The following is a 57,671-nucleotide window of genomic DNA, read 5'->3' as shown; positions in this document are numbered from 1 at the left end:
CTCTGGCAACATCTGCGTCGCCATCGTCCAGATGCAGCGTGCAGGTCAACTGGCCCTGCAAAGCCCGTGCGATGTCGCGCATCTGCGCCTCACCCTTGACGCGCACGATGATGCCGAGCGGTCCGAAGACTTCTTCAGCCAGTTCCTCATTGGCCAGCCAGGCTTCACCCGTTGTCTCAAACAGATAGGGTGCGGCATGGCGTGTTTCGCAGGATGTGCCGATCAACTCGGCGACGCCGGTTGAGGCGGCAACGCGTTTTACACCCTTGCGGTAGGCCTCGGCGATACCGTCGGTGAGCATGGTCTGCTTGTCGACGGTTGCGAGCGCTTCCTTGGCCGCCGATGCGAAGGCATCGGCTTCGGATCCGGCGATGACGACAGCAATTCCCGGATTTGTGCAGAACTGGCCTGCACCCATGGTGAGCGAGCCGGCCCAGCCCTTGGCGATGTCCGAACCCCGCGCGGCAACGGCTTTTGGCAGCAGGAACATCGGGTTGACGGAGCCCAGTTCGCCATAGAACGGAATCGGCGTCGGGCGTGCGGCGCAAAGGTCAAACAGGGCGCGACCGCCTGCCAGCGAACCGGTGAAGCCCACGGCGGTAATGTTCTCGTGCTGGACCAGTGCCTGGCCGACGGCACGGTTGCCGCCCTGGATCAGCGAGAAGACGCCAGGGTGGATGTTGCAACTCTTGATGGCCGCATGAATGGCTTCAGCGACGATTTCACCGGTGCCAGGATGAGCCGAATGGCCCTTGACGACGACCGGGCAACCGGCAGCAAGCGCTGCTGCGGTGTCGCCACCGGCTGTCGAAAAGGCGAGCGGGAAATTGGACGCACCAAAAACGGCCACCGGGCCGAAGGGACGCTGCATCATGAACAGTTCCGGGCGCGGCAGCGGCTGACGATCAGGCAGCGCCTCGTCATGGCGGCGGTCGAGATAATCGCCCTTGAGGATATGTTCGGCAAACAGGCGTAGCTGGCCGGTGGTGCGGCCGCGCTCGCCCTGAAGCCGGGCGGCTGGCAGGCCGGTTTCCGATGTGCCGATCTCGGTGATCTGGTCGCCGCGCGCTTCAATCTCATCAGCAATCGTGTGCAGGAATTTCGCGCGGTCTTCGCGGCTGGCCCAGCCATAGGTTTCGAACGCTGCTTCTGCCGCCTTGCAGGCTGCATCGACAAGTTCCGGCGTGCCGACGGCGAACTCATGGGCGTCGCCATTGGCGGGCTCGGAGCGGAAAGTCGCTGCGCCGGCAATCCATTCGCCGGCGATCAGATGCTTGCCGTGTGGTTTGAAGTTCATGTCAGTTCCTTGCTTATCGTTCGGGGCATGTCGTCTAGAAATGGAAAGCGTCGACCGTTTTCCGTTTGCCAAGGGTGAAGGCGTCGCTGACATGGACCATTGGTGAAAGATCCACATCACTTTTACCGGACTGGATCAGCGACGCCATGCGTTTGTAGAGATTGGCGTATTCATGATCGCTGCCTTTTTTGACCGTCTGGCCGTCGATTTCAAGTGTAGCGCCGCCCGATGACAGTTTGAGACGGCCGCCGTCGGTTTCGATGTCGATGTCCCAGGTTTGGGGACCTTCCTGGCGCCAGTCGAACGTGGCGGTCATCTCTGCGCCATCGGGATTTGTGAAGACGATGTCCGCAGCAATCGGGGTGTCGCGGTTCTCCGGGAACTCAAGAACAGCACTTGCCACATGGACCGGCCAGGGCAGGATCTCGGTCATGATCGACAATGCGTTGATGCCGGGATCAAAGACCCCAAGACCGCCAGGTTCGAACACCCAGTCCTGTCCCGGATGCCAGCGGCGGACATCTTCCTTCCAGGTGATCGCCAGGCGCTTGATGGTCTTGTCTGCCAGCCATGCCTTGGAATCGGGCACGCAGTCGGCTTCGCGGGAATGCCATGTGGCGTAAATCGACACGCCTTTCTCGCGGGCGAGTTCTTCAAGCGCATGCACTTCGGCGAGGCTCTGACCGGGTGGTTTTTCCAGCATGACATTCTTGCCGGCGGCGAGCGCCGCCTGGGCATAGGCAAAACGCGGCTGTGGTGGAATGGCAAGAGACACCGTGGAAATGTCTGGGCGCGCGGCGAGCATCGCTTCGATGGTTGTGAAGTTCTCGATGCCCTCGACACTGGCGTTGCGGCTCACCGTCGCGGCGAGTTCCCAATCGGGGTTTGCGGCAATCGCCGGAAGGTGCTGGTCGCGGGCGATCTTGCCAATGCCGACCAATGCGAGTTTTTCAACCATCAATGAGAATCCCTACCCACCGGAGCGCCGCGACAGCCTTTCAGGAAGTCAAAGTCAGCGCCGGTGTCCGCACCTTCGACCGAATCCTGAAAAAGCTTGGCGTAACCGCTTTGGGGCCGCTCATGCAATGGCTTCCAGGCCGAGAGGCGGTCGTTCAGTTCCGCCTCGCTGATTTCGAGATGAAGTCTGCGCGCTTCGACGTCCACCTCGATGATGTCGCCGTTCTTGACCACAGCCAATGGACCGCCCGCGGCAGCTTCCGGAGAGGTGTGCAGGATCACGGTGCCATAGGCCGTGCCGGACATGCGGGCATCGGAAATGCGGATCATGTCGGTGATCCCCTTCTTCAGCACCTTTGGCGGCAAGCCCATGTTCCCCACTTCGGCCATGCCCGGGTAACCCTTGGGTCCGCAATTCTTCAAGACCATGACGCAGGTCTCGTCGATGTCGAGCGCATCATCGTTGATCCTGGCCTTGTAGTCGTCAATGTCCTCGAACACCACTGCACGACCCCGGTGTTTCATAAGGGCTGGAGAAGCGGCGGAGGGTTTGAGAACCGCACCGTTCGGCGCCAGATTGCCGCGCAGCACCGCAATTCCGCCCTGCTGTGTCAGCGCCTTTTCGAGCGGCAAGATGACATCCTCGTTCCAGTTTTTGGCATCCTTGACCTCGTCCCAGACAGTCGTGCCGGAGACCGTCAGCGCATCCTTGTGCAATTTGCCCGCTTCGCCCAGGTGCTTGAGCACCACCGGCAGGCCACCTGCATAGAAGAACTCTTCCATGAGGTATTTCCCGGACGGCATCAGGTTGACGATGGTGGCGACATCCCGGCCGCAACGGTCCCAGTCATCAAGTGTGAGATCAATGCCGACGCGGCCCGCCATGGCCAGCATGTGAATGACTGCATTGGTGGAGCCGCCGATTGCGCCATTGGTCCGGATCGCATTCTCGAAAGCCTGTTTGGTCATGATGTCGGACGGTTTGAGGTCGTCCTTGACCATCTGCACAATGCGGCGGCCGGTCAGCTGCGCCATCACACGACGTCGGGAATCCACAGCCGGAATGGCCGCATTGCCCGACAACGCCATGCCGAGGGCTTCGGCCATCGACGCCATGGTCGAAGCCGTGCCCATGGTGTTGCAGGTTCCCGTCGAGCGCGACATCGCCTGTTCGGCCTCGAGGAACTCATCCTGGGTCATTTCACCGGCCTTCACGGCTTCGGAGAACTTCCACAGATGGGTGCCCGAACCCACGCGCTCGTTGCGAAACCAGCCATTGAGCATCGGCCCGCCGGTGACGACGATGGAGGGCAGGTTGGTTGATGCAGCGGCCATCAGCAGCGATGGCGTGGTCTTGTCGCATCCGACCATCAACACCGCACCATCGATCGGCTGGCCGCGCATGGCTTCCTCGACGGCCATGGCCGCGAGATTGCGGTACATCATGGCGGTTGGACGGAAGGTGTTTTCGGATGCCGAGAACACCGGCACCTCGACGGGAAAGCCGCCAGCTTCCCAAATGCCGGCCTTCACCTTCTGGGCCAGTTCGTTGAGGTGGCCGTTGCAAGGTGTCAGTTCGGACCAGGTGTTCATGATCCCGATGACCGGACGGCCGTCAAAAAGATCGTTCGGGTAGCCCTGGTTCTTCAGCCATCCGCGATGGTAGATCGTGTCGCGCGAGTTGCCGCCATACCATTCCTGCGAGCGCAGTTTCCGCGGCCATTTTGCTGGAGTAAAGGCCATCTCAGAGCACCTTTACAGCTGACAGATCCGACGCTGGTGGCGTGACGGACAGGGGATTGCGCAGGGGCGCGCCGAACTGCGGCGCGGAAATCTCGAACACGTCGCCGTGCTGCACGCGGATCTGATCGGCAAAGGACAACGTGGCTGTGCCGAACATGTGAATGTGTATGTCGCCCGGTTGCCGGAACACATCATATTTGAAGTGGTGGTGTTCCAGGTTCGCAATCGTATGGGACATGTTGGTTTCACCCGAAAGGAACGGCTTTTCCCAGATGATCTCGCCATCGCGGCGAATGGCGCTGGTGCCACGGATGTCATCGGGCAGGGGCGCAACGAGGATTTCCGGCCCGAAGGATGCGGGACGGAGTTTCGAGTGCGCGAGATAGAGATAGTTCACCCGTTCCATCACATGGTCTGAAAACTCGTTGGACAGGGCAAAGCCGATACGGAACGGCGCGCCGTCATTGCCGATCAGATAGATCCCCGCGATCTCCGGCTCCTCGCCGCCATCATCGGCAAAGGCCGGAGAGACCAGTGGTGCTCCCGGCGCAACCGCGCAGGTGCCGTTGCCCTTGTAGAACCATTCCGGCTGGACACCCGGCTTGCCCGGTTCGGGTTTGCCGTTCTCAAGTCCCATGTTGAAGATCTTCATGGAATCCGTCAGCGTCGAAGGGTCAGCCTTGTTGGCTGCATGCATGGCGTCCCGGGTCGATGCCGAGCCAAGATGTGTCAAACCGGTGCCGGTTAAGTGCATGTGAGCCGGATCGGGATGGGAGATCGGCAACAGCAGACGGTTCTCCGTTGCCAGCGCTTCGATATCGATGGCTGGTCCGAGCGAGTGGGCGCGCAGGCACTCAGCGATGCTGTTCCCGTCCTTGATGGCGCGGCTGGCGAGCTCAAGCGTGCTCGACACACCATTGACAACCATAGCTTCGGTTCCGCTGCGAACGGCGACGCTGATGCCGCCGGTATCGTTCCTGAATTGGGAAATCAGCATCGCTCAGCCCTGCTTGTTCTTGTTGTAGACATCGAAGATGACGGCAGCGAGCAGCACCAGCCCCTTGATCATCTGCTGGTAATCAATGCCGATGCCCATGATCGACATACCGTTGTTGAGAACGCCCATCAGGAACGCGCCGACCACCGCGCCAATGATCGTGCCCACGCCACCGGCCATCGATGCGCCGCCGATGAAGACAGCGGCGATCACGTCAAGTTCCAGCGCGAAGCCCGCTTTCGGCGTTGCGGTGTTCAGCCGTGCGGCGAAGACCAGACCCGCTGCGGCGGCCAGAAGGCCCATATTGGTGAAGGCAAGGAAGGTCAGCCGTTCAGTCTTGATGCCTGAGAGCTTGGCCGCTTTCTGGTTTCCGCCAAGCGCGTAGACGCGCCGGCCAATCGTGGTTTTTTCGGTGATGAAGGCATAGATGATGGTCAGAACGCCCATGGTGATAAGCACGTTGGGCAGGCCGCGGAACAGCGATAATTTGTAGGTCACAAAAATCAGCGCTGCGGCGACGATCACATTGCGGGCAATGAAGAAGCTTCGCGGTTCGTCTTCAATGCCATAGGCCTTGTTGCGCATGCGCTGGTTGATGCCCATCCAGACAACGAAGAAGGCCGCAACAACACCGGTGAGGAGCGCCAGGATATTGACCTGCCGTTCGCCCAGCATTGTCGCCAGGCTCTCACCAATTCCGGCTGGAAAAATGTCGGGAACGAAACCGGTCGCGATGACCTGGAATTCCTTTGGGAAGGGCCCCACCGACTGGCCTTCGAGCAGCCACAGCGACAGCCCGCGAAACACCAGCATGCCGGCAAGGGTGACAATGAAGGAGGGGATTTTCCAGTAGGCGACCCAATAGCCCTGAGCAGCACCGATGGCTGCACCTGCCGTGAGGCAGACGATGACCGTGACCAGCATGGACTGGTCGTGATTGACCATCATCACCGCTGCCAGCGCGCCGACAAAGCCCATCACCGAGCCGACAGACAGGTCGATATGGCCGGCGACGATGACAATCAGCATGCCGAGCGCCATGATGATGATGTAGGAGTTCTGCAACAGCAGGTTCGTGACATTAACGGCGCGCAACAAGGTGCCATCGGTTACGATCTGGAAGAATGCCATCACCGCAATCAGGGCGAAGAGCAGCCCGTATTGCCGCAGATGGCTGACAAGATACTCGCCAATGCCTCTTGGCTTTGCGCCGGATGCGATTTCGCTCTCGCCTTTGGCCTGATCCATGGTCGTATTCCTACTTGTTGACGATGAGCGACATGATGCGCTCCTGGTTCGCTTCGGCGGCTGTCAGTTCCCCGACAAGCACGCCTTCATTCATGACGTAAATCCGATCACACATGCCCAGCAACTCCGGCATTTCCGAGGAAATCATGATGACGCCTTTGCCATCTGCCGCGAGGTCATTGATGATGGTGTAGATCTCGTATTTCGCGCCCACATCAATGCCGCGTGTGGGCTCATCCAGGATCAGCACCTCAGGCGCGGTGAACAGCCATTTTGCCAGCACCACTTTCTGCTGGTTTCCGCCCGACAGATTGACCGTTTTTTGGAAAACGGAAGGGGTGCGGATCGCGAGCGCCTCGCGGTATTTTTCCGCGATGGTGGTTTCTTCATTGCGCGACAGGATACCGCCCGACGACACGCCATCCAGATTTGCAAGCGTGGTGTTGAAGCGGATCGTTTCATCCAGAACCAGGCCCAGCGATTTGCGGTCCTCGGTGACATAGGAGACGCCGCTGGCAATCGCCCGGTCCACGGTGCTCACATCAATTGGCTTGCCCCTGAGATTGATGGAACCGGTTATCCTGCGCCCGTAGGAATGCCCGAAAATGGACATGGCAAGCTCTGTGCGCCCGGACCCCATAAGCCCGGCGATACCGATGACTTCACCGGCGCGGACATGGAAGGAGGCGTCGTGAATGACTTGCCTATCTGTGTGTTCGGGGTGCCAAACGTTCCAGTTTTCCACTTCCAGCAGCATATCTGCGGGTGTGCGACTGTGTGCAGGAAAGCGGTGGGTCATGTCACGGCCGACCATGTCCCGGACAATTTCGTCCTCGCTCAATCCGGCTTTCGCATCGAGCGTGGAGACAGTCATGCCGTCGCGGATGACGGTGACGGTGTCGGCGACGTAGCGCACCTCATTGAGCTTGTGAGAAATGATGATGCAGGCGACGCCTTGCGCCTTGAGTTCCAGCATCAGGTCCAGGAGCTTGCGGCTGTCATTCTCCTGCAGCGCGGCGGTGGGTTCGTCGAGAATCAGCAGTTTCACGTCCTTGGACAGCGCCTTGGCGATCTCGACCAGCTGCTGTTTGCCGACACCGATGGAATCGACCTTGGTTGTCGGCGGTTCGTTGAGGCCGACCTTGGCCAGCAACTCTTCCGTGCGCCGGTTGGTCTCGTGCCAGTCGATGACACCACGCCTGGCGCGTTCGTTGCCCAGGAAGATGTTCTCGGCGATCGACAGCTGCGGGATCAGCGCGAGTTCCTGGTGAATGATGATGATGCCGCGATCTTCGGAATCGCGAATGTCCCTGAACCGGACCGTCTTGCCCTCGAACAGGATTTCCCCGTCATAGGATCCTGCCGGGTAGACGCCGGAAAGGACCTTCATGAGCGTTGATTTGCCGGCGCCATTTTCGCCAACGACGGCGTGAATTTCACCGTCCTTGACATCCAGATTGACGCAATCGAGCGCCTTGACGCCCGGAAAGGTCTTGGTGATGTCGCGCATTTGAAGAAGATGGGTCATGGTTCAGCCGGCAGACGGTCATGCAATGGAGTGCGGCAGGCGTACCGGAAAAGACCCCGTCCCGTGCAATTGATGCGGCGGGACGGGGTTTTCAGCCGGGAGGCCTTACTTGATCTGGTCCATGGTGTAGTAACCGGATCCGATCAGGATTTCTTCCCAATTGGATGCGTCAACCGAAACCGGCTCGAGCAGGTAGGAAGGAATGACCTTCACACCGTTGTCGTAGGTGGTGGTGTCGTTGATTTCCGGCTCGCTGCCGCCGAGAAGCGCATCGACCATGCCAACAGTGACACGGGCGAGTTCGCGGGTGTCCTTGAACACCGTCGAATACTGTTCACCTGCAAGGATCGACTTGACCGACGGGACTTCTGCATCCTGGCCGGAAACGATCGGCATTTCCTGATCGCCAGAGCCGTAGCCGACACCCTTGAGCGAGGAAAGGATGCCGATTGACAGGCCGTCATAGGGCGACAGAACGCCGTGGATCTGCTTGTCGGTGTAATGAGCGGACAACAGGTTGTCCATGCGGGCCTGGGCGACAGCTCCGTCCCAGCGCAGCGTACCGACCGTGTCCATGCCCATCTGGCCGGAAACGATGTTGACGGTGCCCGCGTCGATCAGCGGCTGAAGCACGCTCATTGCGCCGTTGTAGAAAAAGTAGGCGTTGTTGTCGTCGGGCGAACCGCCGAAGAGTTCAACATTGTAGGGGCCGTCGCCGAAGCGCGCCTTGAGCCCATCGACCAGCGAGGAAGCCTGCTGGACGCCAACCTTGAAGTTGTCGAAGGTCGCATAGTAGTCGACATTGCCGCTGTCGCGGATCAGCCGGTCATAGGCGATGACCTTGATGCCCGAGGCTGCTGCGTTTTCCAGTGCGTTGGACAGTGTCGTGCCATCAATGGCGGCAATGACAAGCACATCCACGCCCTTGGTGATCATGTTTTCGATCTGGGCGAGCTGGTTCGGGATATCGTCTTCAGCGTACTGAAGATCGGCTTCGTAACCGGCTGCAGTGAATTGTTCGACCATCGAGTTGCCGTCAGAAATCCAGCGTGCTGAAGATTTGGTGGGCATTGCAATGCCGATGGAGCCTTTGTCGGCTGCATGGACGGTGGTGGCGGTCATCGCTCCCGACGACAGAGTCGCAAAGGCAGCCAAAGCCGCCAGGCTTTTTGTAAAAATATTCATTTTTCCTCCCCTGACCGCAGCTGCGGCCCGATACAATTGACCCCGCGCGGCTGGGCCGATCGCAGGGACCCCAAACCTGAAGCGGTTTGACATGTCCGTCAAATTATTTAAACGGATTAATTCATATCATAATGGGTATATCAAAGGGGTGAGGCGTGTCGATTGATCTTCTTCGAAAAGGGCTGAAAATCAGTCACTTGAGGCTGATTTCCACCTTGGAGCAGCTTGGGTCCGTCTCCGCAGCGGCTGACCATCTCGGTGTGAGTCAGCCAGCGGCCTCCCGCCTTGCCGCCGAGATCGAGAGGATTGCCGGGACGCCGATACACGAGCGCACAGGCCGCGGGATCGGCCTGACCCAAACCGGGCACCTTCTTGCCCGGCGGGCCGCCCGCATTCTCAACGAGATCGCAGATGCGGGGCGGGAAATCCAGGAATCCCGAGAGGGAACGGTGGGTTATGTGCGACTCGGATCGGTAACCGGACCATCGATCGACTTCGTGGTTCCGGCAATGCGCCAGTTGCGTTTGTCCTATCCCGCCATTTCCATCGAGATCGTGGTTGCCGCCAGTGACGTTCTGTTGCCCCAGCTTCTTGATGGCGGGCTCGACTTCGCCATGTGCCGAACAACCGGCGGAACTGCCAATGCGATGGTGGAGGCCATCCCACTGGGGGATGAGCCGCTGAGCTTTGTGGTGCGAACCGGTCACCCGCTGGCCCGGGCCGAGGCGCCCGTCGCCCTTGATGTCATGGCGGCGTTCGACTGGATCCTGCCGCCATCGGGCGCAATCCTGCGCAGCACCATAGAGCGCGAGTTTGCCGCGCGGGGCGTCGTGATGCCGCGCCAGATCCAGACGACCACATCTTTCCTGTTTACCTTGGCCGCGATTCGCCAAACCAATGCGATTGCGCCGATCGCCTCTGCAGTGGCGCGCAGCTTTGCCACGGGGGATGATGGCGCAAACGCCCTCGCCATCCTCGAGACCGAAGACAAGATGGCGGTGGAAACCTGGTCGCTGCTGACGCGACGCGGGCAGGAGTTGACGCCCTCTGCGCAGATTGTTCATGACCAGATCCTTTCTGCCGTCATGCAAAACTGAGCGTGAGACAGGGCCTCGATGGGGATGTTGTATTGTCTTGCAGGGTTCCGGTGGGCGAGCCTTACCAAGCATCTGATGCTTCCCGCACTTCCTTGATCGCGCCACCGATCGCGCTTGCAAGCTTTGCTGCGGCAAGCCTTTCCGGGGCCTCCAAAAGCGCAACCGAGCTTGAGGCCTTCCGGTTTGGCCGGATCGCCTGTTTCCTGCCGTTCCTGTTCATCTACAAACCGGGACTTTTGCCTGTCGGTTCCTGGTTGCACATCGGCTACGTATTTGCCAGTTCACTGATAAGGTAGGCCTTGCGCCGTCTGAACCCTTTCCAGCGGGGTGTCTGGGCCGTGGTGGGGCCGCTGGTGATCATGCCATTGGCGGAGCTGGGCGGACACACGCTGGAATATGCCGTCAGCGCCTTTGGCGCCGTTTTGTTGGTGCTGTCGGTGGCGCTGAGCCAGAAACCGGTTCCGGTGAAAGCATAGCCGCCTGGCCTTGGTCTTGTGGCTGAGGCGAGGGCGGGGGGTGGCCCTCGCGGTGACGATTTCGCATATCACCCGTGGCCGCTAAGCGTCCGATACAGACTGCCAGGGGTGGGGCGGTGGACAATTGTCCCCTTCCTCGCGTACCCACTCTTCAGTCGCCTTGTTTGCCGGAGGAAATCTGTCGATGTCACCATTTGTCTTCAACACCACCAAGAGCATCCAGTTCGCAGCCGGGGCATTGGCCCGGATTGGTCAGCTGGCGCAAGCCAGCATGGGAGCACGCGTGTTCCTCGTCACCGATGCAGGCATGATGGCGACAGGCATCGTCGATCAGGCAATGGGCCACCTCCGGGCAGCAGGCGTGGAGGTGACGCTGTTTTCAGACGTTCAGGCCGACCCGCCGGAAGCCGTGATCCTGGCTGCGGCGGACACAGCCCGCTCTGCCGGCGCCGACGGGGTGATTGGCCTTGGCGGCGGATCATCACTCGATGTCGCGAAGCTGGTGGCGCTGCTGGCTGTGGGCAAGGAAGAGCTGAAAGCGGTCTACGGTGTGGGCAACGCAAGGGGGCCGCGGCTTCCGCTCATCCTGGTGCCGACGACGTCGGGAACCGGCTCCGAAGTAACGCCGATTTCGATCGTGACGACTGGCACCTCGGAGAAAATGGGCGTGGTCTCGCCGGTCCTGTTGCCCGACATAGCGCTGCTTGACCCGGAGCTGACCTATGGCCTGCCTGCGCATGTGACCGCAGCGACCGGCATTGATGCGATGGTGCATGCAATCGAAGCCTATGCATCGGCCAGCGCCAACAACAATCCGCTGTCGCGAACGCTCGCCACGCAGGCACTGGCGCTGATGGGGCCATCGCTGCTCAAGGCGGTACGCAATGGAACCGACGCGGAAGCGCGAGCGGACATGCTGCTCGGTTCCATGCTGGCAGGGCAGGCCTTTGCAAATTCACCGGTAGCGGCCGTGCATGCGCTGGCCTATCCCCTGGGCGGGCATTTCCACATTCCGCATGGGCTCTCCAACGCGCTGGTGCTGCCGCATGTGCTGAGGTTCAATGCGGTCACGGCCCACCAGGCCTATGTCGATCTGGCGCCGCATCTGTTTCCGGATCTGGGGGCGGTTGAGGGTCAGGAACGGGTGGCCGCCTTTTGCGACAGGCTCGCGGATCTTTCCTCCGCTTGCGGTCTGCCGCAGACCCTGCGCGATATGAAGATCACCGAGGATTGGCTGCCCAGGCTTGCCAGCGATGCGATGAACCAGACGCGGCTGCTGGTCAACAATCCACGCCCGGTGAGCGAAGCTGATGCCCTCGCAATTTACCGGGCTGCTTTATAAGCGCCGGCGTTTCTGCGGTCCCGGTCCGGGTGCCCGCGGTGTGGGGAAGCCGATGGGTTTTCAGGATATCCCTTCTTCAGACCGTGACCGCGGGTATCCATTGGGAACACGCGGCGGCCAGAAAGGTGGAGCAAGAGCGTGTCGCAAAGCCTCATGCCGATGCCGAGCTGCAACCCTGCGATCAAGTCGCAACACTTTGGATCCTGTTCGAAAGCGTCTTCTTGAGGACCGGGAACTGAACCAAATTGATGCTCTGGCGGGATTGCCCGCCTTGCGGTAAATGTCGGCGATGGAAAGCAATTCGCAAAATATCGTACCAGGGCGTATTTCCATCGCACCCATGATGGACTGGACGGAAAGCTGTTTCTTTTCAGTGGATTGCAAGGACAAGCGTGCAAAAAACGTGCAGTGAGTTTGTCATTTCTCGGAGAAGTTGGCTTTTCGCATTTTTGACACGGCAAGATGGCTGAGATGGCAATAGGTCAATTCGACGTTGATTGAGATCGGGCGCACGCTCGGATCAAAATACTGCGGACAACTCTACAGCTTGGCGTCTTGGTATTTTTCCCGTTGCTTCGTCGCATGACCATTGACTCCACGCTCTATATGAAATAGCAAAATTGGAACGTTCCAAATAATGTTTGGTTAGCCAAGCATTCGAGAGTTTCGTGGCGCCAAGATGTGTCTGGTTTTCGGATGTTCGTGAAGGAAGAGTCCAGTCGGCGCTGCAGTGTGGGTTTTTTGGGGTCAGAGGGGAAAGTGACGATGAATGAGGTCAGGGTTGCTGTGCTTGGTGCATCGGGCTGGATGGGAAAAGTGCACACCATGGCATATCAGACCTTCCCGCACTTTCTGGGAAGGGACCAGGGCACGGCGTGCATCGTTTCGCTTGTCGAAGCGAATCCAAAGGCCGCAACCGGACTTGAACTCAGCGCACCGGGCGCGCGGATTTTGAGCGATTGGAAGGAGGCTATCCGTGATCCTGACGTGGATCTCGTTGATATCTGCCTTCCCGACAACATGCACTACCACGTTGCCAAGGCGGCGCTTTTGGCAGGGAAGCATGTCTATTGCGAGAAACCACTCGCAGACACTGCTGAACAAGCGCGAGAACTGGCCGATATTGCCCGGGAGAAAGGGTTGATCACCCGTGTTGGCCATGCGTTTCCCCGCAATCCGGTGCATGACCTTGCAAAAGATATCATCGATTCGGGCGAAATCGGTCAGATCACCTTGTTCAAGGGATGCCAGCACATCGACATCTATGGCGATCCGATGACACCTTTCATGTGGCGGGCAGATGGCAAGCTGGCGCCAACCGGGATTGTCGGTGATACCGGCTCACACGTCTTCAGTTTCATGGATTTTCTGGTTGGTCGCGTAACCTCACTGATTGCCGACAATTTCGTCGTTACGCCGCGCAGGCCTGTCGTGAACGATGTCGGCCTCGGTGAGAAAGCTGAATTGAACGGCAATGAAGAATGGGCCGAGATCACCAATCCCGACGGATCGAATATCATTTGCCGATTTGAAAATGGCGCCCGGGGTCTTGTTGATTTCAGTCGTGTGGCGACTGGCAGGAAATTCATGCAGACCTATGAAATCTACGGCACCAAGGGAAGCCTGGTCTACAACTACGACGAAGTGAACCGTCTGCGTTTCTACACGAACAACGATGGCCTGGGCCGTCGTGGCTTCAGGGAAATCGACGTCGGTCCGGAAAACGCGACCTATCGGGCATTCCTGCCTTTGCCGAATTTTGGCCTGGGATACAACGAAAGCAAGATCATCGAGGCGGCAGAGGTCATCCGCTCGATTGCATCAAAAACGCCCATGTGGCCGACTTTTGATTCCGGTCACCACATCTGCCAGATCATTGATGCCTGCATGGAATCCTCAACGACGCGGAATTGGGTCGACATACCTGCAAACTGATCGGTTGCAGGGCTGCAGCCCATCAATTGCGCAGAGCGTTTCCCCAAAGTGATACCACTATAGCGAGAAAGAAATTTGATGGAGAGTTTGGTCCCTCAAGAGATTCTGGATGCTCTGACCGACGTCGAGATGCCACGGCTCGTTTCGGCACCGTCCTTTGATGAGCAAATCGAGGCCGGCGGGTTTGTTGTTCCTGTCTATCGCACCGGATGCGTTGTCGTCGGCAGTGGCGCTGCGGGTTTGCGTGCCGCGGTCGAACTGAAACGACGTTGCGGCGCGGTAACAGTAGTCAGCCAGAGTGCATGGGGAGGGACTTCCGCCTGCTCGGGCTCGGACAAGCAAACCTTGCACACTGCCAACTCTGCTGATCAGGGCGACAACTTCAGAAAAATGGCACGCGCAATCCGCTCAGGCGGATCAATGGACGAAGATACCGCCTACATTGAAGCCGTCGGCTCGGCCCGCGCCATGGCCTCGCTTCAATATTTGGGCCTTCCTTTGCCTCAGGATACACTTGGTGGCACCTTGCGGTACAAGACAGACCACGATGAGACCGGTCGAGCGACGAGTTGTGGGCCCAGAACATCCCGTCTCATGGTAAAAGTCCTTGCCCAGGAAGCCATTCGGCTTGGCGTCCCGTTTTTCAATCACACAACAGCAGTCCGGATCCTTGCAACTGACGGGAACCCGGATCGAAGGGTTGCCGGAGTTTTGGCAGTCAGACCGAAATCGCGGACGGACGAGAACCCTTTGGGCTTGGTCATTTACCGGTGCGAGGCACTTGTACTTGCGGCAGGCGGGCCCGGGGAATTGTATCGTGACAGCGTATTCCCGAACGGATGTTTTGGTTCTTTGGGTCTTGCGCTGGAAGCTGGCATCGAACTTGTCAACCTGACCGAGAGCCAGTTTGGAATAGGAACCCGGCGAGAGGGTTTCCCATGGAACCTGTCCGGAACCTATGTGCAGGCCATGCCGCACATTTACTCGGTGGATCGTGATGGGAGGGAACACCATTTTCTTGCCGACTACTACCGCACAACACAGGAACTGGCCTCCAACATTTTCCGTAAGGGATATCAGTGGCCTTTCCATTCCACGCGCATGCTCGACTTCGGTTCAAGTCTCGTTGATCTGGCGATCCATCATGAAGGCGAACTTGGACGGCGTGTCTTCATGGACTTCAACAGAAACCCTCTTCCCGTCTCTGGCGACCAGCCATTCTCACTCAAGCGTCTCGATGTCGATGTGAGCACCTATCTTGGCAATGCGGGTGCGGGGCAGGAATTGCCAATCGATCGCTTGCGTCACATGAACCCGCTCGCGATCGAGCTCTATCGTCGCTACAAGATCGACATCGCCAAGGAGCCGTTGGAGTTTGCGGTCAACAACCAGCACATGAATGGCGGCATTGCGGTGGACATTTGGGGTCGCACCAATCTGGAGGGGATTTATTCAGTTGGTGAAGCGGCCGGAACGCACGGTGTCACAAGGCCCGGTGGCGCTGCTCTCAATGCGGGGCAGGTTTTCGGGACACGGGTTGCCGAGCATATTGGCGCAAGTGGTCGCGCGGCGTCTCCAGCTGCGGGCGATGTTGACGCTCTCGCGGCCTCGGCTATCGAGCATGTCGTTTCAATTTTGAAACCGGATAGCCCGGTGCGCATGGATGCTGTCCGTTTGGAGGTGCAGGCACGGATGAGCGAGAAAGCGGGCATATTGTGCACTCAGGAAGAGATCGCCAATGCGCTTGAGGGCGCGCGTTCACTCAATGACAGGATCGGGGAAAGCGGTATTGGTTTTGGCCGTGACGGCGAAGCAGGGCGTGCGCTGCAATGGCACCACATGGCGCTTGTTTCCGAAGCGGTGCTAACCGCTCTCGATCACTATGTTGAGAACGGGGGCGGGAGCAGGGGAGCCCGGGCCATATGCGATCCAGACGGGGAGGCCTTGCCAATGGCCAGAACGGGACCGCTCTCCAATTTCCGATTCAGGCTGGAGAAGGAAAGCGACAAACATCAACAGATCGTGGTCAAATATACTGGTGTCACGTTTGTGATTTCGACGCGCGAGAACCGGCATTTGGATGAGGATGAAAAAGCCTTTTTTGAACGTGACTGGCCGGCCTGGTTGACCGGTTCGATCTACGACCTGCAAATGACAAACTGATTTCAGACATGAAACACCCACGCAAGCTCGCTATCGGGGTCGGAGAGGCCATGATTGAAATGGCGCTAATTGGAGAACGCTTGTACAGGCGTGACTTTGCCGGCGATACTTTCAATACGGTTTGGCATATGGCGCAGGCGCTCGGCGATCAAGTAACGATCGGTTATTTAACCCGTATTGGTTCTGACAAAACCTCGAACGATTTTGTCCGTCTATTGGCTGATGACGGCCTGGAGACAGTTGGTATTACCCCTGATCCGCAAAGAGGGATGGGCCTCTATGTGATTGAACTCGATGGTGTGGAACGCAGCTTCCAATACTGGCGTTCGTCTTCGGCTGCCCGCCTTCTTGCCGATGATGTGGACTGGCTGAATGCAGCATTTGAACAAGCCGACCTTATTCATTTGTCGGGCATCACACTTGCCATTCTTTCGGCGAAGGGACGCGGGAATCTGTTTGCCGCGCTCCGTCATGCGCGCAAACGTGGCGCATTGGTTTCCTTTGATCCCAATATTCGTATCAAACTATGGGAAACGGACGACGAGATGCGTGAGACCATTTCGATGGCAATGTCTTGTGCAGATATCGCCCTGCCAAGTTTTGATGATGAAATGACTTACTGGAGCGATGCTTCACCGCAGGCAACGATCGAACGGTTCTCAAATGCAGGAGTGCGCGAGATCATCGTGAAGAATGGCGAGCATTCAGTCGTGTTTCGATGCGAAGACGGCGCCGGCGAGGTTACGACACCAAAAGTGACTGGAATCAAGGATACGACCGGGGCAGGGGACGCCTTCAACGCAGGATATCTTGCGGCGCGTCTGATCGGGCACAATGTGGCGAGTGCCATCGGCCGCGGTCAGGCCATGGCGGCGGAAGTCCTCAGAAACTACGGCGCGCGCGTTGCAAAACAAAACGTGCCACGCTTATGAACCGGCCTTTCTTGTCCCGCCAGTGGATTGACGAATACACAAACTGATCGGGGTTCTTGTTTCCGGGGCAGGGACTTGCCCTTTTTCCAGCCATCCAACAACGTTTGCGGCTGCCTGGGAACCTATTCCCGCAATATCGCAGTGTACCGATGACAGGGACGGGTAAGCGTGTGCAATCTCCTCAATATCGTCGAAACCGACGATCAAGAGGTCCGTACCAACGCTCACGCCAAGTTCGTGACATCCAGAAAGCATACCAAGGGCAACAAGATCATTGAAGCAAATCACGGCGTTGACATCTGGATGTTCGCTCATGAGCCGGCCAGCAGATTCCTTGCCAAACTTTCGACTTGCTTTGCCGGTGAGAATAACAGGGTCCATGTCAATCTCATGCAGCACATCGAGATACCCGGCTTTGCGTTCCTCTGTTACCCTACGGCCTTCCAACCCACCAATGAAAGCAATCCTCTTTGCACCGGCGCTGATCAGGTGTCGCGTTGCAACTTCGCTACCGGCCCGGTAGTCGGGCGCGGTGAAAGGAAAGAGTTTCAACCGGTCATCAACGCGCCGAAGCATTTGCATGGCTGGGATTCCTGCCTTTGCGATCATGTCAAACGTGCTGGAATCCTCGCCATACGCGGGGCAAATGATGAACGCGGAGACACCGTGTTCAATCATTGAGCCCACGACCTGATCCTGCAACTCCGGGCTTTCATCCGTATTTGCGACGACAGTTGAATAACCGTGTCCGGCAAGAGCCATTTGCAGTGATGTCGCGAATTCGGTGAAGAACGGATTGCGCAGATCATTGATGACAAGCCCGATCAGACCGGCATTTGACATCCGCATGTTTGCTGCCGCGCGATTGTAGACATACCCGATTTCCGCCATGGCCTCGCGGACCGCTTTGCGTGTTTCTTCTTTGACGGAGGAGCTGTTCTGCAGCACCAGGCTGACGGTGGATTTGGAAACTCCAGCCTGGCGAGCGACATCGATTATTGTGGGGCGGCGTTGCAGGGTCATCGCATTCAATCTGCCCTGTCAATAACCTCAATGTCAAAGCACAGAATGCCCTCCTTACCAGATTCAGCGCTTGCCACCAGTTTCGCTCCGACATTCTGATGTTGCAGGTCATCCTGATAGGCTTGCAGCGCATCCCAGTCATCGAAGTCGGCCACAAAGCCGTGCATGTAACCGCGTTCCATCTTCTCGGGGCTTTTACTGCGCCCGGAGGTGATGGCGCGCAACCCCGGCAAGCGGCCCTCCAACTCGTGAAGCTCGTTGAATATGGCACTAATCTGTGCTTCTGACATATCACTGCGGAAGCGAATGAGTACGACATGGCGGATCATTGTATGGTCATCCTGTTGTCTGCCTTGATCATGTCGGCGGCCTTTTCACCGATCATGATCGCTGCGGCGTTGGTGTTGGAAGAAATCAGTGTCGGCATTATGGAATTGTCGACAATGCGCAAACCTTCAATCCCTTTGAAGCGCAGACGGATGTCGACCACCGCCTCGTCATCGGCGCCCATGCGGCAGGTTCCGGCGCAATGGTGCGAGGTCTTCGAGTGCTGGCATATGAAGTTGAAGTAGTCTTCATCCGTGCGCACATCGGAACCGGGCAGCCGCTCTGCCAAGATGTATTTCTTCAGCGGAGCCTGGGCCAGGATCTCCTGCGTCAGCTTCAGACCCCGGATCGTCATTTCACGGTCGAAGGGATCCTGCAGATAGTTGGGATCGATGAGCGGTGCTTTGGCAGGATCAGCGCTTTGCAGCCGGACCGATCCGCGTGATCGAGGGCGCAAATGGCACGAGTTTAGGGTGATGCCGCCTTGCGGCATCGACACGACGCCGTGTTCGATCCCTGTTCCAAGGCCAAGGTGGAACTGGAGGTCGGGAGAACGCGCGGCCTTGTCGGCATACCAAAAGCCGCCGGTTTCAAACAGCGACGAGGCTACAGGTCCCTTGCGGCCAAAGATATACTGCAAGGCGGCGATCGCCGCCCAATGGGGCTTGGCGTAGCGGTCATAGCTGTAGGGTCCGGATAGCTCGGCGATGCAATACAGGTCCAGATGGTCCTGCAGGTTAGCTCCTATCTGCGGCTGGTCTTGGACAACCTTGATGCCGAGCGACGCGAGATGATCGGCCGGGCCAATCCCCGAAAGCTGCAAGAGGCGAGGGGAACCGATGGCGCCCGAGGCAAGAATGACCTCGTTGTTGGCGATCAGGCGCGAGCCGTCGATCATTTCAACTCCGGTGGCCCGTCCGCCTTCCACGATCAGCCTCCGTACCTGTGCGCCCAAACGCACGGTCAGGTTCTTGCGGTGACGATTCGGTGCGACATAGGCCATCGCAGCCGAGGAGCGTCGCACATTGCGTTGGGTCAGTTGATAGTAGCAGACCCCGTCCTGCTTCTCGCCGTTTACGTCCAGATTGCGCGGAATGCCCAGCTCTGCCGCCGCCTCAAAATAGGCCTCGCAGATCCGCAAGGGCGCGCGGGGTTCGGAGACGCCCAATGGGCCGCCTTTCCCATGGTATTTGTTGTCATGGGTTTCGTTGTCTTCTGCCTTGCGGAAATAGGGCAGCACATCGTCATAGCTCCATCCCTCGCACCCCATCTGACGCCAGTCGTCATAATCCTGCGAATTTCCGCGGGTGTAGATCTGTGCGTTGATGGCAGAGCCGCCGCCGATCACCTTGGCCTGCGTGTAGCGGAATATCTTGTTTTGCATGTGGCGCTGCGGAACGGTATCCCAGCCCCAACTGCCGATGCCCTTGGTCATTTTGGCGAAGCCGGCCGGCAGGTGGTAGAACGGGTGACGGTCGCTGCCGCCTGCTTCGAGGAGCAGCACCTGTGCCGATGGGTCTTCCGACAGTCGCCCCGCCAGGACCGAACCCGCCGAGCCGCCGCCGATGATGATGAAATCGTATCCTTTGGCCATGTGGCCCTCCTGCCTGCGTCAGCCAAACCTGGTTTGTGCAATGTGATGAGCTGTCCGTATCGCAAGGGCCGCCACCGTCAATGCCGGGTTGACCGCCGCAGAGGTGGGTAGGACCGTGGCATCGGTGATGAACAGGTTTGAATGGTCATGGCTGCGGCAGAAGGTGTCGACGACACTGGTTTTCGGATCGCTGCCCATCCGCGCAGTGCCGCATTGATGAGATGGTGTGCGCCGGTCAAACGGGCGCGCCAGCACGACCGGATAGCCAGCTTCGCGCAGCTTTGCCTTCAACTTTTGGACCAGCGCCAAATGGGCTTCCCAGTTTGAACGCTTCCAGTCCAGCACGATCTGGCCGTCCTTCAGGGTGACACGGCTTTCGGGGTTCGGAAGGTCTTCCGACATGGCATAGAGATCGACCGAATGCCTTGCGATCCAATTGGCCAGGAATTTTGGCATTGCGGTTGACGCGCTGAGAATTGTTCCCGAAATCTTGCCGAGCAGCTGAATATTGCCCAGCGGCTCTCCCTTGGGGCCACCTGTGAGATAAAAGTCATTCACCATCAGCGTCTTTTGGTAGATCGAGTCATTTCGCCAAAACGGATGCAAGGCCAGCACCGCCGAGCAATTGTGGTTCATGAAATTGCGTCCCACCTGGTCGGAACTGTTGGCAATGCCGTTCGGATGGGCGTCATTGGCCGAGGCAAGCAGCAGTGCCGCGCTCTGGATCGCGCCAGCCGCCAGAACCACGACAGGCGCCGCCAGGACCTCACCGGACGCAAGTTCGACGCCGGTAATAAGGCCGTTCTCCCCGGTCACCAGCCGCTTGACCATGGCCCTGGTACGAAGCTGCACATTGCTATGCTGCAAGGCGGACTTCAGGGCTGCGGTCTCGGCATCCATCTTGCCGCCCGTGGTATCGGGAAAGGCATCCCAGGGTGTTTTCGCCCTTGCCAGCCAGCGGTCGATATCGACTCCGAGCGGAAGCGAGGAAGGGTGAAGACCGGTCTTGGCGAGGCGGCCGCGAAGCGCCGCAATAGGCGCCTCGTGGGCAACGGGGGGGTGAGGGTAGAGTGTGGAATGCACAGGCTCGGTCGGATCCTCGCCGATCTGGCCGCGCACCGAGTAAAGGGTTTCGGCCTGCCCGTAGAACGGCTCCAGATCATCGTAGGAAATTGGCCAACCTGGCGTCACTCCGCCCATGTGGGTCAGCGGGGAGAAGTCTTCACGGCGATAGCGGACAAGCACCGCGCCGTAGAACTTCGAATTTCCACCCACATAATAGTAGTTGCCAGGGTTGAAGGGCTTGCCTTCACCATCCAACCATTCTTCTTCCGGCCTGAAACATCCGTCGGCGAAGATCGCCTTGTCGTTGCGGTCATTGGCTGACGGAGCCAGATGCTCGCCACGCTCGAGGATCAGGATCTGCTTGCCCGTGCGGGCAAGGGCAGCCGCCATGGTTGAACCGCCGATGCCTGACCCGATGATGATGACGTCCGGTGTAGTCATGTCTTGATGCGCTCTTCAGTATTCGGGTCGAAGGCCACGGCCTTTTCCATGTTGATCGCGAAATCGAACTCCTGGCCCGAACGCACATTGGCGTCGGCGCGCATGCGGGCGATGATGTCCTTGCCGCCCAGTTCCATTGCGACAAAGGTATCGGCGCCGGCCGGTTCGGTAACGCCGACGAGGTTCCGCAACGACACGATGTTCTTCGAATTGCGGTCAGCGCCATCGGGATCGGTGATGGACTCGGGCCTGATGCCCAGCAGGATGTCCTTTCCGCTCCAATCGGCCAGGTTGGGTTGGCTGAATCTGAGGTTCTGAACAGCGCCCTTAGCATCCTTGATCTCCGCGTGGGGAATGCCGTCCTTCACCACCACCCTGGCCGGCATGACATTCATCGCCGGGCTGCCCATGAAGGTCGCCACATAGACATTTGCCGGCGTGTCGTAGATTTCCTTCGGCGTTCCGAGCTGCTGGACATATCCCTTGAACATCACCGCAATGCGGGTCGAAAGGGTCATGGCTTCGATCTGGTCGTGGGTCACATAGACGATGGTCGTCTTCAGCTTTTCATGCAGCTTCTTGATCTCGGTCCTCATGTCGACGCGCAGTTTGGCGTCAAGGTTGGAAAGAGGTTCGTCGAAAAGAAACACATCCGGATTACGCACAAGTGCGCGGCCCATGGCAACGCGTTGACGCTGGCCGCCGGACAGTTGGCCCGGTTTGCGATCCAAGAGGTTTTCGATCTGCAAAAGCTTGGCCACATCCCGCAGCGCCTTTTCGCGCTCGGGCTTGGGGACGCCATGCATTTCGAGGCCAAAGGTCATGTTTTGGCCGACAGTCATGTTGGGGTAAAGGGCATAGCTCTGGAACACCATTGCGATGTTTCGCTTGGATGGGTGCACCCCGTTCACCACACGTCCCTTGATTGAGATATCTCCTGACGTGATCCCTTCCAGTCCCGCGATCATATTCAGGAGGGTGGACTTGCCGCAACCCGAAGGGCCGACGAGAACCAGAAATTCACCCTCCTGCACTTCGATATTCACCTCGTGCAGAACCTGAACAAATCCATAGGATTTTGTGACATTGCGGATATCTAAAAAGCCCATGGTCGTGCTCCGGTTGTAGGTAGAAATTGGTCAGGCCGCGCGCGATGCGGCGCGCGGCCTGGTCATCACTTTGCTGCGGCGATTGCGTCTGCCAAGGCAACGGCGCCTTCTGCTGCAGACATCTCCGAATTGAAGAAATCGGTGATAGCATCGGTTGCAGCGCCCACCACAGCGGCATTTGCGGCATGGGTGCCTGCGAAGGTGGGAACTGCCGCGCCGCCCGCATCATTGGTCGCAAGTGCTGCCGAAGTGCCTTGTGCGCAGGTGTCCATCGTCGTCAGATCAATGTCAGTGCGTGCGGGGATTGCCCCCTTTGCCTGATTGAACGCAATTTGCACCGCGGGGTCCATTATGGCGGATGCAAGCACCTCTTGCGCCTTGATCCTGTCGGGGTCGGCCTGAGTGAACAGGGACAGCGAGTTTACCAGATAGACAAAGCCATCGCCCTTGGCCTTGGGCACGGGGATGCAGGCATAATCCGTGCCGGGCAGTTTGCCGGCATTTGTGAATTCGCCCTTGGCCCAATCACCCATGATCTGCATGGCGGCCTCGCCATTGATGACCATAGCGCTGGCAAGATTCCAGTCACGGCCGGGGAAGTTGGGGTCAACCATGCCGCGCAGGGCGGCCATCTGATCAAATACCGCCACCATTTCGGGACCACGCAGGGTAGCATCGTCCAGATCAATGAGTGCCTTGCGATAAAACTCAGCCCCACCCACGCCTGCGGCAACAGCCTCAAACATATAGGCCTCTTGCCAGGCTTGACCGCCATGGGCGAGCGGGATGATCCCGGCCTCGATAAATTTCGGCGCAAGGGCATTCAGCTCTTCCCAGGTCGTGGGATACCGCGCGTCGATCTTGTCGAAGGCGGCCTTGCTGGCCCAGATCATGTCGGTGCGGTGCACGTTGGTTGGCACAGAGACATAGTGGCCATCTATCTTTGTAAAGTCTTGCACGGCCTGCGGCAGGGCGGCATCCCAACCCTGTGCGGCGGCCAGAGCATCGACGTTGCCTAGCAGGCCTTCATTGGCCCAGTCGATAATGTTCTGCCCCAGCATCAGCATGGCAGCAGGCGGGTTGCCACCCGCGATTCGCGCTTGCAACGCGGTTTTGGCGGCATCACCGCCACCGCCCGCGACCGGGGCATCAGCCCAGGTAACACCTTCTGCCACAACCTTGTCGCGCACGGCGCTCAAGGCCGCCGCCTCGCCGCCGGATGTCCAGAAGTGCATGACTTCGACGGATTGGTCCGCAAGGGCGGAGCTTGCGCTGACAAGGAGCAAGGCGGTTATGGACAAAATCTTCATTCTGGTATTCCTTCCGGTCGTTCGCCCACGTTCTTTGCAATTGGGGCTTGGGTTGAACATGGCCGCCGGGTGGTTGCAGCCACCCGGCGGCTTCCTGACCTATCCTTTCACCGATCCCGCCATCAGGCCGCGCACGAAAAAGCGGCCAGCAACGATGTAGACGATCAGGGTTGGCAGCGCGGCCAGGATCGCGCCGGCAAAGTGAACGTTGTATTCCTTGACGCCGGTCGAGGACTGAACAAGGTTGTTCAAGGCAACCGTCATCGGCTGGCTTTGCCCGCCAAAGGATGCGCCAAAAAGAAAGTCATTCCAGATATTGGTGAACTGCCAGATCACAGTCACCACGATGATCGGTCCCGATACAGGCAGCATGATCCGCCAGAAAATCCGAAAGAACCCCGCACCATCGATCATGGCTGCGCGTACCAGTTCGGTTGGGAAGGAGGCGTAATAGTTGCGGAAATAAAGGGTCGAGAACCCTATGCCATAGACAACATGCACAAGCACGAGACCGGGAATTGACCCTGCCATGCCCAGTTTGCCCAGCACCGTCGCCATAGGAATCAGAACGATCTGGAAGGGGATGAAGCAGGAGAAGAGCAGGAGGCCGAAGATGATTTTGTCGCCCCGAAAGCTCCATTTTGTGAGCACGTAGCCGTTCAGCGCACCAAGGATGGTCGAGATCACGACCGCAGGCACCACCATCAGAATCGAATTCATGAAATATGGCTTCAGCCCCGTCGGCTCAACCCCGATCTGGGCGGCGGACCAGGCTTGCCGCCAGGGCTCAAGCGTCCATTCACGGGGAAGCGCCATCATGTTGCCGCCCGTGATCTCGGGCAGGGGCTTCAGCGAGTTCGCGATCATCACAAAGAGCGGCATCAGGTAGACGGCCATGAAGATCAGCAGGATGGAGTAAATGAAGATGCGGGTCAGGGCCCCGGTGCGGACGGCAGCATCTTGTTCAACGGCGGCCATCACGACTTCTCCTTCAGTTCGGCATAAAGGTAGGGCGTCATGATCGCGGCGATGGTCATCAACATTATAACCGCGCTGGCGGCCCCGATGCCCATCGAGTTGCGGGTGAAGGTGTAGGAATACATGAAGGTCGCGGGGAGCTCGGTGGCGCGCCCTGGTCCGCCCCCGGTGAGCGCTATGATCAGGTCGTAGGACTTGACCGCAAGGTGCGCCAAGATGACGAAGGCAGACAGGAACGCGGGCCGAAGCAGCGGAATGACGATGCGGCGGTAGAGGCTGAAGTTTGACGCGCCGTCGATCTGCGCGGCCTTTAGGATTTCGTTATCGATGCTCCGCAGGCCTGCGAGAAACATTGCCATCACAAAGCCGGACGTTTGCCAGACAGCCGCAATCACCACGGTATAGATCGCCATGTCGCGGTCCTTGATCCAATTGAACTGAAAGCTTGTCCAACCCCAGAGGTGCATCGAGTTCTCGATGCCTATGCCGGGGTCCATGATCCATTTCCAGGCCGTACCTGTCACGATGAACGACAACGCCATCGGGTACAGGTAGATCGGGCGCAGCACGCCCTCGCCACGGATTTTCTGGTCCAGAAGGATCGCCAGCGTGAGGCCGATTGCTGTACAGATGGTGATATAGAGCGTGGCGAAGATGGCCAGGTTCGTGACCGCCACCCACCAAGCCGACAGGTTCCACAGCTTGGCGTAATTCTCGAATCCGAGCCAGTCATAGCTGGGCAGCATTTTTGAATTGGTGAAGCTGAGGTAAAACGTGAAGGCAATGAAGCCATAGACGAACACAAGCATGGCAGCCAACGATGGCGAGAGAACCAGTTTTGGTATCCACTCTTGCAGGCGTGTTCGGAAATCCACACCAGGCGCATGATTTGCCATGACTCCTCCTCCACCGCGAATTGCCTGCGGCCGGCATGTATTGGCTTTCTGGAACGGCGTGCAGGATCAATGCTGGCCGACGTGCGGAAGTCGGAGAGGGGGCATCCCCCCTCTCCGAAGCAATGTCTACTGCGCGGCTTCGACAGCGTTGACCAGGTTAGCTGCAGCGGCCACGGCGTCGTATTCACCGTTGAAATGCGCGGTCACGACGTCATAGATCGCATTCTTGACGGCAGCCTTGTTGGCGTGGCCGTGAGCGATGGACCCCACCAGCGTACCATTGGACGAGGCTTCGGCCAGTTCGGCCATGCCCTGCTTGCCGCAGGCATCAAACGCGTCATTCGGAACGTCGGTGCGAGCCGGAACCGAACCCTTGACGACGTTGAACGCCGATTGGAAGCTGGGAGCCATAATCGAGCGAGCCATTTCGCCCTGGGCGGTTTGAGCGCCTGCCTCTGTTTGAGCGAACATCGCGAACTGGTCAGAGTTGAAGGCAACCATGCCCTGGCTGCCCGGAACGCGGAAGCACAGGAAGTCGGTGCCCGGTACCTTGTCAGCTTTCAGGAATTCGCCCTTGGCCCAGTCGCCCATGATCTGGAAAGCAGCTTCGTCGTTGATGACCATTGCCGAAGCCAGGTTCCAGTCGCGCCCCGAGAAGTTGTCGTCCACGAAGCTGCGCAGCGTGGCCATGCGGTTGAAGACCTCGACCATCTGTTCGGAACCCAGCGCTGCCGGGTCGAGGTCGATGAAGGCTTTCTTGTAGAAATCGACACCACCGACCGACAGTACGATGCCGTCAAACATGGTGGCTTCCTGCCAGGCCTGGCCGCCATGGGCGAGCGCAACCTTGCCGCTGTCCTTGACCGCCTGCATCGCAGCCACGAACTCTTCCCAAGTGGTCGGCTGGGCAATGCCAAGGCCATCCAGCACGGACTTGTTGGCCCAGACCCAGTTGGTCGAGTGCACGTTCACAGGGGCTGAAACCCAATTGCCATCAACCTTCGCAAAAGCCTGAAGAGCAGCAGGAACCACTGCATCCCAACCTTCCTCGGCGGCCACGGCGTTCAGGTTGGCAAGCTTTTTCTCGGCAGCCCAGTCCAAAATGTCGAAACCGAGCATCTGAACAGCGGTCGGTGCATCTCCTGCAGTGACGCGGGCGCGCAGGGTAGTCATGGCAGCTTCGCCGCCGCCACCTGCGACGGGCATATCAACCCAACCGATGGATTTGCCTGACAGATCCTCCTTAAGGACGTTCAGCGCAGCGGCTTCGCCGCCCGAGGTCCACCAGTGCAGAACTTCCACATCTTCTGCCGATGCCAGGCTGGTTGTGGCCAGCAGAGTTGCGACGATAATCGCTGATTTCTTTCCAAAGTATCCACGCATTGAGGTCTCCTCCCGTTGTTGCGTCGGTCTTGCCATCTCCCCGCAGGGTTTCAGGCCGTTTTCACCCAAGGTGCGCGCGTGCGGCCAACCCGCATCACAAGTGATTTCACCTCCAGGAATTCATCAAAGCCGTAACTTCCGATCTCCCGGCCTTGGCCGGATTGCTTGACGCCGCCAAAGGCGACTTCGGGAAAGCCGTCCATCCAGGTATTGGTCCAGACCGTGCCGGCCTGAACGCGGCGGCTGAAGTCGAGGCATGTATGGACATCATCGCACCAGATCCCGGCTGAAAGGCCGTAGGTGGCATCATTGGTCAACGCGATGGCTTCATCCAGTGTCCGGAATGTCAGAACTGCCAGAACGGGGCCGAAGACTTCCTCGCGGGCAATCGCCATATCGGGTGTCACGTCACGCATGACGGTTGGCTGGTAGAACTGGTCGCCTAGGCCCGGAACCATCAGGCTGGCGCCGCCCAGGCAAATCTCGGCACCGGCTTCGGCCGCCGCCTGCACGTAAGTATTGATCTTTTCCGCATGCTCCGGGGTCACGATGGCCCCGACCTGCGTTTCCGGGTTCAGCGGATTGCCAAAGGCGACCTGGCGTGAGAGCTCCACCACCCGCGCAACAAAGGCATCGGCGATGTCTTCATGCACAATGATGCGGCTGGACGAATTGCAGCACTGGCCCACGTTGAAATAGATGCCGAAGGTAACGGCGTCTGCTGCGCCTTCAAGATCGCAATTGGGGAAGATTACCTGGGGGTTTTTGCCCCCAAGTTCCAGCGCCACCTTCTTCAGGGTGTCGCCGGCGCTCTTGGTGATCATCTTGCCCACGGCAGTCGAACCGGTGAAGGTCACCATGTCCACGTCCGCGTGAGTGGTCATCAGGCTGCCAACCGGGTCGCCGAACCCGAGGACGATGTTGCACACCCCGGCCGGCAGGCCGGCCTCGACCAGGAAGCCGGCCAGCATCGCGGTGGTTGAAGGGGTCATCTCGGATGGCTTCACCACGCAGGTGCAGCCTGCTGCCAGCGCGAAAGGCAGCTTCTGGCTGAGAATCCAGAACGGAAAATTCCACGGGGTGATGATAGAGACCACGCCAATCGGCTCTTTCAGGATCACCGCCAGAATGTCGGCGCCAAGCGTGTTGTGGCTGTCGCCATGGCTGGTTCTGGCCAGCGAAGCGGCATAGCGCCACAAGTCCGCCGCGCCGCCGCATTCGCCGCGTGCCTGAGCGATCGGCTTGCCGCTTTCCAGCGTCTCGATCAGCGCCATCTGTTCAACGTTTGCTTCGATCAGGTCAGCGACCTTGTTCAGGATGGTGGCGCGCTCCTTGCCGGACATGCGGCTCCAGCGGCCATCGTCGAAAGCGGTGCGGGCAGCCGCGATCGCGACCTCAGCCTCGACTGCAGTCCCGAGGGCGGCTTGGCTGACGACCACGCCGTGCGAGGGCGAAATGCGGTTCGATTTCTGGCCGTCAAAACTGTCCTGGGAAACGCCATTGATGAAGTGGCGGGCCTGGTAGGCTTTGTTCGGCAAGGCAACCGTCTGGTCGGAGATGATGTTCATTTGATTCATGACTTACTGACCCGAAAAATCTGGTTTGCGCTTTTCGCGGAACGAGGCGACGCCTTCGTCCCGGTCGGCGGAGGCGGCGATGGCGGCGCTGCCCAGCGCCTCGACCATCGCGCCGCGATCCTCGCCCTGTGCGGCGTGGATCATGGACTTGGTGATTTCAACCGCGCGCGGCGAAAGGGCGATGGTGCGGTCCAGCAGCGTTTCGGCAAGGGCACGTGGATCATCGCCAACGGCCGCCACAAAGCCGCAGGCAAGCGCCCGGTCAGCCTTGATGCGCATGCCGAACAACGCCATTTCCTTGACCATCGGTTCCGGCAGCAGGCGCATCAGACGTTGCGTGCCAGACCATCCTGGAACTATGCCGACGCCAGCCTCTGGGAGGGCGAGGCTGGCGCCGGTTGCCATCACCCGCAGGTCGCAGGCAGCGGCAAGTTCCAGGCCGCCGCCAAAGGCGTGTCCGCTCAGAACCGCAATCGTCGGTTTGCCAAGACGCGCCAGCCGATCAAATATCCGGTGGCCGTCGCGCACCCAATGGCGGGCAAATTTGGCCGGGCTCAGATCGCCCCAGCCGTTGATATCGGCGCCGGTGCAGAAGGCGCGGTCGCCCGTAGCCGTCAGCATCACGGCCGCAATGGTGGTGTCGTGGTCAATCAAATCGAGATGGGCGGCAAGCTGTCCCAGCATCTCTACCGTGAAGGCGTTCATCTTGGCCGGATTGTCCAGGCAGAGTTCGGCCACCTTGCCGTTGCGGGTCAGATGGACGGCGCTCATTTGCCCCACCCCATGGGTGCGTCGGCCAGAAGCCATAGCGGCAAGGTGATGGCATCCGGCGCAAGCTGCACACGCCCGCCAGAAGCCGCAACGATATCGCGCGCCGGATCTATCCCGGGCATAATCTCAGTGGCGACCAGTCCGGTTTCGCTGAGCCGGATCACGCAGCGTTCGGTTACATAGAGCACGTCCTGGCCCAGTTGCCCCGCCCGCTTGCCCGAGAAGGTCACATGTTCAACGGCTTCGACCATCTTGGTGAACTTGCCGGGAGCGACAACCTTGATGCCCTCCGAGGTCAGTTCGATCTCAGCTCCGGCCTCGAACCAGCCCGAGAACACGACTTTCCTGGCACCCGACGTGATGTCGACAAAGCCACCGCATCCAGCCGTCAGATAGGGTTTCTTGCCCAGTTTGGAGACATTGACATTGCCTTCGGCGTCGACCTCCAGGAAGGACAGGAAGGAGACATCAAAACCGCCGCCCTGGAAATAGATGAACTGCTGCGGCGAGGGCACGAAGGCATCGGCATTGGAGGCGCAGCCGAAGGCAAAACCGGTCAACGGCATGCCGCCTACAGCGCCCTGTTCAATGACCCAGGTCACGGCTTCGGGATGGCCTTCTTCGAGCAGGATACGCGGCACCATCGCCGAGATGCCGAAGCCCAGATTGGCGGTCATGCCGGGCCGAAGCTCCATCGCCGCGCGCCGAGCAATGATTTTCTCGACGCCATGCTCAGCCAGCGTGAAGCTGTCCCATGGCCGCATGATTTGGCCGGAGATCGCCGGATCATAGGGTGTTTCGCAAGTTTGTTTCTGATCGTGGTCGATCACTACCAGATCAACCAGATGCCCAGGCACCCGCACATCATGCGGTCGCAGGGAGCCGCGCTTGGTCATACGGCTGACTTGTGCGATCACCAGGCCGCCATGATTGCGTACACAAATCGCTTGCTCCAGTCCGCCAAGATAAGCGCCCTCGTGTTCATAGGTGAGGTTGCCGTGCTCATCGGCCGTGGTGGCGCGCAGGAGGGCGACATTCGGGATGATGTTGGGGAAGTGCAGCCAGGTGTCACCGGCAAATTCCACCCGGCTGACGATGGGAGCGGTGGTAGCAAGCGCGTTCATGGCGCAGCCTTCGCGGATCGGGTCGACAAAAGTCTCCAGACCGACCTTGGTTAGCACGCCGGGACGGTTTGCTGCGGTTTCGCGGTTCATATCAAACAAGATGCCTGAGGGAACGTTGTAGGCAGCAACGCGGTTCTCGATGACCATCTTCCAGATTTCCGGCATCGGCTTGCTGGAGGGACCTGAGGGATAGGAGCCGCCGAGAATACGCGCCAGCAGCCCGTCCTTGGCAATGTGATCCACACCTTTGACGCCATACATGTCGCCAGCGGCAATCGGGTGGATTGTGGTGAGGTTGCTGGGGTGTCCTTCGGCATCGAAGCGTTCACCAATGGCCTTCAGGACAAGGTCGGGGCAGCCCAAAGCAGATGAAGAAGAGACCGTGACAACAGCTCCGTCAGGAATGCGGGCAACTGCTTCGGCGGCACTTGTCAGCTTGCTCATACGAGATCGTCCTGTTTGTGGGGGGCGAGAGCAGGTGTATGGGGAAGAAGGTTGAGCAGGAGCGTGCCGGTGTGTTCACAACGCTGAAATGCAGGTGCGCAGCTCCTGGCCAAGCCGATGCCAATTCCAATCGTACGATCCAAAACTTCCTCCCAGGATGCCATCAAATGGAACGTTCCAAATTCTTTTCCCACTGCTAATGGAACGTTCCAATTCTGTCAAATGGAATCTTTGCGACTGAAGCTTGCAGAGGATTTGCTGAGGAAGCGTTTCTTGGGTTTGCCTGATGTTATTGGGGCGCTTGAAGCAATTGGCCGGAAAATAGGATTCGGATGAACATCAGCGCGGGCAGTTCAGTTTCCGCGCCTGGTCTCGGTTTCAGTCAGATAATGAAAAATCTGCCCATCGAACAGGCCCGGCAGCACGCGTTGGGTTTCAGCACGGCTCGCCAACCGTTCTTGACTTTCAAGTGCTTTGTCAAGCGCGTGTTGATCGGGAAAATCCATGGCAAGGATCAATGGACATTCAGGTGCTGCATCGTCCTTGCCGTATCCGAAGCTGACGCGCACTTCACTAACCCCGGGATAGACCAGCCAGGTCGGCAGCAGATCTTCCATCACTACCTGCTTGAATTGATCGAATTGGCTGGGTGCAACGTGACCCTTAAACAACGCGTAGCGAGTGATCATTTGAGTTCCCTGGATGCTGGTTTTGAGATTGCTCGATATGGCGAACCATGAACGGTACGGATCCAAAGAGCTCGAACCGAAGGCCTAATTCGATATGCATTTCGGCGATGCAAATCAATCGGCAGCTATCCCCGACTGTTTCATGGTTTAAGGTGTCACATCTGAAAATGAAAGCAAGCGGGACTGGCCGTTGGGGTTGTCTCCTGATCAGTGCTCAATGCGTTTGATCGGGTGAACGCGAAGAATCCTAGGTCTGTTTCGAAAGTATCCGAAATGATGGATGGATGTGGATTTGTTGTGATTGGTCAGCGGGTTAGAGGCCCGATTAGGAGGGCAAGATAAAGGTTTGGCACCAAGGTCGGGTCAGTGCATTGTTTTCAAAAGGCTTTTTGATCCCATTCATTTTTCGTTGGTGTTTCAGGCGATTTAGGCGTTTGAAAATTCTGGCTAAATTTGGTGCCTGCTTTCTGACTTTGGATTGCAGCCCCTTCTGCGAGTTTGCATCGCCAAGCCTTCCGTCAAGGCGCGTTGCCCGCTTCGCGGCGCGCCGGTTGAAGCTGGCGCGGCCTTGACTGCGCGGCTTTGGGCGAAGCCTTGGGTGAGTAAGGCGCTGAAATCACCTCAAAGTAAGCTCAGCCAGGAAGTCTGTTTCAGAGAGCTGGGATTTGGTCTGCGCCTTGTGCAGGTCTTCCGGTTTCAGATGCGTGTAAGGTATCGATGGTGTTCCAGTCCTACTGGAGTAGCCCCCTGAAAGTGGTCCACCAACTGGGATAGGTTTGTCCCGTAATTGGAGGATCAGCGATGGCTGGGAAACGAGAGAAGCCCGAAGAGATCGTATCGAAGCTTCGGCAGGTAGAAGTGCTGCAAGGACAAGGAATGACGGTTGCGGAAGCCGTGCGCCAGATCGGCGTCACGCAGCAGACGTTCTACAGGTTGCGGAAGCTCTATGGCGGGATGGGCAGGTCTCAGCTTGCGCGACTGAAGGAACTGGAGAAAGAGAACCAGCGGCTGCGGCGGGCCGTGTCTGACCTGACGCTGGATAAGCTCATTCTGACCGAGGCGGCACGGGGAAACTTCTGAGCCCTTCACGTCGCCGCAAGTGCATCGACCATGTGCGGCAGGAGCTTGGCGTATCGGAACGCCGCGCCTGCCGCACGCTCGGGCAGCACCGGTCCACGCAACGCAAGGTGCCCCAGGGCCGGGCCGATGAAGAGCGGCTGACCGATGACATCATCGAACTGGCCGATCAATATGGGCGCTATGGCTACCGCATGGTCACCGGCATGCTGAACAATGCAGGCTGGCAGGTGAACCACAAGCGGGTCGAGCGCATCTGGCGACGTGAAGGGCTGAAGGTCCCGCAAAAGCAGAAGAAGAAAGGACGGCTCTGGCTGAACGATGGCTCCTGCGTGCGTCTGCGGCCTGAGCGGCCCAACCATGTCTGGTCCTATGACTTCGTGCAGGATCGCACCGCCGATGGTCGCGTCTATCGGACACTGAACATCATCGATGAATACACCAGGGAGGCGCTTATGATCCGCGTCGATCGCAAACTTAACTCAACCGACGTGCTGGACGCGCTGACGGACCTGTTCATCCTGCGCGGGCCACCGGAATATATAAGATCCGACAATGGCCCCGAGTTCATTGCTCAGAAGGTGCGGGATTGGATTGGAGCGGTCGGCGCTAAGACAGCCTACATTAAGCCCGGATCGCCATGGGCGAACGGATACTGCGAAAGCTTCAACGCCAGGTTCCGGGACGAGCTGCTCAACGGTGAAATCTTCTACAGCCTAAGAGAGGCACAAATCCTGATCGAAAAATGGCGCAACCACTACAACACGATCAGGCCGCACAGCGCTCTGGGCTACCGCCCACCCGCGCCGGAAAGCATCGTTCCGTTGGACCAGAGGCCAACGATGCACTAACAATCAAACCGGACCACCCGATGGGGGCACGCCAGAAAGAATTGGCTTCGCTAGCTTGGCCTCAGTTGGAGTGTGAGAACCGGCGGCAAGATGCTGCGAGGCAAACTTTAGCGCAAAAATTCTTTTTATGTCTGGACTTAAGTCCGATGATCGCAAGTGTAAAACGTGATGAAAAGTCGGGGGAGGATATACTTCGGTGTACGGACCAGCGATCGAACAATTGGAAAGACCCCCTGGCACTATCGCTTTTGGTGGTGACCTTTCTTTGCATTCGCGCTTTGCTGCGGCGGGCAGTATTGTCATGTTGATCGGTATGGTGATCCTTGGGTGGTGGACAAGTCGAGAGATCGAGGAATCCGTCGTGCGGAATTCGGCGATATCGACGGCTTTGTTCATGGAAAGCTTTGTTGCGCCACTCTCGCAGCAACTTGGCAGCAATGCGGCCCTGTCGCAGGATACCGAAGACACCCTCCGGGAGATTTTCGAAAAGCCGCCCCTTTCGGAACGCATTCTGTCGGTAAAGATTTGGCGCGATGGAGGCCTGGTCTCTTTTGCCACTGACCCCGGAATAGTCGGGCAACGGTTTGAGCCTAGTCCGCCTTTGGCAGCGGCTTGGCAAGGCGAGTTGAGCGCGGCATTCGATGATCTCAACGACCATGAGGATGCAGCGGAGCGTTCGCTGGATTTGCCACTGCTTGAAGTTTATAATCCGATCCATTCGATCTATACGGGCGAGATTATCGCCGTGGCCGAGTTCTATCAAATTGCAACCGAACTTGAACGGGATCTTCTGCGCGCTCGGCTGGAGGCATGGCTGCTGGTTGCTGGCGTGAGTATTTCCATGTTCGCACTGCTTTTTGGAATTGTCCGCAAAGGCAGCCATGTGATCGAGCGACAGAAGAAGGCCTTGCACATGCGGTATGAACAACTGTCCCGGTTTTCGGCCCAGAACGATGCCTTGCATCGCCGCATGCAAGCTGCGTCATCGGGTGTCAGTGAACTGAATGAACAGTATCTGAAACGGATCAGCGCAGAACTCCACGATGGCGCGGCGCAGTCCGTCGCCTTTGCATCTTTGCGTTTGGACGGGCTCCAGACCGACGCGTCGCAAGAGGTTGAGGCCTCGCGGATTAAAACGGCCTTGTCCGATGCCTTGTCGGAAATACGGAATGTGTGTCGCGGGTTGAGTTTGCCGGAAATCGATCAGAAAGACGTCTACGAGGTGATTAGCATGGCCGCTCAGGCCCATGAAAAGAGGACACAGACCACCGTGGAGCTGTTGTTTGAAGGCCAGCCGGGCAGGGGATTTGATAACGCGGCCCGCATCTGTATCTTTCGGTTCGTGCAGGAGGCACTGAACAACGCCTTTCGCCATGCGGACGGGGTTGGACAGAGGGTCCAAAGCCGCTTTGAATCTGGTCGCCTAACGGTCGCGGTCGTAGATCAGGGGCCGGGGTTTGATCCGCTTGAAAAACGAAAGAATGTTGGACTGGGCTTGCGTGGTTTGCGTGAGCGTGTCGAAAGCCAAGGCGGAACGTTCACGATTGATACGGCCCCTGGTAGAGGGACTCGGCTTGTCATGACGTTGGCCGAAACCGAAAAGAACAGCGATGAGTAATGTTTATACAATTGTCGTGGTTGATGACCATCCGCTGTTCCGGGAAGGCGTGGCAAGAAGCCTGAACGAGGCGGATTTCTTTGAAGTCGTGGGTGAGTGTGGGTGCGCGGAGGATGCCTTTGACCTTGTCGAAACGCATCTGCCCGACATTGTTTGCCTTGATATCTCTATGCCAGGGGGCGGCATAAACGCGGCGCGGCGAATCAACGCAACCTTCCCGACTGTCAAGATCGTGATGCTGACCGTTTCGGAGGCAGATGAGAACGTGAGTGATGCCTTGGAGGCGGGGGCCTCGGGTTACATCCTCAAGGGGATTGGTGCCGCACAGCTGGTCGAGGCCTTGTCCAGTGTTGCGTCTGGCCAATCTTATATCTCACCCGATCTCGCCGTGCGCCTTTTGACCGTGGCCACAAACAACACGACCAAAAAGCCAGAACACCCTATCGATAATCTGACCCGTAGGGAAGAGCAGATCCTTCAATTGGTGGCGAACGGGCTAAGCAACAAGGAAGTGGGCGCGGCACTTGATTTGCAGGAAAAAACCATCAAGCACTACATGACGAACATTCTGCAAAAGCTGCATGTTCGCAACCGTGTGGAAGCTGCGCTGCTTGCGCGCGACCGAGGTCTTTCTGATTCGGTCTGAGCCGTCGGGCAGGCCGGTTTCCGAGCCTGCCCACTGGGCGGCTCATGCTATTTTGCTTGTGGCAAGTTTCTACTTGGGACTAAGGTCCTAACTCTCCGGCATATCGTCAGACCTTCGGTGGCGAATGGTCCGAAAAAAGACCGGACTGTCGCCGATACGCAGGCCGCCCCATCGACTGTCAAATGGTTACGTCGCAGCCAACGCGCACGTGTCCAGGAGAAAGTCATGAACGTTCAACTTGTTTCGACCCAGCCGCCGAAAATGCCAAACCCCACAAAAATCGAGTCGGAAGTCCGCAGCTATTGCAGGAACTTCACAACAACATTCGTCAGCGCTTTGGGCAGCCATATGGTTGCGTCGAACGGTCGGAAATACATCGACTTTCTGGCTGGCTGCTCGGCTTTGAACTATGGTCACAACGACCCCGACCTGGTTGACTGCCTGAAGGAGTATATCGGCTTTAACGGCGTGACGCTTGGCCTTGATCTTCATACGCAGGCCAAGGAAGGTTTTATCGAAACCTTCGCGCACAAGATACTTCGCCCGCGTTCCCTTTCTTATCGGTTACAATTTGCAGGGCCGACTGGGACCAATGCCGTAGAGGCCGCAATGAAGCTGGTGCGCAAAGTCACTGGCCGCTCGCAGATTGTTGCATTCACCGGCGGGTTTCACGGGGTTTCGCTTGGCTCTTTGGCAGCAACAGGAAATTCGCATCACCGTGCGGGAGCCCATGTGCCATTGACGAATGTCATGCGCGCGCATTTCGATGGCTTCTTCGGCGTGCACATCGATACGGCTGATCTGCTCGACAGATCGCTTAGCGATCCCTCAAGCGGTTTCGACAAGCCTGCTGCGTTCCTTTTGGAAACGGTTCAGGGCGAGGGCGGCTTAAACGCCGCGTCAAAGGACTGGGTGCGCAGTATTGCAGAGGTTGCGCGCAAGCATGGTGCGCTCCTGATCGTTGACGACATTCAGGCGGGCTGCGGTCGCACCGGCAGCTTCTTCAGCTTCGAAGAGTTCGGGATCGAGCCGGACATTATCACATTGTCCAAGTCATTGTCGGGCATTGGTCTTCCAATGTCTCTGGTTTTGATGAAACCGGAATATGATCAATGGCTGCCGGGCGAACACAACGGGACGTTCCGCGGCAATTGCATGGCCTTTGTGACGGCTGCCGAGACGATCCGGAAATTCTGGTCAAACGGCAACCTGACGGCAGACGTCAAGCGTCGTGGGCAGTTAGTCTATCAAACTCTCTGGAGCCTGGCGAGGCTTACGCCCGAGTACCGGGTCAAGGGACGGGGCATGTTCTTGGGGCTGGACGTAGGTACGGGCGAGCGCGCCTCGGCGATCTCCAAGCGTTGTTTTGAAAACGGCCTGATCATCGAAACGTCAGGCTCTTATGGTGAAGTGGTCAAGGTTTTGGCCCCGTTGACCACCCCGGACGAAGTTCTCAGCCAAGGTCTTGCGATCCTGTCAGACGCCGTTGAGGCCGAGACCCGGAGACTGTCATGATCGGAACGCTTCTTAGGTCCCGCAAGGCGCGGGTGCCGGCACATGTCGAGGATTTTCAACCCTCATGGCGACTTGATCAGGGCCCTTCTGGCAAAGGTTATGTCCTGGTCAGTGATGGGGATGGATATGACCTGACAACGGCGCCGGCACGTCTGCACCTTGCCTTTGACAGGGTCTGCAAAAGCATGGGCCGAGACGCCGGGCGGCAGGTCGCTGTCGACTATGGCGAAGCGTCGTACAGCTATTCAGATCTCCAGTCCCGGGCCAATCGCATGGCGAGGTTCCTGCAATCCCGGGGGGTCGGTCGCGGCAGTATCGTGGCTTTGCTATTGGAGCGGTCGATTGATCTTTACGCCACGGTTCTTGCGCTGTCCAAACTCGAAGCGGCCTTTGTCCCGCTCGACGCTGCGTTTCCGATGGATCGGATCGCATTCATTCTTGAGGATAGCGCGGTCGATGCCGTGGTGACGCTTAGCCAATACGAAGCGCTGGTTTCATCGGAAAAGATGCTCGTTCTGGCTTTGGATTCGCATTTTCCCGAGATTTCAAAGTGCTCGGCGCGGTCATTTGCACCCGCGTCGGGGCAGGGCGACCCCCTTGCCTATGTGATCTACACCTCGGGGACAACCGGGAAGCCTAAAGGCGTTCCAATCCGACAGTCTCAGATCAGCACTTTCCTGGATGTCGCGGCGACCCACTATGGCTACCGACCCACTGACCGGGTTTATCAGAGCCTTACCGTTGCGTTCGACTATTCGTTCGAGGAAATCTGGGTGCCGCTTTTGAGCAGAGCCACGCTTGTTCCCGCGCCGCCCGAGGGCAAGTTGGTTGGCGATGATCTGCATAGCTTTCTTGTTGAGTACCGCGTTACGGCGATGTGCGCTGTGCCAACGCTTCTAGGCACAATCAAGTCTGAGCTGCCGCTTTTGCGCTTGTTGATTGTCTCTGGGGAGGCCTGCCCGCAGGACCTGATCCAGCCGTGGTTCGCAGACGGGCGGCGCATTCTGAATGTCTATGGTCCGACCGAGACGACTGTGACCGCGACCTGGTCAGTTCTTAAGCCTGGCAAACCAATAACAATTGGCGGACCTTTGCCGACATATTCCGTTCTGGTGATTGATCCCGATACAGGCGAAGCCCTGGGAGAGGGAATTCCCGGCGAGGTCTGCATCGCCGGCCCCGCCGTTTTCGATGGGTATGTAAACCGTCCCGATCAAACAGCGAAGGCGCTTAGCCCAGATACCTACGGACTTGCCGACAATCCAGGCGGCTGCATCTATCACACAGGCGATCTTGGCCGTTTCACAGAGGCGGGCGAGATAAAGTATCTGGGGCGCATCGACACACAGGTCAAGATCCGCGGCTATCGCATTGAGCTTGGCGAGATCGAGGCCCTGGCCCGTGGGGTTCCCGGCGTCGGTCAGGCTGTTGTCGAGCCGCAAACGCCAGAGGGACAGGATAAGGCTCTTGTCGCGTACCTTACGTCCGATCAACCGGGTGGGACAGTCGACGTGGATGCCGTGGACGCGGTGCTGCGAGCCGCGCTGCCAGATTATATGGTGCCCGTCTTCTACGAGCGTTTGGAAAGCATTCCCATGCTTGCAAGCGACAAGGTCGATCGCAGAGCCCTGCCCAAACCGTCGATGACTCGCTTCGTTGCCAATGCAGTTGAGGTGGTTGAACCGCGTACGGAGATGGAAGCCGAGCTGGCGCATCTTTTGGCCAATACTCTGGATTTGGAAAGTGTCTCGGTCGAGGCGGATTTCTTTGATGAGCTTGGTGCGGACTCTTTGAAACTTGCCAGTTACGTGACCACCATTCGCAAACAGCTTGGCATTCGCCGCATCACCATGCGCAAGCTTTATGAGCATACGACCATAGCTGATTTGGCGATCGAGCTGGACAGGCTGAGTGATGATGCCCGGCCTAAAAAGACCAGGTCTGAGAAAGTGTCGCCATATGGGGCGCAGATGAAGGTGGTGTCCCAACCGACAAAACGGACCAGCGACGCGCATGCGGCTGAGCGGCATATCCCGTCTCTTGCAGCCCGCATAGCTACAGGTTTCGCGCAATCTGTCATTTACGCGGCTTCGATCTTTGCGGTCACATACGGTGCGGTCCTGGGGTACGAGTGGGCTGTCGTCGCGACCGGCATGCTCGATCTTTACATTCGCACGGTGATCGCCGCGGCAGGGCTTTTCATTGGTACTTCCCTCGGCCTGATCGCGGTCAAATGGATCGCTGTCGGGCGGTTTACGACAGAGCCCATCCGTGTTTACAGCCTTGGCTACCTGAGGTTTTGGACAGCACAACGCGCAATCCGCTCGAACCCACTTGTCCTGTTTATTGGAACGCCAGTTTACTCAGTGTTTCTGCGTCTGCTTGGCATGCAGGTTGGTCGCGATACGGTGATCATGTCGCTGCCCCCGGTCTGTACGGACCTGATTTCGGTCGGCTCGAACACCGTCATACGGCAAGATGCCGTTTTCCAGGGGTACACATCCGACAACGGCTATATCTATCCGGGTCGGGTCAGCATCGGCTCGGGCGTTCTTTTGTGTGAAGCGACTGTTCTTGATATCAACACCGAGATCGGCGATGGCAGCCAACTTGGCACGACCTCGGCTCTGCTTCAGGGGCAAATGATCCCGTCAGGTGAGGTCTGGCAAGGCTCTCCGGCGGAGCCTAGCTCTTCAAATTTTAACCGTGTCATACCACGGTCGGTTTCGAGGCTTCGTATACTGAGCTTCACTTCAACGAGCCTGTTGGTCCTGTTCCTTGTAAGCTTGCCGTCGACGACCATCTTGGCCATGCTTGTGGCCAACTTAGGTCTGGGGATGACAAGCACATCGTTCGGTGCGGGCGTGATGGGCGCCTTGGCTAGCTTGGGCTTGGCGGCAGCGCAGATCTATTTCGGGGGACTGTTGGCCGCTATTGCGGTGATCCTCAGCGTCCCGCGGCTCTTGAACCTGTTCGTCGCGCCCGAAGTGTCGCACCCGCTTTATGGTCTGCAATATGAGCTGTCCCGAACCATTGCGCGGCTCAGCAACAACCGCCTGCTCAATACACTCTTCGGTGACAGCTCCATGATTGTTCATTGGCTGTCCCTTGTGGGCTATGATCTGTCGAAATCCACTCAGAACGGATCCAATTTCGGGGTGGATCAGCGGCACCATTCACCGTTTTTGTGCTCCTTTGGCCGCAACACCTTGGTTTCGGACGGTCTGCTGATGATGAACATGGAAACCTCGGCCACGGCGTTTCGCCTGCGACAGGTCTCCATGCCCCCTGACACGTATGTGGGGAATGTCGTGCATTATCCGGCGGATTCGAAACTTGGGCCGAATTGCCTGATTGCGACCAAGGCCGCGATCCCGATCGACGGGCCGGAGCGGCGTGAAGTGGGCCTGCTCGGTTCGCCCGCTTTCGAGATCCCGCGTTCCGTCGTACGCGATCGCAGGTTCGACCATTTCAAGATGCCAGGCATTTTTGAAGCGCGTCTGCGCATGAAGTTGCGCTCGAACCTGGTGACCTTGGGCCTTTACCTGTTGCGCTCGTGGTTGTTGACGGCCATTGGCCTTGGTCTTGTCCTTTTGGGGTTCGCGGTCTTCGGGTCGGCCACAGCGGTCTTCACATCTCTTGCGTTGACCGCCGCGGGTGTCGCGTTCGTTTTCGTCGGGGCCGTGTTTTCGATCTTGTGCGAACGGATTGTCAGCAGGTTCAAACGCTTAGAGCCGCAATATTGCTCGCTATATGATCCGAAATTCTGGGCGCATGAACGGTTCTGGAAGCTGAACTACAATGCCTTCCTCGTGGTCTTCAACGGCACCCCAATGAAACCCTTCTTCCTCAGGTTGCAGGGTATGTTGGTTGGCCGTGGGGTCTTTGACGATGGCGCTGGCATGACCGAGCCCAGCCTGACCGAAATCGGCGATGGCACGACCCTGAACTACCGGTCTGTCCTGCAATGCCACTCGCTGGAGGATGGCACGTTCAAGTCCGATCGCATCCGGCTTGGCCGGCGCTGCACCGTCGGTGTTGGGGGCTTTGTCCACTACGGGGCCGAAATGCAGCAGGGTGGATCACTCGATGCCGACGCCTTCTTGATGAAAGGTACGTTGGTCGAAGAGGGAACACGGTGGATTGGCAACCCGGCCCGGGACGTAACCGGAAAAGATATCGCAGTAAGCATGAAGAAAGGAGCGCTGCAATGACACAGCCGATCGAGAAAGTCTCAATGCCCTCGGTGGAGAAATTCGTTGAAACGTACATTCGCGGAAACCAGCCCGTGGTTGTAACTGGATTGGATTTCGATGCAGACGAATGGAAGCCCGACGCGTTGACCCGGCGGATTGGCGATCTGACCGCACTGGTGTACGGCTCGCTTTTCGAACTCGATGATGTTCAGACGCTGGAGGATTACGTCGACACCTGGTTTGGTCTTGATGGCGATATGGAAGACGACACGCCTTATATCCGCTGGTACAATAAGTTGCGCGATGTCGAATTTGCCTGGGGCGACGAGGCATTTGCCCGCGTTGCCTCTGCTTGGCGAAGACCCCAATGTCTGCCCGGAAACGAATTGGTCGTGCCTGTGAGTGGCGCCGGGGCAGGGACCGATCCTGTTTTGGACGCCTTCCCGTACAGGGGCCTTCTGGTGGCAGCGCGCGGGGCGCGCACACGCATGCACCGCGATCCCTTCTGCAGTGATGCTGTGGTCTGCCAGTTCTACGGCACCAAGGAGGCCGCGCTCTATCGGCCAGAGCGGGCGGCGGAATTGAGCAAGGCAAAGGATGGCTCTTCCTTCGGCGGCTTCATCGACGTCCGCGAGGACCAGATCGATGCGCTTTCGGTTGAACCCGATTTTCATGGCATCGTCGAGCCCGGTGAGATGATCTACATCCCGAACGGGTGGCTGCACGACGTTCTGGCCATCGAGGACTCGGTCTCGATCACCTGGAATTTCGTGCATCAGCGCGGGTCGGCAAAGTTCCAAGAATATCTGAACGGTGCATGGGAAAGCGACTCCGAATTCGAGATCCTGCAGTATTTCCATCGCGCCACCGGCAATCCAGCCCTTTCCGCGTCCGAAATTGCCAAGCTTCATTTCGCGACAACCTGAACCCCGAGGCCGGAGACGGTTTGATCATGGAAACGTCGCGGATACAGGGGAAAGGCGACGGGCTCGCGCACAACGCAACAGTGCTAGAGCGCCCAATGTCCTGCGTTGGCTTCCCAAAAGGGCGCGCCGACTTTGAATTGAAGACAAACCATGTGGTTTTGCGTTGGTTGGCGATCGGCGGGCTTGATGATATGCAGCAGACGCAATTGGCCGGGCTTCTGTCTGAAACGGAACAAGCCAAAGCGGCCCGGTTTCATGACGCGTCCCACAGACGAACATATGTGGCTGCCCATGCCCTTCTCCGAGGGATGCTGGCGCATGTGACCGGTCGGGATCCAAGAGAATTGCAGTTCACCCATGGACCGAACGGCAAACCTGAGCCGGTTTGCCCGCCGGGCATTGCACGTGTCTGCATCAACCTGAGCCACACTCACGATCTGGCGGCCGTTGCGATGACGCTGGATCGGGAGGTCGGCGTTGATATCGAATGGATCGCGCGCGCCGCCCCCTTCGAGGTCATGGAACGCTTCTTTGCGCCGTCCGAGCGTGCCGATGTCATCGCAGCGCCGCCGTCGCTGCGTTCGATGCGGTTCTATGATTTCTGGACAATGAAGGAAGCATACATGAAAGCGACCGGGCAAGGCTTTTCATTGGATCCCGTCAGTTTCGCAGTGGCGCTGACCCCAGCATGCCTGCAACGGCAGCCTTCTGGTCAGACTATTCCCACGCCTTATTTCTTTCAGAGGTTTTCTGTGTCGCCGGGCCATGTCGGCGCTATCGCATTGGAGGGGGCCGAGCCGGTTACCGTAGACGCGGGCGCCGCCAGACTGCCATGGCTAGGGGAGTTCGTTGCGACATGACGCAGGGTTTATCCCGGATAGAGCGCAAGTGCATCAGTTCAAGGTGGTGGTCGGCCCAGCTTCCACCTGCGGCCATGCGCCGACACTATGGAAATGCCCCGCAGGGTTATCGGCAGACAATTGCAGGCTGCGCCCAGAAAACCGAGCCGCCCATTTTGGTTCTGGGTGCTATGGAAGATGTTTGGAGCGGGTGATGTTACCTTTATACAACGAAGATACCTTAGTTTTTGATTAAATGAACATATTCTGCACGCCGAAACACAGTCGGGCTTTTGCTGACGAGAAGCCGGTTTGGCGAGAAACAGTTATCGGGACGCGAGTTCAGCCAGAAACTCAGTTTCCGATGGTTGCGGTTTGGTCTGCTCCTTGTGCAGGTCTTCTGGCTTGAGATGAGTGTACCGACGCAGCATCTTCCAATCTTTGTGGCCAGTCACCAGGGCGACGCGTTCGATTGAAAGGCCAGCCTCGAACAGCCTGCTCGTAGCTTCGTGGCGAAGGTCGTGGAATCTGAGGTCCTCGATTCCCAGGTGCTTTCGCGCGCGCCTGAAAGCTGTTCCCACGGATTTGGAGTGATACGGAAAACATCGGCCGATTCCGCCGGTCAGTACTTTCTGCTCCAGAAGCAACTGCCAAGCATCAATCCCGGTCAAGTTCAGCAAAGGAACCTTTTGGTGGTTGCCTTCCTTGTTGCGCGGGTCCTTCCTGTTCCTGATCGTCACCACACGTTTGGACAGATCGACATCAGACCATTCGATCTTGCAGACCTCCTCCTGCCGCATGGCGGTGGCGATTGCGAAACGGACGATCCGGCCCATGGGGATGATCATGTTGGTCTTGTTGTCGAAGTAGCCGAGCAGGGCATCGATTTCGTCTTCGGTCGGGCGTCTGTCGCGTTCGTGTGACCTGCCCACGAGGCCAAGGCGGGCTAGGGCGGTACGCGCCAGGCGAATGCTCTCTGTGTCCACATGGACGCCATGGACCGCAGCGGCATGGGTCAGAACCGTGCGGAGATAGGAAAGATCTACCGCCAACGTTACCGGGCCGGCGCCTTCTGCGGCGCGCTGCTTGCCGTATTGGATAAGCCGGGCACGGTCCAGTCGATCAATCCGAACAGTGCCCAGGTCCCGCTTGAGTGCTTCCATAACGGCCATCTTGGAGCGGCGAATTGCACGACCGACCTCCTTAAGGTCTTCAAGGTGGAGGTCTACCAAAGCTCCGACCGTCTGCGCCCTGCGTCCCGATTGCCTTTTTGGTTCGCCGCCGATGTCAATCAGGTGCTCTATATCGCGAACCCATTCATGGGCTTGTGTCTTGAGACGAAACGTATTGGATACATATTTTCCCTTCCGTCTGACTTGAGCTCGCCAATGTCCCTGCCGAGTCTTGAAGATTGTGGCCATGTCGTGCACTCCCTTGTGAGCGTGCAAAAAACGTGCACATAGCGATCAAAACGGGTACAAAAGCGTGCAAATTCGTCCATTTGAGTGCACGCCGTTCATGAAATGATCTCCTTGCAATGTATCACAAATCATTGAAAAATAAAGAGAAAATCTTCGCAATCGCCCCCATGATGGATTGGACGGACCGGCATTGCCGGTTTCTCCATCGGCAGTTGACGCGGCATGCTCTGCTTTACACCGAGATGGTTGTAGCGGACGCAGCGATCCATGGTGATCGTGAGCGGCTGTTGGGGTTTGACGCGGTCGAGCATCCGGTGGCGCTTCAGCTTGGCGGGTCCGATCCGCAGAAGCTGGCCGAGGCGGTGCGGATCGCTGGCGGGTTCGGTTATGATGAAATCAATCTCAATGTCGGCTGCCCGTCCGACCGGGTTCAGTCGGGCACTTTTGGTGCCTGCCTGATGCGCGAACCGGATCTTGTGGCGCGCTGCATCGCGGCCATGAAAGCCGCCAGCGGTGATGTGCCGGTCACCGTCAAATGCCGCATTGGTGTGGATGAGCAGGATCCCGAAATCGCCCTTTCGGCGCTGACTGAAGCGGTCATTCAGGTTGGAGCGGATGCGATCTGGGTGCATGCGCGCAAGGCCTGGCTTGAAGGTCTGTCGCCCAAGGAGAACCGTGATGTTCCGCCGCTGGATTATGATCGGGTGTATCGGCTCAAGCAGGATTATCCCAATGTCTTCATCGGTTTAAACGGTGGTGTTGAAGATCTGAATCAGGCGCTTGAGCATTTGAATCATGTTGACGGGGTCATGATCGGCCGCGCCGCCTACCACAATGCACAGATGCTTACGGGGGTTGACCGGCTGATCTATGGTGATGACGTTGCAGCTGTGGATTGGCGCGCGGTGTGTGAGGCCATGATGGCTCATGCGGATGCGCATGTCGCTTCCGGCGGACGGCTCAATCATGTCACACGGCATATGGTCGGACTGTTTCAGGGGGTGCGTGGCGCGCGGCGGTTCCGGCAGATCCTGTCCACTGAAAGCACGAAGCCGGGTGCCGGACCGGACGTCATTGCAAGAGCTTTTGACGAGATCGATTTCAACGACTTGGCCGTAGCAGCCTGATCGTTTGTCGCATGATAGGATCACCTGACAGGGTATGAAAATGGTGGCGAAAGCAGTTCGTGCCTACCCAATTCTCGGCGCGCTGGTTGCGCAGATCGCGGCCGGCCTGATCGTCCTGGCCGGTGGCATGGTGCTTGCCGGTTGGGTGGGCGAGTCGGCGTTCAATGTGCAGATCCTGTTCTGGGGTGGGCTTGCGGCGCAATGCATCGCTGCTGCCCTGTTGTCCTGGCTGATCGGTCTTCCGGTCTGGTGGATCTGGATCGGGTTTTGCTTTCCCGCCGCTCTCACCCTCGCGCTCGATGCAGGTGATTTGCCAGCCTTGCCGTTTGGGGTGGCGTTTGTTGCGCTTTATCTCTTCTTCTCCAACACCGCGCGGGAGCGGGTACCGCTTTATCTCAGCAACAAGAGAACCGCGGATGCGCTTTTGTCGTTGATGCGGCAGCGTGGTGGAACGCGGTTTATCGATCTTGGTTCTGGCCTTGGTGGCGTGGTGCGCGCGCTTGATGGTGAGGGCAGGGTTGCGCGTGGCGTTGAAACCGCGCCGATGGTCTGGCTGTTGTCTGCGGTCCTGTCGAGATTGACCGGCCGCGGCCGGATCCTGCGGCAGGACATCTGGTCCACGGGCCTGGCGCAGGAAGACCTGGTCTATGCCTTCCTGTCGACCGAACCGATGCCGGCACTCTATGAAAAAGCCAAGGCCGAGATGAAGCCTGGCAGTCTGCTGGTGTCCAACAGCTTTCCGGTGCCGGGCGTTGAACCGGATGAAGTCTGGGAGCTGCCGGACCGGCGCAAGACCAAATTGTATTTGTACAAGATGGGTGATCCAAAATCCGGGCGCAAAAAGAAGCCGGGAAAGCGGAACCAGGCCTGATTCGACAAACGTGCAACGCGACGTCTTGTTGCTCGCTGTTGAGTGTCTCCTGTGAGGCTTTGCGCGCGCTCACCCTGCCGTCCTGACGCTGGGACCTATTCGGCAGGCAGCGGCGTGGGTTTGCCGTCCGAATCGAGCGCGACCATCACGAACAGCCCGTTGGTCACCTTGTCCATCTTTGGCGAGAGGTAGCGTTGCGCCCAGGCTTCGACCAGCAAGGTCATGGAGGTCCGGCCGGTCTTGACGATGTCGGTGTAGATGCACAGCGTGTCACCGATCTTGACCGGCATGGCGAATGACATCTCGTTGACCGCAGCGGTGACCACGCGTCCCCGGGCGCGCTCGGCGGCGCGGATGCCGCAGGCAAGGTCCATCTGCGCCATCACCCAGCCGCCGAAAATATCGCCCGCGGCATTGGCGTCGGCAGGCATTGCCAGGGTTCGCAATGTCAGTTCACCGGTCGGTTTGCTCATATCTGTCTCCTTGCCTTGCCCTTCCTGTTTAAAGCGGCAGGGCGGCTGCGCCTAGACGGTTGTTGCCCGAAAGCTGGGGATGGCCCGAAGGCGGGGATGAGAGCCGGCCGGCGGTTGTGAGCGGGTGCGGCTCCGCCTTGAAATTGCCCCAGTTGTTAACCGCCAGCGTCAGGCTTCCTTTACCCTTCCATGCGATTGTCATGGTCTGTCTGGGGTGAATGGAGCCATCCATGTTGTATTGCGTTTCCGGATCGCGCCGCGTCCGGCTGGTGGCCATGAGTATTGTGTTGGCTGCCGCCGGCGTCGGTGCTGGCTGTTCGGGTGAGGGCGGGCTGGTGCCTCCCGGCGATGTGCTTGAGCTCTCGCAGAGTGCTCCCGTCATGCGTGTTGAACCGGCCGCGCCCTTCATTCCTCAGACGATATCGCCGGTGTCGTCTTCGTCTGCGATATCCTCTCCCAACGAGACGGCCTTCATTTCCTCAGCGCCCTCGGGTCCGGACATGCCGGCTCAGAATGTGCTGGCCTATCCTGTATCGGATGGCGTGGACATGACTGGTATTACGGCGGCATTGCCCGAAGGCAATTCGAACCAGCCTGTCGTCACCGGTATCGGCACCGACCAGCCACAGCTTGTTGCAATTCCGAGCTTTGAAGAGCTCGAAGCGGCGGGCACGCCCGATCGTGTTCAGATCACACCGATCGAGCCTGCGCGGGTTGAGAGTGAACCTGTTGTGGTCGAAGAGAAGCCACGCCAGCTGGCCGGTCTTTTGCCCCGCATATCCAACCCGATGGCCAAGCCCGAATGGGCGGGAGGAATGCCTGCCTCTGAGAAGGCTTGCCGCAAGCGGCTCAAGCGGTTGGGTGTCACCTACCGGGATCTGCCGCCGATCAGCAATGGTCCGGGCTGCTCCATTCCCCACCCGATCGAATTGACCAAACTGTCGGGCGGCATCGAGATCAAGCCTGCGGCCAAGCTCAATTGCGCCATCACGGATGCCTTCGCCCAATGGGTAAAGAAGGAACTCGCACCCGCTGCAAGGCTGCGATATGTCTCGGGTGTGCGTTCGATCCACCAGATGTCTGCCTATTCCTGCCGCACGATGAACTCCAAGCGTGGTGCGCCCATGTCGGAACATGCTTCGGGCAATGCCATCGACATCGGCAAGATCACACTGAACAACGGCAAGGCTATCAAGGTGCGCAAGCCGGGTCTTTTCTCGTTTCGTGAAAAGAGCCTGCTCAACACGGTTCGCGCTGACAGCTGCAAATATTTCACCACCGTGCTGGGGCCAGGCAGCGACGTACACCACAAGGATCATTTCCACTTTGATCTCAGGACCCGCAAGACCAGTTATCGTCACTGCGATTTGTAGAAAAATGGCCGGACAAGCCGACCCAAGTCCCGCTCAGGCTGATGGGGCGTGATCCCGAGCGGGGGTAGAAGCCTCCGGTCCGGTCGTGCGGGGGGAAACCGGCAGTCCGGGGCGACACAGCGTTATGACGCTGCATTCTCAAAACAATGCTTGAAAAATGTCTCGGTTTGATGACGTGTGCGCGAATATTGCGCCGCGCCGGTCGACCGGGCATGGCGCTCGCCAGTCTGGAAGGAAATCAAGCCCAATGCCACCTTTGGAAGAGTTGATCTGGTTTGCCGTCGCACTGACCGCTGCCGGGGCCCTGGCCGGCTTTCTTGCCGGCCTTTTCGGCATTGGTGGCGGTGCGATTCTTGTGCCGGTGTTCTATCAGGTTTTCGGGTTGCTGGGTGTTGATGAGGCGGTGCGGATGCATCTGGCGATCGGAACGTCGCTTGCGATCATCGTTCCAACCTCCATCCGTTCACTCCTGTCGCACAAGCTGCGCGGCTCCGTTGATCTCGAGCTTTTGAAGAGTTGGATTGTCCCGGTGCCGCTGGGTGTCGTTGCGGCGTCTCTGATCGCTGCGTCGGTATCAAGCGGTGGCCTGCGCGCCATTTTTGCCATTATCTCCGTAATCGTCGGAATTCGCATGTTGTTGAACAGAGAGAGCTGGCGGCTCGGTGCGGATCTTCCGCCAAACCCGATGCGCGCCGCTGTCGGCGTGGTGCTCGGGCTCTTGTCGGCTTTGATGGGAATTGGCGGCGGGGTCCTCAACAACACCTTCATGACGCTGTTCGGCCGCCCTGTGCACCAGGCGGTGGCCACCTCGGCCGGTGTCGGCGTGCTGATTTCGATACCGGGTCTGTTCGGCTATGTCTGGGCTGGCTTGGGCGCGTCCGGCCTGCCGCCATTTTCCACAGGCTATGTCAATTGGATCGCGGTGGCGCTGATCATTCCGATCACGCTGCTGATTGCCCCGCTCGGTGTCAGGCTTGCCCATTCTCTCGACAAGCGGCAGCTGGAAGTCGGCTTCGGTATCTTCATCCTGCTGGTTGCGGCTCGGTTTTTCTACAGTCTGATCTGAGATGTGGCCTTGCCACCTGACAGGCTTCTGAATCTGTTTTCAGTCAATCCCGCAAGATGACTTCGCCTTTTCGCATTTCAAAGGCGGTCAGGCTTGAGATGAAGTTCATACCCAGCAGGCTTTGGTCCAGTTTGCCGGGTTCGGCGACCATGGCGCGAAGCCCGGTCCGGCTGATCGAACCGATGGTGACGCTTTCAATGCGCACGGGTGCGGCGCGGGCCTGGCCGTTGGCGGTGTTGATGATGAGTGTGTAGTTGAGATCTCGATCACTGAAGCCAACGCGCAGCGCATCGGCGTGAGACAGGGCGATCGTGGTTGCGCCGGTGTCGATCAGGAAGTCGATCTGCGCTCCGTTGACCATGCCTGCTGCATCAAAATGTCCGTTGAGCGATTTGCGGATCGAAACCGCCTGGCCCTGGCTGTCGTTCAGCACCATCGGCCTGCCAGGAACGAGTTCGGCTGCCAGGTTGAGGGCGATCTGCTCGGCCTGGTCGCGATACAGCCATCCCGTGAGAAGTCCCAGAATGATCACGAGCCAGATCATGAGATTCTTGAACATCTCGCCCATGTCGCGGTGTGCGCCGATCACACCGGCACCAACCACTGCGCCAAACAGCCCGAGATAGACCAGGCTTGCAAAGTCGTCATTGGGAAGGCCGAAGCTCACGCCGGTTTCATGGTTGAAGATCAGAAGACCCAGAACCGCGGCGAGCAGGGTGAGAACGAAGGCCATCTGGCTCAGTCGACCTGGCGTTCGCGCGCCAAGCGCTGACGCCGGGTTTCGCGGCGTGGTTTGCGTTCCATTGTCTCAAGACGTGCTGGCAATTCCGCCATGACGCGGCTGCGGATCTCATCCGAGAAGACCATCCAGCTGCCGATTTCATCACGGCTGCGCCCGCATCCGAAGCAATAGCCGGTGGTCTCGTCGATCGAACAAACAAGGATGCAGGGCGACTGTATGGTCATCTTCTCTCGGGCCGGAACTTCGAAGTTGCGTGCCGCTTATATCGGGTGTTCAGAGCAAAAGGGCAAGGGTTGCAAGACCTGCGGTCTCGGTGATTTGCTGGGTGGCGCCGATGGTATCGCCGGTATATCCGCCAAGCCGGGCGCGGACAGCGCCGGTCCACTGCCAGGCTGTTGCAGCCAAAACGCCAAGGGCGATTGCGGCCACCACCGGTCCGGTCGCGAGGCTTGCGAGCAGCAGGAACAAGGCCCCGCCGATCAGAATTGCGCGTTTGGAGGTTGCGGAGTCCGGAGCGCCCACTGCCGCAGCAACGCCATCCGTGCGGGCCAGCGGAAGCGCGCTCCAGTGCCAGACCATCGCAGAGCGCGATACGGCCGCGATGGCCAGGAGCAACAAAAGCCCGCTCAGGCCGCCGGCCGCGGCCGTGATGATGGTCAACGCCACCGCGCGCAGCGCAAACGAGATCATCAAGGCCAGCACGCCATAAGCGCCGATACGGCTGTCCTTCATGATGGCGAGCATATGCTCGCGGCCACCGCGCGCACCAAAGGCGTCTGCCGAGTCGGCCAGGCCATCCTCATGTAGTGCGCCGGTGAGCCCGATCAGCAACATAAGCGTGAGCAGGGCAGTTATGGCGGCGTTCGCATTAAGCGCCATGAGACCCCAAACGAACAATCCGGGGCCCAATGCGACCAGCAGGCCGGCAACCGGAAACATGCCGGCTGCACGCGAGAGCGTGCCGTCGTGGTCCGTGAAATGGCGCGCGGGCATCGGCAGGCGGCTCAGGAAGCCTGCTGCCCTTGCAACGTCGTCAATGTAGTCTCCAAACTGCATTCATGCCTCGTTTTGGTTCGCTGCGACATCATGGGGCGCGAATATCATTGTCCTTGAGTGATTCGACAATTACACCGGCTCTGGCCGCGCGTCATGCGGCCATTGTTGATCAGGAGAAAATTGATGAGTGCCAGCGGATTGCCCTTTGATGACTTTCGTGAGCTCCTGCGCAATCTGCCCGGACCCGATACCGCTGCACTTGCGGCTGCGCGCGAGCGTGATGCACAGCTGACCAAGCCTGCCGGCGCGCTTGGCCGTCTTGAGGAAGTCGCATTCTGGCTGGCCGCTTGGTCCGGACGCGCGCCGGCGGTGAGCCGACCTCTGGTGGCGATTTTTGCGGGCAACCACGGCGTGACCGAAAAGGGCGTGACCCCGTTTCCGTCCTCTGTCACCGCGCAGATGGTGGAAAACTTTGCGGCAGGTGGTGCTGCGATCAACCAGATCTGTGTCGCCAATGATCTCGGTCTGAAGATCTTCGATCTGGCGCTTGAAGTGCCGACCGCGGATATCTCTGAAGAGGCTGCGATGGACGAGCGCACCTGTGCTGCGACCATGGCCTTCGGGATGGAAGCCATTGCCGGGGGCACGGATCTTTTGTGCATCGGCGAGATGGGTATCGGAAACACCACTATCGCTGCCGCCATCTTTTATGGCCTATATGGCGGCTCCGCTGCCGAATGGGTCGGCCCGGGCACCGGCTCGGAGGGCGACGTTCTTGCGCGCAAAATCGCTGCCGTAGAACAGGCCGTGGCGCTGCATAGGCCGCATCTTGATGATCCATTGGAGCTGCTCCGGCGGCTTGGCGGGCGCGAGATCGCTGCCATGGCGGGGGCGATCCTGGCGGCGCGGATGGAGCGGATTCCAGTGCTGATCGATGGCTATGTGGCGACCGCCGCAGCCGCCGTGCTCCATCAAGCCAATCCTCAGGCGCTCGATCATTGCCTGGTTGGTCACGTTTCGGCCGAGCCTGGTCACATGGCTGCGATCGGCAAGCTTGGCAAGACGCCGCTATTGGCGCTCGGCATGCGTTTGGGCGAGGGCACCGGTGCCGCGCTTGCGGCCGGGATTGTCAAGTCGGCAGCGGCCTGTCATTCGGGTATGGCGACCTTTGCCCAGGCCGGAGTTTCGGACAAGGCGTAAGCTCCAAACCGTATTTTCGAGCGAGCGTCTTGGATGGATGTCCGGGATGAGCGTCTGGGGATATCAGGCGAATGCGCGCTTCTTTTGGGTGGCGCGGGGCAGGCCTTCGACCGGGGCCATGCTTTCGAGAACGCGCTTGCGCGGCAGGATCGCGATGCCTTCCGTGCCTTCGCGCAGTTTCGATTTGAGCACGAATTCGCCACCATGCTTGGCCAAAATCGCCTGCACGATGGGAAGTCCCAGGCCGGTGCCCTGTTCTGCACTCTTGATTGCGACCGAACCCTGTCCAAAGGCCGAGAGCACCACCGGAATTTCCTCCTCGGCGATGCCGGGTCCATTGTCCTTGATGGCGATGTATTGGCCGCCGCCAGCGGTCCAGCCGAGCTTGACCCTGATTTCCCCGCCGGACGGGGTGAACTTGACCGCATTCGAGAGCAGATTGAGGACCACCTGACGGATCGATTTTTCATCGGCCCAAACCATAGGCAGGTCTTCTTCGAAGGCTTCATTGATGGTGATGCTCTTGCTGCGGGCCTTGAGCTGGATCAGACCGATGCAATCCTGGGCGATGTCGGACAATGCCAATGCACTCTCGTTGAGATCGTAGCGCCCGGCCTCAATCCGCGAGAGATCGAGGATCTCGTTGATCAGATTGAGCAGATGCTGCCCGGAACGGTGGATGTCGCCAACATATTCCTTGTAGCTCTCATTGCCCACGGGTCCTAGAACCTCTCCGCTCATCACCTCAGAGAACCCCAAAATCGCATTGAGTGGTGTCCTGAGTTCATGGCTCATGGATGCGAGAAACCGGGATTTCGCAAGGTTGGATTCCTCGGCGCGGCGCCGCGCTTCGTCGGAAACCGATTTCGCCACCTCCAGTTCGGCGATGAGGTCATCCTTCTCGGTCTGGAAGCCCAACATCTTCAGGTTTGTGTTGCGAAGGCGCTGCGACATGAAAATGAACAGCAGCGAAGAGGCGCAAATCATCGCAAGCGTTGAAAAATCGTTTAAGTCGCGGCTGATTCCGGTTCTGAGCGCCAGTGCAATGACCACGGGACACACAACCAGATAGATTGCGAAGCGCAGCGCAAAGGTCGCCATCGCTGTCGCGGCCAAGGCAATCAGCAGGACTGCAGCTTTGTAGAAGGTGAAGGTGTCGCCCTGGCAGCTTGTGCAGTCCTGATAAGAGAACACCGCCCAGCAAAGACCGATCAGGGCGTAAATCAGAAGGAAGCGGACTTGCCAGCGCGTGGCGGCGTTGTCATCACTTTGTGCCCGCGAGGTGCGCCGCGCAAAAAGCACCAGAAGGGCGTATGCCGTCATGATGCACAGGGCCCATGGCAACAGCCACACGGCCTGATCGAACCAAAGGCCGGCGACTGCGGTGAGCATGACAAGGACCGGTGCGGCTGCCGCGCCCTGCAAAACAGTGTTGATATGCAGCAGCACCATTTCGCGGTCAAAACCCGGCGGAATTTCCCGGCCATGCTGAAGCCGTTCGCGGGTTGTGCGCACGGTCTTGACCAGCGCAGCGTTCTTGTGCGCGCGCGAGCGATCGACAATGTTTTTGTCAGTCATGATCTGCGGTTGATGCACAAGGGAATCCGGATGGTTGTGGACAGTTCAAGAAAATAGGGGCCAAAGTTTAATAACCTGTTTGCAACATTTTCCATTTTCCTGGTTCCACAGCTGTGCGGTTGTCTTTTTGACAGCAGATTAAACTGCTTCAGGCAGATCAGATTGGACGCCGGAAGATCCGTCCCATACTGGCCGTGTTGGCTTGTTATGGTGCGGCGAGTCGGGCCATTGTTTCGGTATGATTTCTCGTTCCAGGTTCAAGATGCGCCGGCGCCCGCTTTGGCGCAGGATTCTCGATGGTTTGGCTGCCACAGCATTGATCGCTGTTGTCGCATTCGCCGCCGCTAAGCTTGAGCGATTTTCTGCCGAGGAGATCACCGGGCAGGTGAGGGTGGTGGACGGGGACAGTCTGGCGATTGGCGAACGGCGGCTCAGGCTCAAGGGCATCGACGCGCCGGAGCTCGAACAGCGCTGTCGCCGCGATGGCCTCGCATATTCCTGCGGCCTCGAAGCAGTGTCGCATCTGCGCGGGCTTATCGCCGGCAGTCAGGTAACGTGTCTGGGTGAGGGGATAGACCGCTATGGCCGCGATCTCGTGCGTTGCAGCGCCAACAGCCGGGATCTCAATCAGGCCATGGTTCGTGCGGGCCATGCGGTGGCATATGGCGACTATCTGCAGGATGAGACAGCTGCCCGCTCGGAACAGGTGGGGCTTTGGGCCGGAGAGTTTGACATGCCTCAACAGTGGCGGGCGGTCCACGGCGGCCTGGTTGAAAATCTGCATGGTGGCTGGACGGCCCTGCGCGCTTCGATCCGCCGCTTGACCGGGGTTTAACCCGGCGGACCGTGGTCTCGCTCTTGCCTGGAATTGGACGTGGCAACGCCGTGCCGTATGTGCACAATATGAGCGCGTCCGGCATTCCGGGTGAGTTTGCGGCTCTTAATTGCAAATTGAGGGAGAGAGATGAGATGAAGCTTTATGATGGGGGGCGGGCGCCAAATCCGCGGCGTGTGACTGTTTTTCTGGCCGAAAAAGGCATCGACATCGAGCGGGTTCCCGTCGACATGGGCAATCTGGGACACAAATCGGAAGAAGTGACGGGCCTCAATCCGCTGCAGCGTCTGCCGGTGCTGGTGCTTGATGACGGTACAGCGCTGTCGGAATCGGTGGCGATCTGCCGCTATCTCGAAGAGCTTTATCCCGAACCGCCACTGTTGGGCGTGGATGCGCGCGACCGCGCCATCGTGGAGATGTGGAACCGGCGGGTTGAGCTGCATTTCCTGGCTTCGGTCGCGGCAGCCTTCCGCCACACGCATCCGGCCATGAAGGAATGGGAAGTTCCGCAGGTGGCCGAATGGGGTGAGGCCAACCGGCCAAAGGCGCTCGCCTTTCTGGAGCTGCTGGACAAGGAGCTTGCAACGCGAGAATTCATCGCCGGGGATCGCTACACCATTGCCGACATCACAGCCATGATTGCTGTCGACTTCATGAAGCCCGCGCGGATCGACAAGCCCGAGCATCTTGAAAACCTGATGCGGTGGTATCAGGCGGTCTCGTCACGGCCCAGCGCGCAGGCTGTATGAACGGGGAGACGGGCAGGGCTGGCTGCGAAGACATCTCTGCCCTTGTGGCCGAGATTTCGGCTTGCACTGTGTGCCGGGACGCGCCGCTTGGCGGCCCCGCAAAGGCTTTGCCGCATGACCCGCGCCCGGTATGCGTTGCATCAGCTACGGCGCCGGTGCTGATCGCCGGGCAGGCGCCCGGCACACGGGTCCATGCAAGTGGCCGGCCTTTCACCGATCCGTCAGGCGACCGGCTGAGGCAGTGGCTGGGCGTTGACGAAGCGCAATTCTACAACCCGGCAAATTTCGCGATCGTGCCCATGGGGTTTTGTTTTCCTGGCCTTGACGCCAAGGGAGGTGATCTGCCGCCGCGACGTGAATGTGCGCCCGCCTGGCGTGACCGGTTGATGGCGTCCATGCCTCAGGTCCGGCTGATTCTGGCGATCGGGCAATATGCGCAGGCCTGGCATCTGGGGGGCATGCGCCGCAAAAGCCTCACACAAACTGTCGCAGATTGGCGCGTTATACTGGATGCAACCCGGTCGGATTGTGCGGTGCTGCCCTTGCCGCATCCCTCCTGGCGCAACAGCGGCTGGATCCGTAAGAACCCATGGTTCGAGGCCGAGCTGCTGCCTGAACTCAAGCGCAGGGTCTCGGCAGTGCTGTCGGAGGTTTAAGGGTAATTATCCTTCAATTACGCCATTGGGAGGAAAAAAATTCTTTGTGATGTGGCGAATTGCGCGATATCAGGAGATGTATTCCACATATTGGAGATATCGATGGACCGCCTCGACCGAAAAATCCTGCGCCTTTTGCAGGAAGATGCCACGCTTGCGGTGGCTGAAATCGCCAAGAAGGTGGGGCTGTCGACAACGCCGTGCTGGCGGCGCATCCAGAAGCTCGAGGAAGACGGGGTGATCACCCGCCGGGTTGCGCTGCTCAATCCGGCTGCGGTCAATGCCCGGGTGACGGTGTTTGTCTCGATCCGCACCAACTCGCACTCCAATGAATGGCTCAAGCGCTTCTCCGAGGTGATCAGCGAGTTCCCGGAGGTTGTCGAGTTCTACCGGATGAGCGGCGACATCGATTACCTGCTGCGTGTCGTGGTGCCTGACATTGCCGCCTATGACGCGTTCTACAAGCGGCTGATCGCCAAGATCGAGATCCGGGACGTCTCCTCGTCATTCGCCATGGAGCAGATCAAGTACACCACCGAGCTGCCGCTGGATTATGTTTCCCTTGCCAAGGAAAACGGCTGAGCCGGTTTTGAGACGGAATTCGCTTAGGGGCTTGTCCGACTTCATGTATAGTAAAAATTCTATATTGGAGGATCGGACATGAACCCGCTTTTTGCCACAATTGTCGCAACTGCAATGCTTGGCATGGCTTTCACCATCACGCCAGGCCGCGCCGCAGGCGATGACGTGATGACGGTTGAAACCGATGCAGCCTTCGCAGATGTCGCGACGGGCGTTGAAAACGCCATCGTCAATCGCGGCTACGCGATTGATTACCATGGTTTTATCGGAGACATGCTGAAGCGCACCGCTTCCGACGTGGAGGCTGGCAAGGCGCTCTACAAGGATGCGGAATTCTTCACCTTCTGCTCGGCCGTGGTCTCTCGCAAGGTCATGGAGGCCGACATCGGTGATATCGCCTATTGCCCCTATGTGGTCTTTGTCTATGAGGCGGAAGCCAATCCGGGCACGGTCGTGGTCGGGCATAGATTGTTGCCGGCAGGAGGTGAACGCGACCAGGTCAACGTCTTGCTTGGCGAGATTGTGACGTCTGCAGCCGAAGGCTTCTGACTGACATCGGATGCTACGCCCCTGAAGCCTGAAGTGCCGCGCATTCGATGGAGCGCGACATGCATGAGAGCCTTAACTCTCGCCCAGTATCCTTTGCCTGTTGGCAGCGGTCTTCTTCTGGCCAATCATGGCAATGCGCTTTGGATCGGACAGT

The 57,671-nt window shown here is 58.6% G+C and carries 51 protein-coding genes (2 of these 51 running past the window's edge); 24 read left to right on the top strand and 27 right to left on the bottom strand.

Features of this window, described 5'->3' with window-relative positions; translation table 11 throughout:
• From HPDFL43_RS13240 to chvE, 7 genes are all read right to left on the bottom strand, one after another.
• On the bottom strand, window positions 1–1,297 hold the 5' portion of the coding sequence (locus HPDFL43_RS13240; protein WP_007197865.1) for an aldehyde dehydrogenase (NADP(+)). 218 nt of this gene lie to the left of the window's left edge; the window shows 1,297 of its 1,515 coding nt (coding positions 1–1,297); its start codon is at window positions 1,295–1,297; its stop codon lies beyond the left edge, outside the window.
• 34 nt (window positions 1,298–1,331) lie between these two features.
• Window positions 1,332–2,255, bottom strand: a complete 924-nt coding sequence (locus HPDFL43_RS13235; protein ID WP_007197864.1) for a Gfo/Idh/MocA family protein — start codon at window positions 2,253–2,255, stop codon at window positions 1,332–1,334.
• Window positions 2,255–3,997, bottom strand: a complete 1,743-nt coding sequence (gene araD, locus HPDFL43_RS13230; RefSeq protein WP_007197863.1) for an L-arabinonate dehydratase — start codon at window positions 3,995–3,997, stop codon at window positions 2,255–2,257. Before araD ends, HPDFL43_RS13235 begins: the two co-directional genes overlap by 1 nt.
• Before the next feature lies 1 nt (window position 3,998).
• Entirely contained in the window at window positions 3,999–4,994 is a 996-nt protein-coding gene (gene araD1, locus HPDFL43_RS13225) for an AraD1 family protein (RefSeq protein WP_007197862.1), read from the bottom strand.
• A 3-nt stretch (window positions 4,995–4,997) separates the two neighbouring features.
• Window positions 4,998–6,242: a multiple monosaccharide ABC transporter permease gene (mmsB, locus tag HPDFL43_RS13220; protein WP_007197861.1), complete on the bottom strand. Its 1,245-nt coding sequence runs from the start codon at window positions 6,240–6,242 to the stop codon at window positions 4,998–5,000.
• Between the two features lie 10 nt (window positions 6,243–6,252).
• Complete coding sequence (gene mmsA / locus HPDFL43_RS13215) at window positions 6,253–7,770, bottom strand: multiple monosaccharide ABC transporter ATP-binding protein (protein ID WP_007197860.1); 1,518 nt, start codon at window positions 7,768–7,770, stop codon at window positions 6,253–6,255.
• 105 nt (window positions 7,771–7,875) lie between these two features.
• A complete protein-coding gene (chvE, locus tag HPDFL43_RS13210) occupies window positions 7,876–8,955 on the bottom strand; it encodes a multiple monosaccharide ABC transporter substrate-binding protein (RefSeq protein WP_007197859.1) in 1,080 nt (359 codons plus the stop codon).
• Window positions 8,956–9,110: 155 nt separating this feature from the next.
• Between chvE and HPDFL43_RS13205 the strand changes: the two genes are divergently transcribed.
• The 7 genes from HPDFL43_RS13205 (at window position 9,111) to HPDFL43_RS13180 (ending at window position 16,900) form a co-directional block, all read left to right on the top strand.
• Window positions 9,111–10,052: a LysR family transcriptional regulator gene (locus HPDFL43_RS13205; RefSeq protein ID WP_007197858.1), complete on the top strand. Its 942-nt coding sequence runs from the start codon at window positions 9,111–9,113 to the stop codon at window positions 10,050–10,052.
• A 92-nt stretch (window positions 10,053–10,144) separates the two neighbouring features.
• A complete protein-coding gene (locus HPDFL43_RS13200; protein ID WP_040449232.1) occupies window positions 10,145–10,348 on the top strand; it encodes a hypothetical protein in 204 nt (67 codons plus the stop codon).
• A 3-nt stretch (window positions 10,349–10,351) separates the two neighbouring features.
• Entirely contained in the window at window positions 10,352–10,528 is a 177-nt protein-coding gene (locus HPDFL43_RS21990; RefSeq protein ID WP_007197856.1) for a hypothetical protein, read from the top strand.
• A gap of 184 nt (window positions 10,529–10,712) precedes the next feature.
• On the top strand, window positions 10,713–11,870 hold the full coding sequence (locus HPDFL43_RS13195; RefSeq protein ID WP_007197855.1) for an iron-containing alcohol dehydrogenase: 1,158 nt from the start codon (window positions 10,713–10,715) through the stop codon (window positions 11,868–11,870).
• 765 nt (window positions 11,871–12,635) lie between these two features.
• A complete protein-coding gene (locus tag HPDFL43_RS13190) occupies window positions 12,636–13,805 on the top strand; it encodes a Gfo/Idh/MocA family protein (protein WP_007197853.1) in 1,170 nt (389 codons plus the stop codon).
• A gap of 78 nt (window positions 13,806–13,883) precedes the next feature.
• Window positions 13,884–15,968, top strand: a complete 2,085-nt coding sequence (locus tag HPDFL43_RS13185; protein WP_007197852.1) for an FAD-dependent oxidoreductase — start codon at window positions 13,884–13,886, stop codon at window positions 15,966–15,968.
• Window positions 15,969–16,018: 50 nt separating this feature from the next.
• Entirely contained in the window at window positions 16,019–16,900 is an 882-nt protein-coding gene (locus HPDFL43_RS13180; RefSeq protein ID WP_007197851.1) for a sugar kinase, read from the top strand.
• On the opposite strand, the gene HPDFL43_RS13175 is transcribed toward HPDFL43_RS13180, so the two are convergent.
• The 13 genes from HPDFL43_RS13175 to HPDFL43_RS13115 form a co-directional block, all read right to left on the bottom strand.
• Window positions 16,895–17,923, bottom strand: coding sequence for a LacI family DNA-binding transcriptional regulator (locus tag HPDFL43_RS13175; RefSeq protein ID WP_007197850.1), 1,029 nt, complete (start codon window positions 17,921–17,923; stop codon window positions 16,895–16,897). The genes HPDFL43_RS13180 and HPDFL43_RS13175 overlap by 6 nt on opposite strands.
• 5 nt (window positions 17,924–17,928) lie before the next feature.
• Complete coding sequence (locus HPDFL43_RS13170; RefSeq protein WP_007197849.1) at window positions 17,929–18,252, bottom strand: Dabb family protein; 324 nt, start codon at window positions 18,250–18,252, stop codon at window positions 17,929–17,931.
• Window positions 18,249–19,844 carry a GMC family oxidoreductase gene (locus HPDFL43_RS13165; RefSeq protein WP_007197848.1) on the bottom strand — a complete coding sequence of 532 codons (1,596 nt, stop codon included), beginning with the start codon at window positions 19,842–19,844 and terminating at the stop codon, window positions 18,249–18,251. Before HPDFL43_RS13165 ends, HPDFL43_RS13170 begins: the two co-directional genes overlap by 4 nt.
• 18 nt (window positions 19,845–19,862) lie before the next feature.
• Window positions 19,863–21,350 carry an FAD-dependent oxidoreductase gene (locus tag HPDFL43_RS13160; RefSeq protein ID WP_007197847.1) on the bottom strand — a complete coding sequence of 496 codons (1,488 nt, stop codon included), beginning with the start codon at window positions 21,348–21,350 and terminating at the stop codon, window positions 19,863–19,865.
• On the bottom strand, window positions 21,347–22,459 hold the full coding sequence (locus tag HPDFL43_RS13155; protein WP_007197846.1) for an ABC transporter ATP-binding protein: 1,113 nt from the start codon (window positions 22,457–22,459) through the stop codon (window positions 21,347–21,349). The genes HPDFL43_RS13160 and HPDFL43_RS13155 overlap by 4 nt, the downstream gene beginning before the upstream one ends.
• Window positions 22,460–22,524: 65 nt before the next feature.
• Window positions 22,525–23,769: an ABC transporter substrate-binding protein gene (locus tag HPDFL43_RS13150; protein ID WP_007197845.1), complete on the bottom strand. Its 1,245-nt coding sequence runs from the start codon at window positions 23,767–23,769 to the stop codon at window positions 22,525–22,527.
• 99 nt (window positions 23,770–23,868) lie between these two features.
• Entirely contained in the window at window positions 23,869–24,747 is an 879-nt protein-coding gene (locus tag HPDFL43_RS13145; protein ID WP_007197844.1) for a carbohydrate ABC transporter permease, read from the bottom strand.
• Window positions 24,747–25,622, bottom strand: coding sequence for a carbohydrate ABC transporter permease (locus HPDFL43_RS13140; RefSeq protein WP_210165658.1), 876 nt, complete (start codon window positions 25,620–25,622; stop codon window positions 24,747–24,749). The genes HPDFL43_RS13145 and HPDFL43_RS13140 overlap by 1 nt, the downstream gene beginning before the upstream one ends.
• Before the next feature lie 147 nt (window positions 25,623–25,769).
• On the bottom strand, window positions 25,770–27,026 hold the full coding sequence (locus tag HPDFL43_RS13135) for an ABC transporter substrate-binding protein (RefSeq protein ID WP_007197842.1): 1,257 nt from the start codon (window positions 27,024–27,026) through the stop codon (window positions 25,770–25,772).
• A gap of 50 nt (window positions 27,027–27,076) precedes the next feature.
• On the bottom strand, window positions 27,077–28,594 hold the full coding sequence (locus HPDFL43_RS13130; protein ID WP_040450190.1) for an aldehyde dehydrogenase family protein: 1,518 nt from the start codon (window positions 28,592–28,594) through the stop codon (window positions 27,077–27,079).
• Between the two features lie 12 nt (window positions 28,595–28,606).
• The gene (locus HPDFL43_RS13125; protein ID WP_007197840.1) at window positions 28,607–29,374 is read right to left on the bottom strand and encodes an enoyl-CoA hydratase/isomerase family protein; all 768 of its coding nucleotides are present in this window, start codon (window positions 29,372–29,374) and stop codon (window positions 28,607–28,609) included.
• Entirely contained in the window at window positions 29,371–30,942 is a 1,572-nt protein-coding gene (locus HPDFL43_RS13120) for an acyl CoA:acetate/3-ketoacid CoA transferase (RefSeq protein ID WP_007197839.1), read from the bottom strand. The genes HPDFL43_RS13125 and HPDFL43_RS13120 overlap by 4 nt, the downstream gene beginning before the upstream one ends.
• Before the next feature lie 353 nt (window positions 30,943–31,295).
• Window positions 31,296–31,631, bottom strand: coding sequence for a hypothetical protein (locus HPDFL43_RS13115; RefSeq protein WP_040449230.1), 336 nt, complete (start codon window positions 31,629–31,631; stop codon window positions 31,296–31,298).
• Window positions 31,632–32,432: 801 nt separating this feature from the next.
• Here HPDFL43_RS13115 and HPDFL43_RS13105 point away from each other — a divergent pair.
• The 7 genes from HPDFL43_RS13105 (at window position 32,433) to HPDFL43_RS21420 (ending at window position 43,320) form a co-directional block, all read left to right on the top strand.
• A protein-coding gene (locus HPDFL43_RS13105; RefSeq protein ID WP_156970276.1) for an IS3 family transposase occupies window positions 32,433–33,559 on the top strand; the annotation gives its coding sequence in 2 pieces (ribosomal slippage) (window positions 32,433–32,697 and window positions 32,697–33,559; 1,128 coding nt in all).
• A 196-nt stretch (window positions 33,560–33,755) separates the two neighbouring features.
• Window positions 33,756–35,177: a sensor histidine kinase gene (locus tag HPDFL43_RS13100; protein ID WP_156970275.1), complete on the top strand. Its 1,422-nt coding sequence runs from the start codon at window positions 33,756–33,758 to the stop codon at window positions 35,175–35,177.
• Window positions 35,170–35,823 carry a response regulator gene (locus HPDFL43_RS13095; RefSeq protein ID WP_007197833.1) on the top strand — a complete coding sequence of 218 codons (654 nt, stop codon included), beginning with the start codon at window positions 35,170–35,172 and terminating at the stop codon, window positions 35,821–35,823. Before HPDFL43_RS13100 ends, HPDFL43_RS13095 begins: the two co-directional genes overlap by 8 nt.
• A 261-nt stretch (window positions 35,824–36,084) precedes the next feature.
• Window positions 36,085–37,338: a diaminobutyrate--2-oxoglutarate transaminase gene (gene ectB / locus HPDFL43_RS13090; RefSeq protein WP_084594657.1), complete on the top strand. Its 1,254-nt coding sequence runs from the start codon at window positions 36,085–36,087 to the stop codon at window positions 37,336–37,338.
• Window positions 37,335–41,552: a Pls/PosA family non-ribosomal peptide synthetase gene (locus HPDFL43_RS13085; protein WP_007197831.1), complete on the top strand. Its 4,218-nt coding sequence runs from the start codon at window positions 37,335–37,337 to the stop codon at window positions 41,550–41,552. The genes ectB and HPDFL43_RS13085 overlap by 4 nt, the downstream gene beginning before the upstream one ends.
• Window positions 41,549–42,460 (top strand): cupin-like domain-containing protein, encoded by a 912-nt coding sequence (locus HPDFL43_RS13080; RefSeq protein WP_007197830.1) that lies wholly within the window; start codon window positions 41,549–41,551, stop codon window positions 42,458–42,460. The genes HPDFL43_RS13085 and HPDFL43_RS13080 overlap by 4 nt, the downstream gene beginning before the upstream one ends.
• Window positions 42,461–42,486: 26 nt before the next feature.
• The gene (locus HPDFL43_RS21420; RefSeq protein ID WP_007197829.1) at window positions 42,487–43,320 is read left to right on the top strand and encodes a 4'-phosphopantetheinyl transferase family protein; all 834 of its coding nucleotides are present in this window, start codon (window positions 42,487–42,489) and stop codon (window positions 43,318–43,320) included.
• A 305-nt stretch (window positions 43,321–43,625) separates the two neighbouring features.
• Here the strand turns inward: HPDFL43_RS21420 and HPDFL43_RS13070 are convergent, their stop codons facing one another.
• Window positions 43,626–44,720, bottom strand: coding sequence for a site-specific integrase (locus tag HPDFL43_RS13070; RefSeq protein WP_007197828.1), 1,095 nt, complete (start codon window positions 44,718–44,720; stop codon window positions 43,626–43,628).
• A 116-nt stretch (window positions 44,721–44,836) separates the two neighbouring features.
• On the opposite strand from HPDFL43_RS13070, the gene dusA reads away from it, so the two are divergent.
• Both dusA and HPDFL43_RS13060 read left to right on the top strand, forming a co-directional pair.
• A complete protein-coding gene (dusA, locus tag HPDFL43_RS13065; RefSeq protein WP_007197827.1) occupies window positions 44,837–45,847 on the top strand; it encodes a tRNA dihydrouridine(20/20a) synthase DusA in 1,011 nt (336 codons plus the stop codon).
• A 40-nt stretch (window positions 45,848–45,887) separates the two neighbouring features.
• On the top strand, window positions 45,888–46,718 hold the full coding sequence (locus tag HPDFL43_RS13060) for a class I SAM-dependent methyltransferase (protein WP_156970273.1): 831 nt from the start codon (window positions 45,888–45,890) through the stop codon (window positions 46,716–46,718).
• A 95-nt stretch (window positions 46,719–46,813) separates the two neighbouring features.
• Here the strand turns inward: HPDFL43_RS13060 and HPDFL43_RS13055 are convergent, their stop codons facing one another.
• Complete coding sequence (locus HPDFL43_RS13055) at window positions 46,814–47,191, bottom strand: acyl-CoA thioesterase (protein ID WP_007197825.1); 378 nt, start codon at window positions 47,189–47,191, stop codon at window positions 46,814–46,816.
• Between the two features lie 230 nt (window positions 47,192–47,421).
• On the opposite strand from HPDFL43_RS13055, the gene HPDFL43_RS13050 reads away from it, so the two are divergent.
• Window positions 47,422–48,564 (top strand): extensin-like domain-containing protein, encoded by a 1,143-nt coding sequence (locus HPDFL43_RS13050; RefSeq protein WP_245271049.1) that lies wholly within the window; start codon window positions 47,422–47,424, stop codon window positions 48,562–48,564.
• Window positions 48,565–48,811: 247 nt separating this feature from the next.
• The gene (locus HPDFL43_RS13045) at window positions 48,812–49,630 is read left to right on the top strand and encodes a sulfite exporter TauE/SafE family protein (protein WP_007197820.1); all 819 of its coding nucleotides are present in this window, start codon (window positions 48,812–48,814) and stop codon (window positions 49,628–49,630) included.
• Window positions 49,631–49,673: 43 nt separating this feature from the next.
• Here HPDFL43_RS13045 and HPDFL43_RS13040 read toward each other — a convergent pair whose 3' ends face one another.
• Genes HPDFL43_RS13040 through HPDFL43_RS13030 form a run of 3 tightly spaced genes read right to left on the bottom strand, consistent with a single transcriptional unit; the run spans window position 49,674 to window position 51,428 of the window.
• Window positions 49,674–50,363, bottom strand: a complete 690-nt coding sequence (locus HPDFL43_RS13040) for a TIGR02281 family clan AA aspartic protease (protein WP_007197819.1) — start codon at window positions 50,361–50,363, stop codon at window positions 49,674–49,676.
• 5 nt (window positions 50,364–50,368) lie between these two features.
• On the bottom strand, window positions 50,369–50,590 hold the full coding sequence (locus tag HPDFL43_RS13035; protein ID WP_210165657.1) for a DUF1289 domain-containing protein: 222 nt from the start codon (window positions 50,588–50,590) through the stop codon (window positions 50,369–50,371).
• Window positions 50,591–50,645: 55 nt separating this feature from the next.
• On the bottom strand, window positions 50,646–51,428 hold the full coding sequence (locus HPDFL43_RS13030; RefSeq protein ID WP_007197817.1) for an adenosylcobinamide-GDP ribazoletransferase: 783 nt from the start codon (window positions 51,426–51,428) through the stop codon (window positions 50,646–50,648).
• 123 nt (window positions 51,429–51,551) lie between these two features.
• Between HPDFL43_RS13030 and cobT the strand changes: the two genes are divergently transcribed.
• Window positions 51,552–52,568, top strand: coding sequence for a nicotinate-nucleotide--dimethylbenzimidazole phosphoribosyltransferase (gene cobT / locus HPDFL43_RS13025; RefSeq protein WP_007197816.1), 1,017 nt, complete (start codon window positions 51,552–51,554; stop codon window positions 52,566–52,568).
• Window positions 52,569–52,631: 63 nt separating this feature from the next.
• Here cobT and HPDFL43_RS13020 read toward each other — a convergent pair whose 3' ends face one another.
• Window positions 52,632–54,146, bottom strand: a complete 1,515-nt coding sequence (locus tag HPDFL43_RS13020) for a sensor histidine kinase (RefSeq protein WP_040450184.1) — start codon at window positions 54,144–54,146, stop codon at window positions 52,632–52,634.
• 301 nt (window positions 54,147–54,447) lie between these two features.
• Here HPDFL43_RS13020 and HPDFL43_RS13015 point away from each other — a divergent pair, with 301 nt between their 5' ends.
• The 5 genes from HPDFL43_RS13015 (at window position 54,448) to HPDFL43_RS12995 (ending at window position 57,517) form a co-directional block, all read left to right on the top strand.
• Entirely contained in the window at window positions 54,448–54,981 is a 534-nt protein-coding gene (locus HPDFL43_RS13015; RefSeq protein WP_169743249.1) for a thermonuclease family protein, read from the top strand.
• A 134-nt stretch (window positions 54,982–55,115) separates the two neighbouring features.
• Window positions 55,116–55,730, top strand: coding sequence for a glutathione S-transferase (locus tag HPDFL43_RS13010; protein ID WP_007197813.1), 615 nt, complete (start codon window positions 55,116–55,118; stop codon window positions 55,728–55,730).
• The gene (locus HPDFL43_RS13005) at window positions 55,727–56,386 is read left to right on the top strand and encodes a uracil-DNA glycosylase family protein (RefSeq protein WP_007197812.1); all 660 of its coding nucleotides are present in this window, start codon (window positions 55,727–55,729) and stop codon (window positions 56,384–56,386) included. The genes HPDFL43_RS13010 and HPDFL43_RS13005 overlap by 4 nt, the downstream gene beginning before the upstream one ends.
• 102 nt (window positions 56,387–56,488) lie before the next feature.
• Window positions 56,489–56,968, top strand: a complete 480-nt coding sequence (locus HPDFL43_RS13000) for an Lrp/AsnC family transcriptional regulator (RefSeq protein WP_007197811.1) — start codon at window positions 56,489–56,491, stop codon at window positions 56,966–56,968.
• Window positions 56,969–57,046: 78 nt separating this feature from the next.
• Complete coding sequence (locus HPDFL43_RS12995) at window positions 57,047–57,517, top strand: hypothetical protein (RefSeq protein WP_007197810.1); 471 nt, start codon at window positions 57,047–57,049, stop codon at window positions 57,515–57,517.
• 72 nt (window positions 57,518–57,589) lie between these two features.
• Here HPDFL43_RS12995 and HPDFL43_RS12990 read toward each other — a convergent pair whose 3' ends face one another.
• Window positions 57,590–57,671 carry the 3' end of a DNA alkylation repair protein gene (locus HPDFL43_RS12990; protein ID WP_052093196.1) on the bottom strand. The gene runs 683 nt beyond the window's last position, so only the last 82 of its 765 coding nucleotides appear in the window; its start codon lies beyond the right edge, outside the window — the gene reads right to left on this strand; the stop codon is at window positions 57,590–57,592.

This window comes from Hoeflea phototrophica DFL-43, assembly GCF_000154705.2.
Lineage (GTDB): Bacteria > Pseudomonadota > Alphaproteobacteria > Rhizobiales > Rhizobiaceae > Hoeflea > Hoeflea phototrophica.
The sequence above is the reverse complement of the archived record's forward strand: the minus strand, read 5'-3'. Positions and strand labels throughout refer to the sequence as shown.

Bases quoted from the DNA above. Each gene is read 5' to 3' on its own strand.
- HPDFL43_RS13235 (WP_007197864.1), bottom strand. From the start codon at position 2,255: ATGGTTGAAAAACTCGCATTGGTCGGCATTGGCAAGATCGCCCGCGAC.
- araD (WP_007197863.1), bottom strand. From the start codon at position 3,997: ATGGCCTTTACTCCAGCAAAATGGCCGCGGAAACTGCGCTCGCAGGAA.
- araD1 (WP_007197862.1), bottom strand. From the start codon at position 4,994: ATGCTGATTTCCCAATTCAGGAACGATACCGGCGGCATCAGCGTCGCC.
- mmsB (WP_007197861.1), bottom strand. From the start codon at position 6,242: ATGGATCAGGCCAAAGGCGAGAGCGAAATCGCATCCGGCGCAAAGCCA.
- mmsA (WP_007197860.1), bottom strand. From the start codon at position 7,770: ATGACCCATCTTCTTCAAATGCGCGACATCACCAAGACCTTTCCGGGC.
- chvE (WP_007197859.1), bottom strand. From the start codon at position 8,955: ATGAATATTTTTACAAAAAGCCTGGCGGCTTTGGCTGCCTTTGCGACT.
- HPDFL43_RS13195 (WP_007197855.1), top strand. From the start codon at position 10,713: ATGTCACCATTTGTCTTCAACACCACCAAGAGCATCCAGTTCGCAGCC.
- HPDFL43_RS13190 (WP_007197853.1), top strand. From the start codon at position 12,636: ATGAATGAGGTCAGGGTTGCTGTGCTTGGTGCATCGGGCTGGATGGGA.
- HPDFL43_RS13185 (WP_007197852.1), top strand. From the start codon at position 13,884: ATGGAGAGTTTGGTCCCTCAAGAGATTCTGGATGCTCTGACCGACGTC.
- HPDFL43_RS13180 (WP_007197851.1), top strand. From the start codon at position 16,019: ATGATTGAAATGGCGCTAATTGGAGAACGCTTGTACAGGCGTGACTTT.
- HPDFL43_RS13175 (WP_007197850.1), bottom strand. From the start codon at position 17,923: ATGACCCTGCAACGCCGCCCCACAATAATCGATGTCGCTCGCCAGGCT.
- HPDFL43_RS13170 (WP_007197849.1), bottom strand. From the start codon at position 18,252: ATGATCCGCCATGTCGTACTCATTCGCTTCCGCAGTGATATGTCAGAA.
- HPDFL43_RS13165 (WP_007197848.1), bottom strand. From the start codon at position 19,844: ATGGCCAAAGGATACGATTTCATCATCATCGGCGGCGGCTCGGCGGGT.
- HPDFL43_RS13160 (WP_007197847.1), bottom strand. From the start codon at position 21,350: ATGACTACACCGGACGTCATCATCATCGGGTCAGGCATCGGCGGTTCA.
- HPDFL43_RS13155 (WP_007197846.1), bottom strand. From the start codon at position 22,459: ATGGGCTTTTTAGATATCCGCAATGTCACAAAATCCTATGGATTTGTT.
- HPDFL43_RS13150 (WP_007197845.1), bottom strand. From the start codon at position 23,769: ATGAAGATTTTGTCCATAACCGCCTTGCTCCTTGTCAGCGCAAGCTCC.
- HPDFL43_RS13145 (WP_007197844.1), bottom strand. From the start codon at position 24,747: ATGGCCGCCGTTGAACAAGATGCTGCCGTCCGCACCGGGGCCCTGACC.
- HPDFL43_RS13135 (WP_007197842.1), bottom strand. From the start codon at position 27,026: ATGCGTGGATACTTTGGAAAGAAATCAGCGATTATCGTCGCAACTCTG.
- HPDFL43_RS13130 (WP_040450190.1), bottom strand. From the start codon at position 28,594: ATGAACATCATCTCCGACCAGACGGTTGCCTTGCCGAACAAAGCCTAC.
- HPDFL43_RS13125 (WP_007197840.1), bottom strand. From the start codon at position 29,374: ATGAGCGCCGTCCATCTGACCCGCAACGGCAAGGTGGCCGAACTCTGC.
- HPDFL43_RS13120 (WP_007197839.1), bottom strand. From the start codon at position 30,942: ATGAGCAAGCTGACAAGTGCCGCCGAAGCAGTTGCCCGCATTCCTGAC.
- HPDFL43_RS13115 (WP_040449230.1), bottom strand. From the start codon at position 31,631: ATGATCACTCGCTACGCGTTGTTTAAGGGTCACGTTGCACCCAGCCAA.
- HPDFL43_RS13095 (WP_007197833.1), top strand. From the start codon at position 35,170: ATGAGTAATGTTTATACAATTGTCGTGGTTGATGACCATCCGCTGTTC.
- ectB (WP_084594657.1), top strand. From the start codon at position 36,085: ATGCCAAACCCCACAAAAATCGAGTCGGAAGTCCGCAGCTATTGCAGG.
- HPDFL43_RS13085 (WP_007197831.1), top strand. From the start codon at position 37,335: ATGATCGGAACGCTTCTTAGGTCCCGCAAGGCGCGGGTGCCGGCACAT.
- HPDFL43_RS13080 (WP_007197830.1), top strand. From the start codon at position 41,549: ATGACACAGCCGATCGAGAAAGTCTCAATGCCCTCGGTGGAGAAATTC.
- HPDFL43_RS21420 (WP_007197829.1), top strand. From the start codon at position 42,487: ATGGAAACGTCGCGGATACAGGGGAAAGGCGACGGGCTCGCGCACAAC.
- HPDFL43_RS13070 (WP_007197828.1), bottom strand. From the start codon at position 44,720: ATGGCCACAATCTTCAAGACTCGGCAGGGACATTGGCGAGCTCAAGTC.
- dusA (WP_007197827.1), top strand. From the start codon at position 44,837: ATGTATCACAAATCATTGAAAAATAAAGAGAAAATCTTCGCAATCGCC.
- HPDFL43_RS13060 (WP_156970273.1), top strand. From the start codon at position 45,888: ATGGTGGCGAAAGCAGTTCGTGCCTACCCAATTCTCGGCGCGCTGGTT.
- HPDFL43_RS13055 (WP_007197825.1), bottom strand. From the start codon at position 47,191: ATGAGCAAACCGACCGGTGAACTGACATTGCGAACCCTGGCAATGCCT.
- HPDFL43_RS13050 (WP_245271049.1), top strand. From the start codon at position 47,422: ATGTTGTATTGCGTTTCCGGATCGCGCCGCGTCCGGCTGGTGGCCATG.
- HPDFL43_RS13045 (WP_007197820.1), top strand. From the start codon at position 48,812: ATGCCACCTTTGGAAGAGTTGATCTGGTTTGCCGTCGCACTGACCGCT.
- HPDFL43_RS13040 (WP_007197819.1), bottom strand. From the start codon at position 50,363: ATGGCCTTCGTTCTCACCCTGCTCGCCGCGGTTCTGGGTCTTCTGATC.
- HPDFL43_RS13030 (WP_007197817.1), bottom strand. From the start codon at position 51,428: ATGCAGTTTGGAGACTACATTGACGACGTTGCAAGGGCAGCAGGCTTC.
- cobT (WP_007197816.1), top strand. From the start codon at position 51,552: ATGAGTGCCAGCGGATTGCCCTTTGATGACTTTCGTGAGCTCCTGCGC.
- HPDFL43_RS13020 (WP_040450184.1), bottom strand. From the start codon at position 54,146: ATGACTGACAAAAACATTGTCGATCGCTCGCGCGCGCACAAGAACGCT.
- HPDFL43_RS13010 (WP_007197813.1), top strand. From the start codon at position 55,116: ATGAAGCTTTATGATGGGGGGCGGGCGCCAAATCCGCGGCGTGTGACT.
- HPDFL43_RS13005 (WP_007197812.1), top strand. From the start codon at position 55,727: ATGAACGGGGAGACGGGCAGGGCTGGCTGCGAAGACATCTCTGCCCTT.
- HPDFL43_RS13000 (WP_007197811.1), top strand. From the start codon at position 56,489: ATGGACCGCCTCGACCGAAAAATCCTGCGCCTTTTGCAGGAAGATGCC.
- HPDFL43_RS12995 (WP_007197810.1), top strand. From the start codon at position 57,047: ATGAACCCGCTTTTTGCCACAATTGTCGCAACTGCAATGCTTGGCATG.